Annotated in this window: 51 protein-coding genes, 1 other RNA gene and 2 pseudogenes (2 of these 54 running past the window's edge); 31 read left to right on the top strand and 23 right to left on the bottom strand. The window is 59.5% G+C overall.

The genetic code is table 11. The features are described from left to right. Positions 1-1,182, top strand: the 3' portion of a protein-coding gene (locus ACXPVS_RS04295) for an FTR1 family protein (RefSeq protein WP_458508819.1). Its footprint begins 717 nt before the window's first position; the window shows 1,182 of its 1,899 coding nt (coding positions 718-1,899); its start codon lies beyond the left edge, outside the window; its stop codon occupies positions 1,180-1,182. A 27-nt stretch (positions 1,183-1,209) separates the two neighbouring features. Further along, a complete protein-coding gene (locus ACXPVS_RS04290) occupies positions 1,210-1,665 on the top strand; it encodes a YaiI/YqxD family protein (RefSeq protein ID WP_458508818.1) in 456 nt (151 codons plus the stop codon). Positions 1,666-1,699: 34 nt separating this feature from the next. On the opposite strand, the gene elbB is transcribed toward ACXPVS_RS04290, so the two are convergent. Beyond that, a complete protein-coding gene (gene elbB / locus ACXPVS_RS04285) occupies positions 1,700-2,368 on the bottom strand; it encodes an isoprenoid biosynthesis glyoxalase ElbB (RefSeq protein WP_458508817.1) in 669 nt (222 codons plus the stop codon). Between the two features lie 115 nt (positions 2,369-2,483). On the opposite strand from elbB, the gene ACXPVS_RS04280 reads away from it, so the two are divergent. Continuing rightward, positions 2,484-3,719 (top strand): sterol desaturase family protein, encoded by a 1,236-nt coding sequence (locus ACXPVS_RS04280; RefSeq protein WP_458508816.1) that lies wholly within the window; start codon positions 2,484-2,486, stop codon positions 3,717-3,719. Here ACXPVS_RS04280 and ACXPVS_RS04275 read toward each other — a convergent pair. Further along, positions 3,700-4,323 (bottom strand): DedA family protein, encoded by a 624-nt coding sequence (locus ACXPVS_RS04275; protein ID WP_458508815.1) that lies wholly within the window; start codon positions 4,321-4,323, stop codon positions 3,700-3,702. The genes ACXPVS_RS04280 and ACXPVS_RS04275 overlap by 20 nt on opposite strands. Before the next feature lie 208 nt (positions 4,324-4,531). On the opposite strand from ACXPVS_RS04275, the gene hemB reads away from it, so the two are divergent. Continuing rightward, positions 4,532-5,545, top strand: coding sequence for a porphobilinogen synthase (hemB, locus tag ACXPVS_RS04270; RefSeq protein WP_458508814.1), 1,014 nt, complete (start codon positions 4,532-4,534; stop codon positions 5,543-5,545). A gap of 18 nt (positions 5,546-5,563) precedes the next feature. Next, on the top strand, positions 5,564-7,786 hold the full coding sequence (gene ppk1, locus ACXPVS_RS04265) for a polyphosphate kinase 1 (protein ID WP_458508813.1): 2,223 nt from the start codon (positions 5,564-5,566) through the stop codon (positions 7,784-7,786). 104 nt (positions 7,787-7,890) lie between these two features. On the opposite strand, the gene ppx is transcribed toward ppk1, so the two are convergent. Then, on the bottom strand, positions 7,891-9,393 hold the full coding sequence (gene ppx / locus ACXPVS_RS04260) for an exopolyphosphatase (RefSeq protein ID WP_458508943.1): 1,503 nt from the start codon (positions 9,391-9,393) through the stop codon (positions 7,891-7,893). Positions 9,394-9,654: 261 nt separating this feature from the next. On the opposite strand from ppx, the pseudogene ACXPVS_RS04255 reads away from it, so the two are divergent. From ACXPVS_RS04255 to ACXPVS_RS04230, 6 genes and pseudogenes are all read left to right on the top strand, one after another. Next, positions 9,655-9,747, top strand: a pseudogene (locus tag ACXPVS_RS04255) (GntR family transcriptional regulator); the annotation flags it as partial. A gap of 120 nt (positions 9,748-9,867) precedes the next feature. Further along, positions 9,868-10,197 (top strand): thioredoxin TrxA, encoded by a 330-nt coding sequence (gene trxA, locus ACXPVS_RS04250; RefSeq protein ID WP_008150340.1) that lies wholly within the window; start codon positions 9,868-9,870, stop codon positions 10,195-10,197. Positions 10,198-10,446: 249 nt separating this feature from the next. Continuing rightward, entirely contained in the window at positions 10,447-11,706 is a 1,260-nt protein-coding gene (gene rho, locus ACXPVS_RS04245; RefSeq protein WP_007942421.1) for a transcription termination factor Rho, read from the top strand. Positions 11,707-11,846: 140 nt separating this feature from the next. Next, positions 11,847-13,313, top strand: coding sequence for a 4-hydroxy-3-polyprenylbenzoate decarboxylase (ubiD, locus tag ACXPVS_RS04240; RefSeq protein ID WP_458508812.1), 1,467 nt, complete (start codon positions 11,847-11,849; stop codon positions 13,311-13,313). Then, positions 13,313-14,281, top strand: a complete 969-nt coding sequence (locus ACXPVS_RS04235) for a CDP-6-deoxy-delta-3,4-glucoseen reductase (RefSeq protein ID WP_458508811.1) — start codon at positions 13,313-13,315, stop codon at positions 14,279-14,281. Before ubiD ends, ACXPVS_RS04235 begins: the two co-directional genes overlap by 1 nt. Positions 14,282-14,483: 202 nt before the next feature. Continuing rightward, positions 14,484-15,152: a gamma-glutamylcyclotransferase gene (locus ACXPVS_RS04230; RefSeq protein ID WP_458508810.1), complete on the top strand. Its 669-nt coding sequence runs from the start codon at positions 14,484-14,486 to the stop codon at positions 15,150-15,152. On the opposite strand, the gene glpT is transcribed toward ACXPVS_RS04230, so the two are convergent. Beyond that, positions 15,128-16,477 carry a glycerol-3-phosphate transporter gene (gene glpT / locus ACXPVS_RS04225; protein WP_458508809.1) on the bottom strand — a complete coding sequence of 450 codons (1,350 nt, stop codon included), beginning with the start codon at positions 16,475-16,477 and terminating at the stop codon, positions 15,128-15,130. The two genes, ACXPVS_RS04230 and glpT, sit on opposite strands and share 25 nt — an antisense overlap. A gap of 328 nt (positions 16,478-16,805) precedes the next feature. Between glpT and ACXPVS_RS04220 the strand changes: the two genes are divergently transcribed. Beyond that, positions 16,806-17,420 (top strand): energy transducer TonB, encoded by a 615-nt coding sequence (locus ACXPVS_RS04220; RefSeq protein ID WP_458508808.1) that lies wholly within the window; start codon positions 16,806-16,808, stop codon positions 17,418-17,420. Between the two features lie 60 nt (positions 17,421-17,480). On the opposite strand, the gene ACXPVS_RS04215 is transcribed toward ACXPVS_RS04220, so the two are convergent. Next, positions 17,481-18,458: an NADPH:quinone oxidoreductase family protein gene (locus ACXPVS_RS04215; protein ID WP_008150352.1), complete on the bottom strand. Its 978-nt coding sequence runs from the start codon at positions 18,456-18,458 to the stop codon at positions 17,481-17,483. 150 nt (positions 18,459-18,608) lie between these two features. Here ACXPVS_RS04215 and ACXPVS_RS04210 point away from each other — a divergent pair, with 150 nt between their 5' ends. Next, positions 18,609-19,019 carry a flagellar basal body-associated protein FliL gene (locus tag ACXPVS_RS04210; protein WP_458508807.1) on the top strand — a complete coding sequence of 137 codons (411 nt, stop codon included), beginning with the start codon at positions 18,609-18,611 and terminating at the stop codon, positions 19,017-19,019. A gap of 29 nt (positions 19,020-19,048) precedes the next feature. Here the strand turns inward: ACXPVS_RS04210 and ACXPVS_RS04205 are convergent, their stop codons facing one another. From ACXPVS_RS04205 to ACXPVS_RS04190, 4 genes are all read right to left on the bottom strand, one after another. After that, positions 19,049-20,167, bottom strand: coding sequence for an ABC transporter permease (locus ACXPVS_RS04205; protein WP_458508806.1), 1,119 nt, complete (start codon positions 20,165-20,167; stop codon positions 19,049-19,051). Further along, the gene (gene rbbA, locus ACXPVS_RS04200; RefSeq protein WP_458508805.1) at positions 20,167-22,890 is read right to left on the bottom strand and encodes a ribosome-associated ATPase/putative transporter RbbA; all 2,724 of its coding nucleotides are present in this window, start codon (positions 22,888-22,890) and stop codon (positions 20,167-20,169) included. The genes ACXPVS_RS04205 and rbbA overlap by 1 nt, the downstream gene beginning before the upstream one ends. After that, positions 22,887-23,852: an HlyD family secretion protein gene (locus ACXPVS_RS04195; RefSeq protein ID WP_458508804.1), complete on the bottom strand. Its 966-nt coding sequence runs from the start codon at positions 23,850-23,852 to the stop codon at positions 22,887-22,889. The genes rbbA and ACXPVS_RS04195 overlap by 4 nt, the downstream gene beginning before the upstream one ends. 132 nt (positions 23,853-23,984) lie before the next feature. Further along, positions 23,985-24,434 (bottom strand): EVE domain-containing protein, encoded by a 450-nt coding sequence (locus ACXPVS_RS04190; protein ID WP_458508803.1) that lies wholly within the window; start codon positions 24,432-24,434, stop codon positions 23,985-23,987. A gap of 200 nt (positions 24,435-24,634) precedes the next feature. Between ACXPVS_RS04190 and ACXPVS_RS04185 the strand changes: the two genes are divergently transcribed. Continuing rightward, positions 24,635-24,787, top strand: a complete 153-nt coding sequence (locus ACXPVS_RS04185) for a hypothetical protein (protein ID WP_458508802.1) — start codon at positions 24,635-24,637, stop codon at positions 24,785-24,787. A gap of 34 nt (positions 24,788-24,821) precedes the next feature. Here ACXPVS_RS04185 and ACXPVS_RS04180 read toward each other — a convergent pair whose 3' ends face one another. The 4 genes from ACXPVS_RS04180 to ACXPVS_RS04165 form a co-directional block, all read right to left on the bottom strand. Next, positions 24,822-25,427 carry a 5-formyltetrahydrofolate cyclo-ligase gene (locus ACXPVS_RS04180; RefSeq protein WP_458508801.1) on the bottom strand — a complete coding sequence of 202 codons (606 nt, stop codon included), beginning with the start codon at positions 25,425-25,427 and terminating at the stop codon, positions 24,822-24,824. A gap of 86 nt (positions 25,428-25,513) precedes the next feature. Further along, positions 25,514-25,692: non-coding RNA, 6S RNA (gene ssrS, locus ACXPVS_RS04175), on the bottom strand. Between the two features lie 30 nt (positions 25,693-25,722). Beyond that, positions 25,723-26,040: a cell division protein ZapA gene (locus tag ACXPVS_RS04170; protein WP_458508800.1), complete on the bottom strand. Its 318-nt coding sequence runs from the start codon at positions 26,038-26,040 to the stop codon at positions 25,723-25,725. Next, on the bottom strand, positions 26,037-26,246 hold the full coding sequence (locus ACXPVS_RS04165; protein WP_458508799.1) for a TIGR02449 family protein: 210 nt from the start codon (positions 26,244-26,246) through the stop codon (positions 26,037-26,039). Before ACXPVS_RS04165 ends, ACXPVS_RS04170 begins: the two co-directional genes overlap by 4 nt. Before the next feature lie 141 nt (positions 26,247-26,387). On the opposite strand from ACXPVS_RS04165, the gene ACXPVS_RS04160 reads away from it, so the two are divergent. From ACXPVS_RS04160 to gcvP, 10 genes are all read left to right on the top strand, one after another. Beyond that, on the top strand, positions 26,388-26,948 hold the full coding sequence (locus tag ACXPVS_RS04160) for a YecA/YgfB family protein (RefSeq protein ID WP_458508798.1): 561 nt from the start codon (positions 26,388-26,390) through the stop codon (positions 26,946-26,948). Between the two features lie 27 nt (positions 26,949-26,975). Continuing rightward, positions 26,976-28,310: a Xaa-Pro aminopeptidase gene (pepP, locus tag ACXPVS_RS04155; RefSeq protein ID WP_458508797.1), complete on the top strand. Its 1,335-nt coding sequence runs from the start codon at positions 26,976-26,978 to the stop codon at positions 28,308-28,310. Next, entirely contained in the window at positions 28,307-29,494 is a 1,188-nt protein-coding gene (ubiH, locus tag ACXPVS_RS04150) for a 2-octaprenyl-6-methoxyphenyl hydroxylase (protein WP_458508796.1), read from the top strand. Before pepP ends, ubiH begins: the two co-directional genes overlap by 4 nt. Further along, positions 29,487-29,972, top strand: a complete 486-nt coding sequence (locus tag ACXPVS_RS04145) for a DUF4442 domain-containing protein (protein WP_458508795.1) — start codon at positions 29,487-29,489, stop codon at positions 29,970-29,972. The genes ubiH and ACXPVS_RS04145 overlap by 8 nt, the downstream gene beginning before the upstream one ends. A gap of 9 nt (positions 29,973-29,981) precedes the next feature. After that, positions 29,982-31,199, top strand: a complete 1,218-nt coding sequence (locus ACXPVS_RS04140) for a 2-octaprenyl-3-methyl-6-methoxy-1,4-benzoquinol hydroxylase (RefSeq protein ID WP_458508942.1) — start codon at positions 29,982-29,984, stop codon at positions 31,197-31,199. Positions 31,200-31,339: 140 nt separating this feature from the next. Next, the gene (locus ACXPVS_RS04135; RefSeq protein WP_458508794.1) at positions 31,340-32,344 is read left to right on the top strand and encodes an extracellular solute-binding protein; all 1,005 of its coding nucleotides are present in this window, start codon (positions 31,340-31,342) and stop codon (positions 32,342-32,344) included. Positions 32,345-32,485: 141 nt separating this feature from the next. Then, positions 32,486-34,102: an ABC transporter permease gene (locus ACXPVS_RS04130; protein WP_458508793.1), complete on the top strand. Its 1,617-nt coding sequence runs from the start codon at positions 32,486-32,488 to the stop codon at positions 34,100-34,102. 156 nt (positions 34,103-34,258) lie between these two features. After that, entirely contained in the window at positions 34,259-35,341 is a 1,083-nt protein-coding gene (gcvT, locus tag ACXPVS_RS04125; protein ID WP_458508792.1) for a glycine cleavage system aminomethyltransferase GcvT, read from the top strand. 50 nt (positions 35,342-35,391) lie between these two features. Continuing rightward, positions 35,392-35,775: a glycine cleavage system protein GcvH gene (gene gcvH, locus ACXPVS_RS04120; protein ID WP_458508791.1), complete on the top strand. Its 384-nt coding sequence runs from the start codon at positions 35,392-35,394 to the stop codon at positions 35,773-35,775. A gap of 144 nt (positions 35,776-35,919) precedes the next feature. After that, complete coding sequence (gene gcvP, locus ACXPVS_RS04115; RefSeq protein ID WP_458508790.1) at positions 35,920-38,793, top strand: aminomethyl-transferring glycine dehydrogenase; 2,874 nt, start codon at positions 35,920-35,922, stop codon at positions 38,791-38,793. A gap of 78 nt (positions 38,794-38,871) precedes the next feature. Here the strand turns inward: gcvP and ACXPVS_RS04110 are convergent, their stop codons facing one another. From ACXPVS_RS04110 to ACXPVS_RS04090, 5 genes are all read right to left on the bottom strand, one after another. Continuing rightward, a complete protein-coding gene (locus ACXPVS_RS04110; RefSeq protein ID WP_458508789.1) occupies positions 38,872-39,189 on the bottom strand; it encodes a DUF2388 domain-containing protein in 318 nt (105 codons plus the stop codon). A gap of 68 nt (positions 39,190-39,257) precedes the next feature. Further along, positions 39,258-39,707 carry an NfeD family protein gene (locus ACXPVS_RS04105; RefSeq protein WP_458508788.1) on the bottom strand — a complete coding sequence of 150 codons (450 nt, stop codon included), beginning with the start codon at positions 39,705-39,707 and terminating at the stop codon, positions 39,258-39,260. Between the two features lie 8 nt (positions 39,708-39,715). Continuing rightward, on the bottom strand, positions 39,716-40,636 hold the full coding sequence (locus tag ACXPVS_RS04100; protein WP_458508787.1) for an SPFH domain-containing protein: 921 nt from the start codon (positions 40,634-40,636) through the stop codon (positions 39,716-39,718). 109 nt (positions 40,637-40,745) lie between these two features. Beyond that, positions 40,746-42,530, bottom strand: coding sequence for a GspE/PulE family protein (locus ACXPVS_RS04095; RefSeq protein WP_458508786.1), 1,785 nt, complete (start codon positions 42,528-42,530; stop codon positions 40,746-40,748). A 90-nt stretch (positions 42,531-42,620) separates the two neighbouring features. Next, the gene (locus ACXPVS_RS04090; protein WP_458508785.1) at positions 42,621-42,959 is read right to left on the bottom strand and encodes a hypothetical protein; all 339 of its coding nucleotides are present in this window, start codon (positions 42,957-42,959) and stop codon (positions 42,621-42,623) included. Positions 42,960-43,085: 126 nt separating this feature from the next. On the opposite strand from ACXPVS_RS04090, the gene ACXPVS_RS04085 reads away from it, so the two are divergent. Beyond that, complete coding sequence (locus ACXPVS_RS04085) at positions 43,086-43,550, top strand: Lrp/AsnC family transcriptional regulator (RefSeq protein ID WP_046045137.1); 465 nt, start codon at positions 43,086-43,088, stop codon at positions 43,548-43,550. 52 nt (positions 43,551-43,602) lie between these two features. Here ACXPVS_RS04085 and ACXPVS_RS04080 read toward each other — a convergent pair whose 3' ends face one another. Beyond that, a complete protein-coding gene (locus tag ACXPVS_RS04080; protein ID WP_458508784.1) occupies positions 43,603-44,970 on the bottom strand; it encodes a CYTH domain-containing protein in 1,368 nt (455 codons plus the stop codon). A 158-nt stretch (positions 44,971-45,128) separates the two neighbouring features. On the opposite strand from ACXPVS_RS04080, the gene argE reads away from it, so the two are divergent. Together argE and argA are read left to right on the top strand one after the other, a co-directional pair. After that, complete coding sequence (gene argE / locus ACXPVS_RS04075) at positions 45,129-46,286, top strand: acetylornithine deacetylase (protein WP_458508783.1); 1,158 nt, start codon at positions 45,129-45,131, stop codon at positions 46,284-46,286. 135 nt (positions 46,287-46,421) lie between these two features. Then, positions 46,422-47,720 carry an amino-acid N-acetyltransferase gene (gene argA / locus ACXPVS_RS04070; RefSeq protein WP_458508782.1) on the top strand — a complete coding sequence of 433 codons (1,299 nt, stop codon included), beginning with the start codon at positions 46,422-46,424 and terminating at the stop codon, positions 47,718-47,720. A 33-nt stretch (positions 47,721-47,753) separates the two neighbouring features. Here argA and tauA read toward each other — a convergent pair. Continuing rightward, positions 47,754-47,868: pseudogene (gene tauA, locus ACXPVS_RS04065) on the bottom strand (taurine ABC transporter substrate-binding protein); the annotation flags it as partial. A 388-nt stretch (positions 47,869-48,256) separates the two neighbouring features. Between tauA and ACXPVS_RS04060 the strand changes: the two are divergent. Together ACXPVS_RS04060 and ACXPVS_RS04055 are read left to right on the top strand one after the other, a co-directional pair. Then, positions 48,257-49,585 (top strand): OprD family porin, encoded by a 1,329-nt coding sequence (locus tag ACXPVS_RS04060; RefSeq protein ID WP_458508781.1) that lies wholly within the window; start codon positions 48,257-48,259, stop codon positions 49,583-49,585. Positions 49,586-49,903: 318 nt separating this feature from the next. After that, positions 49,904-51,259 (top strand): OprD family porin, encoded by a 1,356-nt coding sequence (locus tag ACXPVS_RS04055; protein WP_458508780.1) that lies wholly within the window; start codon positions 49,904-49,906, stop codon positions 51,257-51,259. 72 nt (positions 51,260-51,331) lie between these two features. Here the strand turns inward: ACXPVS_RS04055 and ACXPVS_RS04050 are convergent, their stop codons facing one another. The 3 genes from ACXPVS_RS04050 to ACXPVS_RS04040 form a co-directional block, all read right to left on the bottom strand. Next, a complete protein-coding gene (locus ACXPVS_RS04050; RefSeq protein WP_458508779.1) occupies positions 51,332-52,096 on the bottom strand; it encodes a hypothetical protein in 765 nt (254 codons plus the stop codon). Between the two features lie 15 nt (positions 52,097-52,111). Beyond that, the gene (locus ACXPVS_RS04045; RefSeq protein ID WP_458508778.1) at positions 52,112-52,744 is read right to left on the bottom strand and encodes a TetR/AcrR family transcriptional regulator; all 633 of its coding nucleotides are present in this window, start codon (positions 52,742-52,744) and stop codon (positions 52,112-52,114) included. 114 nt (positions 52,745-52,858) lie between these two features. Further along, positions 52,859-54,235, bottom strand: a complete 1,377-nt coding sequence (locus tag ACXPVS_RS04040; RefSeq protein ID WP_458508777.1) for a glutamine synthetase family protein — start codon at positions 54,233-54,235, stop codon at positions 52,859-52,861. A 278-nt stretch (positions 54,236-54,513) separates the two neighbouring features. Here ACXPVS_RS04040 and ACXPVS_RS04035 point away from each other — a divergent pair, with 278 nt between their 5' ends. Together ACXPVS_RS04035 and ACXPVS_RS04030 are read left to right on the top strand one after the other, a co-directional pair. After that, on the top strand, positions 54,514-55,290 hold the full coding sequence (locus ACXPVS_RS04035) for a gamma-glutamyl-gamma-aminobutyrate hydrolase family protein (RefSeq protein WP_458508776.1): 777 nt from the start codon (positions 54,514-54,516) through the stop codon (positions 55,288-55,290). 37 nt (positions 55,291-55,327) lie between these two features. After that, positions 55,328-56,375, top strand: partial view of a glutamine synthetase family protein gene (locus ACXPVS_RS04030; protein WP_458508775.1) — the 5' portion only. Its footprint extends 311 nt past the window's final position; 1,048 of the gene's 1,359 nt are visible here — the first part of the coding sequence; it begins with the start codon at positions 55,328-55,330; the stop codon falls past the right edge of the window.

Raw genomic sequence — 56,375 nt, 5'->3', positions numbered from 1 at the left:
ACTCCCGCAGAAGTGCAGGTTGCCGAGGGGGCGCAAGCTGCGGCGACCTTCCGTGCGCAACGGGCGCAACCGCCGCAGGTCAAGCGTGGCCCGGCGCAGTTGCTCGACTACACGGCCGCAACACTGGACAAGAGCATCGCGGCCTATCGTGCGGGTGATCACGATCAGGCCTATGACCTATCGGTGGCGGCGTATCTGGAGGGCTTCGAACTGGTCGAAAGCTCTCTGGATAACGTCGACGCCAACGTGCGCAAAGACACTGAAAAGTCGCTGATGGCATACCGTCAGTCGTTGCAGGACGGTTTGCCGGCGGCCCAGGCCCAACAGCGACTGGACGTAGCCAAGGCTAAGTTGAAGGAATCCGCTGGCCTGTTGGGCAGCGATGGTTTGAGTGGGTCCCTGAGCTACATCTCCGGTTTATTGATTCTGTTGCGCGAAGGCCTGGAAGCGATCCTGGTGTTGGCGGCAATCCTCGCGTTCCTGCGCAATACCGGCCAGCAATCGGCGGTGCGCAGCGTCAACGTCGGCTGGGGTCTGGCGCTGCTGGCCGGTCTCGGGACTTGGGCGCTGGCGGCGTACGTGATCGATGTCAGCGGCTCGCAACGCGAATTGCTGGAAGGTGCGACGGCGTTGTTCGCCGCCGTCATGGTGCTTTGGCTCGGGGTGTGGATGCACGACCGACGTCACGCGGCAGCCTGGCAGGATTACATCAAGAGCAGTCTGGTGGGCGGCAGTGGGCGTTTCGGGTTTGCGACGCTGGCGTTCTTCTCGGTGTATCGCGAACTGTTTGAAGTGATTCTGTTTTACGAGACCCTGTGGCTGCAGGCAGGTCCAGCGGGCCATAACGCGGTGCTCGCTGGCGGTGCGACGGCGTTGGTGTTGTTGGTGGGTCTGGCGTGGGTGATTTTGCGTGGCTCGGCGAAACTGCCGCTATCGTTGTTCTTCAGTATCAACGCCGGTCTGTTGTGTGCGTTGTCGGTGGTGTTTGCCGGGCATGGCGTGAAGGCGCTGCAGGAAGCCGGGATTTTCGGCACCCGGCCAGTGCCGTTCTTTGACTTCGACTGGCTGGGGATCCACGCTGATGCGTATTCGCTGAGTGCGCAGACGGTGGCGATTATCGCGATCATCGTGCTGTATAGCCGTAGTCGGCTGGCTGAGAAGCGGCGGGTGCCGGTTTCCTGATCCGAGTGATCCTCAAGAGGTAAAAACATGCGTGTCTGGATCGATGCCGACGCCTGCCCCCGGGCGGCCAAGGATCTGGTGGTGAAGTTCGCCCTCAAGCGCCAGTTCGAAGTGGTGCTGGTGGCCGGACAGCCGCAGATCAAACCGGGTTTGGCCCTGGTGAAGCTGATCGTGGTGCCCAGCGGTCCGGATGCCGCAGACGACTATCTGGTGGAATACGCGGTCCCTGGCGAATTGGTGATCTGCAGCGATGTGCCGCTGGCCGACCGTCTGGTGAAAAAGGGCGTTGCGGCGCTGGATCCGCGGTGCAAAGAGTTCGATGTGCAGAACATGGGCGATCGATTGGCGGTTCGTAACTTGTTCACCGATTTGCGTGAACAGGGGCAGATGAGCGGCGGGCCAGCGCCATTTGGTGAGCGTGAGAAGCAGGCGTTTGCCAATGCGCTGGACCGGATCCTCACTCGGCTTTCCCGTTCACAATGAGCGTTCCCACGCAGAACGTGGGAACGCTTAGGGGTCAGGCGTCGTTTTCGTGGGTCAGCTCCAGAACGCGGTCGACCAGTTTGTTGATCCCGGACGCCGCTTCGCTGATCGATTGCGCCAGCATGTAAGCCGGGGTGCACACCAGTTTGCGGTCCTTGTCTTCGACGATGTCGCTCACCGCGCACTCTTTGTGGGTGGCGCCCATCTTGTTCATGGCGGCGGCAGTATCGGCGTCGTTGCCGATGGTGCAGGTCACGCCCGGTCCATAGATCTTCGCCGCGAGCGCCGGGGAGATGCAGATCAGCCCGACCGGTTTGCTGGCCTCGGCAAAGGCTTCAGCCAGCGCCAGGACTTGCGGTTGCACGGTGCATCCGGCGCCTTCGACAGCAAAATTCGACAGGTTTTTGGCCACCCCGAAACCGCCCGGAATGATCAGCGCATCAAAGTCTTCCACGTTCGCTTCGCGGATATCCTTGATGTTGCCTCGGGCGATCCGTGCTGACTCCACCAGTACGTTGCGCGACTCGGGCATTTCTTCGCCGGTCAGGTGATTGATCACATGTAGCTGTGCGATGTTCGGCGCGAAACACTGCACCTGAGCCCCTCGCTGGTCCAGACGCAGCAGGGTGATCACGCTTTCGTGGATCTCGGCGCCGTCGTACACGCCACAGCCGGATAGGATCACTGCAATTTTTTTGCTCATGGGCTTTTCTCCAGATTCATGGCGTTAAATGTCCACTAATTTGTCACTCGTTGCCATAGGGTTAATTTGCGGCTACACCTAGGATCTGTCCTCAAGATTCCGATCAGGGCGTGTCATGGACTTCATTCTGTATGCGGTGCCGTTTTTCTTTGTGCTGATTGCCGTCGAACTGCTGGCCGACCGTTGGCGCGGAGTGAGCAATTATCGTGTGGCGGACGCGATCAACAGCATGAGCACCGGTGTGCTGTCGACCACCACCGGCCTGTTGACCAAAGGCGTCGGGCTGGTGACGTATGCGTTTGCCCTCAAGCACCTGGCGCTGATCGAACTCTCGGCTGACAGCGTTTGGGTCTGGGTTTTCGCCTTTGTGCTCTACGACTTCTGCTACTACTGGCTGCATCGCATGGGCCATGAACGCAACATCCTCTGGGCGGCGCATTCGGTGCATCACCAGAGCGAGGATTACAACCTGTCCACGGCGCTGCGCCAGACCAGCACTGGCTTCCTGTTGAGCTGGATCTTCTACCTGCCGATGGCCGTGCTCGGCGTGCCGCTGCTGGTGTTCATCAGCGTCGCCTCGCTGAACTTGCTGTACCAATTCTGGGTGCATACCCAACACATTCCCAAGCTCGGCGGGTTCGAGTGGTTCTTTGTCACGCCGTCCAATCATCGGGCTCACCATGCACAGAACGCTCTCTACATGGATCGCAACTACGGTGGGGTGTTCATTATTTGGGACCGTCTATTTGGCTCGTTCCAGGAAGAGGACGACAACGAACCGGTGATTTTCGGCGTGACCACGCCGCTCGCGAGCTGGAATCCGTTGTGGGCGAACCTGCAGTTCTACGCGCAGCTGTGGGACGACGCGCGGCGTGCGCAAAGCAAATGGGACAAGCTGCGCATCTGGTTCATGCGCACCGGGTGGCGGCCGGTGGATGTGGCGGCCAGGTACCCGATGAATAAACCAGACCTGAGCCAGTTCCGTAAATTCGAGGTGTCGCTGGACGGGCGTCAGCAGCTTTACGTCGTCTTGCAGTTCTGCGTCTACATTGCGCTGGGCAGCTACTTGATGAACCTGGAGCAGCGTTTGCCAACCGCCGCGCTGGTGCTCGGCTGGAGTGCCGTGGCGCTGGGTTTGTTTACGTTGGGCGTGGCCCTGGAAAATCGTCCGTGGGCGCTGAAGCTGGAGCTGCTGCGCCTGGCGTCGAATGTGCCGCTGGTGTGGCTGGCGCCGATCGTTGGGCTGTGGCCGGTCAGCGCGGCCGGCTGGGTCGGCCTGCTGAGTTACAGCCTGCTCAGTGGTATTGGTCTCTACTGTTGCAGAAACCGCTTCACTCGACTGGCGTCTTAGTCTCGGCAGATTTGGCCAGTTCGGCCTGCTCGGCGGCGTATATTTTCTTCGCCAGACGGGCATTCTTGAAGCGTCGGCGCAACCACAGGCAAACGCCCAGTATCAGCAGGGCGCCAAGCACCCACAGCTCGTACTTCTTGACGCTGCCGAGCAGGCCTTCGAGCACCGCGCCGAAGTGATAAGCGGCAGCAGCCAGTGCCGCGGCCCAGATCGCTGCACCAATGCCGTTAAGTAGCAGATAACGTCCCGGCGGATAGCCCGACAGGCCGATCGCTACCGGCATCACGGTGCGCAGGCCATAGACAAAGCGGAAGCTCAGTACCCAGATGTCCGGGTGCCTGCGGATGTGTTCCAGCGCCCGGTCGCCCATCAATTGCCAGCGCGGTTTTCGCGCCAGCAACTTGCGGCCGTGTTTGCGCCCCAGGAAATACCACAGCTGATCACCGGCATAACTGCCAAGGAACGCCACGATCATGACCACTTTGAGGTCCATGTATCCGCGGAACGCGAGGAAGCCCGCGAGCACCAGAATGGTTTCGCCTTCGAAAAACGTGCCGAGAAAGAGGGCGAAGTAGCCGAAATCCTGAAGAAATTGTTGGAGCATTGTCTGGATGCTGGCGAAATGAACGCGCAGCCTAACCCTTCGGACACATTCATGAAAGTGTCCAAATGTGTCTCGACGTGAACATTTCCTACAAGGACAATGGAATGCGACTACCTGTCACAGGGGTGCACATAACTGTCATACGTTGGTCATAATGGCCGCTTATAACTGTCACGCTCGCCCGCCAGCGCGGGCTCAGGAGTCTGCCGTGAGCTTTACCCCCGCCAACCGTTTGTTTCCTGCAACCCGCCTGCGTCGCAACCGCCGTGATGATTTTTCGCGTCGACTGGTCCGTGAAAACGTTCTGACCGTCGATGACCTGATCCTGCCAGTGTTCGTGCTGGACGGTGAAAACCGTCGCGAAGCGGTGACGTCGATGCCGGGCGTCGAACGCCTGACCATCGATTTGTTGCTTGAAGAAGCGGCCAAGTGGGTCGAGCTGGGGATTCCGGCATTGGCGTTGTTCCCGGTGACGCCGCCGGAGCTCAAGTCTCTGGACGCCGCCGAAGCCTGGAACCCGAACGGGATCGCCCAGCGCGCCACCCGCGCGTTGCGTGCGCAATTCCCTGAACTGGGCGTGATCACTGACGTCGCCCTGGACCCGTTCACCACTCATGGCCAGGACGGTATCCTCGACGAAGAAGGCTACGTGCAGAACGACATCACCGTCGACGCACTGGTCAAGCAGGCGCTGTCCCATGCCGAAGCCGGCGCTCAGGTGGTGGCCCCGTCGGACATGATGGACGGCCGCATCCAGGCGATTCGAGAAGCGCTTGAACTGGCCGATCACGTCAACGTGCGGATCATGGCCTATTCGGCGAAGTACGCCAGCGCTTATTACGGTCCGTTCCGCGATGCGGTCGGTTCGGCGCTGAACCTGGGCAAGGCCAACAAGGCCTCCTATCAGATGGACCCGGCCAACAGCAACGAAGCCCTGCACGAAGTGGCCGCGGACTTGTCAGAAGGTGCGGACATGGTCATGGTCAAGCCAGGCATGCCGTATCTGGACATCCTCTACCGGGTCAAAGAAGAATTTAAAGTGCCGACCTTTGTTTATCAGGTCAGCGGTGAATACGCCATGCACATGGCGGCGATCCAGAATGGCTGGTTGAGCGAAGGGGTTATCCTCGAATCCCTGACCGCTTTTAAACGTGCAGGCGCTGATGGCATCCTGACTTACTTTGCCGTCCGTGCTGCTCAATTGTTACGAGAGCAAAAATAGCCCTCCCAGGAACATTCGATGAATACCGAAGGACTCACTGAAGTTGCCGTAAAAGATGCTCAACCTGTGGTGGAGCAAATCGCTGAAACCCCGCCGGAACTGGAGCCTGCTGCGCCCGCGGTGGTGGCCGAGGCCGCAGTAGCGGCGCCAGTGATTGCCATTCCCGGCCTGGATGACAGCAGCTTGTACATCCATCGCGAGCTCTCGCAACTGCAGTTCAACATCCGCGTGCTGGAGCAGGCGCTGGATGAGTCCTACCCGTTGCTGGAGCGGCTGAAGTTTCTGCTGATCTTCTCCAGCAACCTGGATGAGTTCTTTGAAATTCGTGTGGCCGGCCTGAAGAAACAGATCACCTTCGCCCGTGAACAGGCCGGCGCCGATGGCCTGCAACCGCACCAGGCTCTGGCCCGCATCAGCGAACTGGTGCACGGTCACGTCGACCGCCAGTACGCGATCCTCAACGACATTCTGTTGCCGGAACTGGAAAAGCATCAGGTCCGCTTCATCCGCCGGCGTCACTGGACTACCAAGATCAAAACCTGGGTGCGCCGCTACTTCCGCGACGAGATCGCACCGATCATTACCCCGATCGGCCTTGACCCGACGCACCCGTTCCCGTTGCTGGTCAACAAGAGCCTGAACTTCATCGTCGAGCTCGAAGGTATCGACGCCTTCGGCCGCGATTCCGGTTTGGCGATCATTCCGGCGCCACGTCTGCTGCCGCGCGTCATCAAGTTGCCGGAAGAAGTGGGCGGCTCTGGCGACAATTACGTGTTCCTGTCGTCGATGATCCATGCGCACGCCGATGACCTGTTCCAGGGCATGAAGGTCAAGGGCTGCTACCAGTTCCGACTGACCCGAAACGCCGACCTCGCCGTCGACACCGAAGATGTCGAAGACCTGGCCCGCGCCCTGCGCGGCGAGTTGTTCTCGCGTCGCTACGGTGACGCGGTGCGTCTGGAAGTCGCCGACACCTGCCCGAAACACTTGTCCGACTACTTGCTCAAGCAATTCAACCTGCATGAGACCGAGCTGTATCAGGTCAACGGTCCGGTCAACCTGACCCGCCTGTTCAGCATCACCGGTCTGGACAGTCAGCGAGCACTGCAATACACGCCGTTCACCCCGCAGATCCCGAAACTGCTGCAGAACAGCGAGAACATCTTCAGCGTGATCAGCAAGCAGGACATCCTGTTGCTGCACCCGTTCGAGTCCTTCACTCCGGTGGTCGACCTGCTGCGCCAGGCGGCCAAGGACCCGCATGTATTGGCGGTCCGTCAGACCCTGTACCGCTCCGGCGCCAACTCAGAAATCGTTGATGCGCTGGTCGATGCGGCGCGTAACGGCAAGGAAGTCACCGCGGTGATCGAGTTGCGTGCGCGGTTCGACGAAGAGTCCAACCTGCAACTGGCCAGCCGTTTGCAAGCGGCCGGTGCGGTGGTGATTTACGGCGTGGTCGGCTTCAAGACCCACGCCAAGATGATGCTGATCTTACGTCGCGAGGCCGGCGAGATTGTCCGTTACGCCCACTTGGGTACCGGCAACTACCACGCGGCCAACGCCCGTCTGTATACCGACTACAGCTTGCTGACTTCGGATGACGCCTTGTGTGAAGACGTTGGCAAGTTGTTCAGTCAACTGATCGGCATGGGTAAAACCCTGCGCATGAAAAAGTTGCTGCACGCGCCGTTCACGCTGAAGAAAGGCATGCTCGACATGATTGCCCGGGAGACCCAGTTCGCCCTCGATGGCAAACCGGCGCACATCATCGCCAAGTTCAACTCGCTGACCGATCCGAAGATCATCCGTGCGCTGTACAAGGCCAGTCAGTCCGGGGTGCGTATCGATCTGGTGGTGCGCGGCATGTGCTGCCTGCGTCCGGGCATCGCCGGGGTTTCGCACAACATCCATGTGCGCTCGATCATCGGGCGTTTCCTGGAGCACACCCGGGTCTTCTACTTCCTCAATGGCGGCGAAGAGCAGATGTTCCTGTCCAGCGCCGACTGGATGGAGCGCAACCTCGACAAGCGTGTCGAGACTTGCTTCCCGGTCGAGGGCAAGAAACTGATCATGCGGGTCAAGAAAGAGCTGGAGTTGTATCTCACCGATAACACCCACAGCTGGAGCTTGCAGGCGGACGGTCGTTACATCCGCAACACGCCGACCGGCAACCAGAACCCGCGCAGCGCGCAGGCGACGCTGCTGGAACGTTTGGGCAGTCCGATTCTGGCCGTGCGTTAACGCGCAAAACCTGTGGGCGTGAACAAGCTCGCTCCCACAGGGGCTGCATCGTCTGCCGAATCGCGGACACAAAAAAGGCCTTGCGAAGAAGGCCTTTTCCAATTTCAGCGGACGTTAAGCGTGAAACCGACGCGGGTCAGCCACTCGGCTTCGAGGCCGAAGTCGGCCTGGGTCAGCTGGTTTTCGTCCAGCCAGTTTTCCGGGAACAACACCTCCAGGCTGTCGCCATTGGCCTGTAGGACGACCTGGGGCATTTCCTGGGTACCGCGGATGTGATGGAACAGAATCGCAAAGCGCAGCAGCACGCACAGGCGAATCAGCTTGATGCCTTCATCGCCGAAGTCGGCAAACTTGTCCCGAGGAATATTGCGGCGGTGGCCACGTACCAATAGCGCGAGCATTTGCTGGTCTTCGCGAGAGAACCCGGCCAGGTCCGAGTGTTCGATCAGGTAGGCGCCGTGCTTGTGGTAGTGGTAGTGAGCGATGTCCAGGCCCACTTCATGGACCTTGGCCGCCCAGCCGAGCAATTCACGCCAGACCCCGTTATCCAGCTTCCAATCCTCAGCCACTTGATCGAAAGCATGCAACGCCTTGCGCTCAACCCGCACGGCTTGTTCCAGATCGACGTGATAACGCTCCATCAACGAGCTGAGGGTGCGCTCACGGACGTCTTCGTGATGATGGCGGCCCAGCAGATCATAGAGCACGCCTTCGCGCAGGGCGCCTTCACAGTGGTTCATGCGTTGTAGCTCGAGCGCGTCGAAGATCGCTTCGAGAATCGCCAGGCCCGCCGGGAAGATCGCCCGGCGGTCGGGCTTGATGCCTTCGAAATCGATCTTGTCGGCATCGCCCAGTTTGAACAACTTGCGTTTGAGCCAGGCCAGGCCTTCGGCGTTGACTTCGCCAGTGCCATGCCCGCCGGCCTTCAGCGCCAGGCCAATGGCGCGGATGGTGCCCGAGGAGCCGATGGCTTCATCCCAGGTCAGGCGGTGCAGGGCGTGTTCGATGCTCATGATCTCCAGCCGCGCTGCCGTGTACGCCTGGGCGTAGCGGGCCGGGGTGATCTTGCCGTCCTTGAAATAGCGCTGGGTGTAGCTGACGCAGCCCATTTGCAGGCTTTCGCGCAGCAACGGTTCGAAGCGCTGGCCGATAATGAATTCGGTACTGCCGCCGCCGATGTCGGCCACCAGGCGTTTGCCCGGGGTGTCAGCGAGGGTGTGGGAAACGCCGAGGTAAATCAGGCGTGCTTCCTCACGACCGGAGATGACTTCCACCGGGTGGCCAAGGATTTCTTCAGCGCGGCGGATAAATTCGCCACGGTTACGGGCTTCACGCAGGGCGTTGGTGCCGACGATCCGCACGGCGCCGGGTGGCATACCGTTGATCAGTTGGGCAAAACGCTTCAGGCAATCGAGCCCGCGTTGCATGGATTCTTCACTGAGCTGGCGCTGATCGTCGATGCCGGCGGCCAACTGAACCTTCTCCCCGAGACGCTCGAGAATACGGATTTCGCCGTTCTGGGCTTTGGCCACGACCATGTGAAAGCTGTTGGAGCCCAGGTCGATTGCGGCGATCAGGGACAGATTCTTGGCTTGGGATTGCGGCATGGTCATGGGGTCTCGGTCGATAACCTCGACATCGTGCCACGATCAAACGCTGCCGCCAACGCGCAGAGCTTAAAGCGTTGATCTAGAGCCGCCTGCCCCGCCTGATCGTTCCCACGCAGAGCGTGCGAACGATCAGATGGCGCCCATTGAGGGACAAGGGGTCGCCGAGCAGGAAGTAACCATGGGCCACGAGGCCGCAGACCATGAACGGTTCGAAGGTCGCGTTGGCGAGCATCCCGCCGGGCAACGGCGTGTTCGTGCGCGTCCGGCGCAGCGCAGAAGGCCATGTACGAACACGTGCGTAATGCGGCACAGCGCACAGGAATTGCCTTCGTCGCTCCCGCCACCTCGTGACTTGCGCTATACCCAAACTCATGCGGCACCATAGCGAGACTCAATCATCTGCACCTTCCTGAACGAGGGAAGGGCGGCTATGATGGGCCACGTTTTTTTGCTTACAACCTGGAGACTTCCATGAGCAGCGATCTTATTAAACACGTCACCGACGCTAGCTTCGACGTCGACGTCCTCAAGGCCGAAGGCGCTGTACTCGTCGACTACTGGGCTGAATGGTGCGGCCCTTGCAAAATGATCGCTCCTGTTCTGGACGAAATTGCTGAAACCTACAAAGGCAAGCTCACCGTTGCCAAACTGAACATCGACGAGAACCAGGAAACCCCGGCCAAGCACGGCGTGCGTGGTATCCCGACTCTGATGTTGTTCAAAAACGGCAACGTTGAAGCCACTAAGGTCGGTGCGCTGTCGAAGTCGCAACTGGCTGCGTTCCTCGACGCCAACATCTAAGCGTCGTTTAAAGTGTCCTCAAAAAGGCCCCGCACATCGCGGGGCCTTTTCGTTATTGAGGGCTAGACGCTCCGAAACGCAGGTGGTACATTCGGCCCCGCACTGGTTTCTCCACTGCCCCCTACTAGCCGTCGCCGACGCACTCCTTTTCGAATAAGTACGCGATCCTGTCGCCTTCTCTGCGGCGCGGCCTCATTAAGCCAAAAGCTTAATTTCCCCCCCCTCCATAAATGATTACGTCATTCCTATATGAATCTGACTGAACTCAAGCAAAAGCCGATTACCGAACTGCTCGAATTGGCCGAACAGATGGGCATAGAAAATATGGCCCGTTCGCGCAAGCAGGACGTGATTTTCTCCCTGCTCAAAAAGCACGCTAAAAGCGGCGAGGAAATCTCCGGTGATGGCGTGCTGGAGATTCTCCAGGACGGCTTCGGCTTCCTTCGCTCCGCTGACGCTTCCTATCTCGCCGGCCCAGACGATATCTACGTCTCGCCGAGCCAGATCCGTCGTTTCAACTTGCGCACCGGTGACACCATCGTTGGCAAGATCCGTCCTCCAAAGGAAGGCGAGCGTTATTTCGCGCTGCTCAAGGTCGATACGATCAACTACGATCGTCCCGAGAACGCGAAAAACAAGATTCTCTTCGAGAACCTGACTCCGCTGTTCCCGACCGTGCGCATGAAGATGGAAGCCGGTAACGGTTCCACTGAAGATTTGACCGGTCGTGTCATCGACCTGTGCGCCCCGATCGGCAAAGGCCAGCGCGGCCTGATCGTTGCACCGCCGAAAGCCGGTAAAACCATCATGCTGCAGAACATCGCAGCCAACATCGCGCGTAACAATCCTGAAGTTCATCTGATCGTATTGCTGATCGACGAACGCCCGGAAGAAGTAACCGAAATGCAGCGCACCGTGCGCGGCGAAGTGGTTGCCTCGACGTTCGACGAGCCGCCAACCCGCCACGTGCAGGTTGCTGAAATGGTGATCGAGAAGGCCAAGCGCCTGGTCGAACACAAAAAAGACGTCGTGATCCTGCTCGACTCCATCACCCGTCTGGCTCGCGCCTACAACACCGTGATCCCGAGCTCCGGCAAAGTGCTCACCGGTGGTGTCGATGCCCACGCCCTGGAGAAACCGAAACGTTTCTTCGGCGCCGCGCGGAACATCGAAGAAGGCGGCTCGCTGACCATCATCGCCACCGCGCTGGTTGAAACCGGCTCGAAGATGGACGAAGTGATCTACGAAGAATTCAAAGGCACAGGCAACATGGAGCTGCCGCTGGATCGTCGTATCGCCGAAAAACGCGTCTTCCCGGCCATCAACATCAACCGTTCCGGCACCCGCCGTGAAGAGTTGCTGACAGCCGACGACGAGTTGCAACGCATGTGGATCCTTCGCAAGCTGCTGCACCCGATGGACGAAATCGCTGCTATCGAGTTCCTGGTCGACAAGCTGAAAACGACCAAGACCAACGATGAGTTCTTCCTGTCGATGAAACGCAAGTAAGTCGATAGACCAGCAGAAGCCGGGGAAACCCGGCTTTTTGCTATCTGATTTTTGATGAACCGGCAGTTCGTGGTTCTGAATAGAGGGGTTCGGCGCTAAACTGCCACCCCCGAACGGCACGGCCAACACGAGGCTCACGCATGCAGTATCGCGACTTGCGCGACTTTATCAGCGGCCTGGAAAAGCGCGGCGAACTCAAGCGCATCCAGGTTCCGGTGTCCCCAGTGCTCGAAATGACCGAGATCTGCGACCGCACCTTGCGTGCCAAAGGTCCAGCCCTGCTTTTCGAAAAGCCCACGGGGTATGACATCCCGGTGCTCGGCAACCTGTTCGGCACCCCTGAGCGCGTGGCGCTGGGTATGGGCGCAGAAGCGGTCAGCGAATTGCGCGAGATCGGCAAGCTGCTGGCGTTCCTCAAGGAACCCGAGCCGCCGAAAGGCCTGAAGGATGCCTGGTCGAAGCTGCCGATCTTCCGCAAGATCATCGCCATGGCTCCGAAAGTCGTCAAAGACGCGGTGTGCCAGGAAGTGGTCATCGAAGGCGACGACGTCGACCTGGCGATGCTGCCGGTGCAGACCTGTTGGCCGGGCGACGTCGGTCCGCTGATCACCTGGGGGCTGACCGTCACCAAAGGTCCGAACAAGGACCGCCAGAACCTCGGCATCTACCGCCAGCAAGTGATTGGCCGCAACAAGGTCATCATGCGCTGGCTGAGCCACCGTGGCGGCGCGCTGGATTACCGCGAGTGGTGCGAGAAGCATCCTGGCCAGCCGTTCCCGGTGTCCGTGGCGCTGGGCGCTGACCCGGCGACCATTCTCGGCGCGGTGACGCCGGTGCCGGACAGCCTCTCCGAATACGCCTTCGCCGGTCTGCTGCGCGGTAACCGCACCGAACTGGTGAAGTGTCGTGGCAACGACTTGCAAGTGCCGGCGACCGCCGAGATCATCCTTGAAGGCGTGATCCATCCAGGCGAAATGGCTGATGAAGGCCCGTACGGCGACCACACCGGTTACTACAACGAAGTCGACAGCTTCCCGGTGTTCACCGTCGAGCGCATCACCCACCGGATCAAACCGATCTACCACAGCACCTACACCGGCCGTCCGCCGGATGAACCGGCGATTCTCGGCGTGGCGCTGAACGAAGTGTTCGTGCCGATCCTGCAGAAGCAGTTCCCCGAGATCACCGACTTCTACCTGCCGCCCGAAGGCTGCTCGTACCGCATGGCCATCGTGACCATGAAGAAGTCGTATCCCGGCCATGCCAAGCGGGTAATGCTCGGTGTCTGGTCGTTTTTGCGACAGTTCATGTACACCAAGTTCGTTATCGTCACTGACGACGACATCAACGCACGCGACTGGAACGACGTGATCTGGGCCATCACCACGCGCATGGACCCCAAGCGCGACACGGTGATGATCGACAACACGCCGATCGATTACCTGGACTTCGCCTCGCCGGTTTCCGGCCTGGGTTCGAAGATGGGGCTCGATGCCACGCATAAATGGCCAGGCGAAACCACTCGCGAGTGGGGCCGGGTGATCGTCAAGGACGAAGCCGTTACCCAGCGGATCGATGCCATCTGGAATCAGTTAGGAATAGATTGATGCGTGTAACCTTGCAGCCTTCCGGAGCAGTGCTACAGATTCTGCCCGGCGAGCGGATTCTCGATGGCGCGCGGCGTCTGGGCTATGAATGCCCGCAAAGCTGTCGAAACGGCAATTGCCACGTGTGTGGCGCGTTGCTGGTAGAAGGGCGGGTCGAACAGGACGGCAATGTGCGCGACCATGGCGAGTTCTACACTTGCATAGCAGAGCCGCTGGAAGACTGCATCGTGCTGTGGGATGGCGTGCTCGCGCGGGGAGAATTGCCGGTGCGCAGCTTGTCGTGTCAGGTCATTGAATGCAGGGATGTCGGCGGCGATACCTGGCGTGTGCGTTTGCGAGCGCCGGCCGGCAAGCCGCCGCGCTATCACGCGGGTCAGTACTTGATGATCGAGCGCGAGAGCGGTGAAAAATCCGCATTCTCCCTGGCCTCGGCACCGCATGGCGGGCGTGATCTGGAAATCCATGTGCTGGCGCGCGAAAGCAGTGCGCTGAGCCTGATCGACCAGTTGCAACGCAACCCGATGGTGCGGATCGAAATGCCGTTCGGCGACACCCATCTGGCGGAACTGCCGGATGGTCCGCTGGTACTGATTGCTGCGGGCACCGGCATGGGCCAGATCCATAGCCTGATCGAACATTGCCGTGCTACGGGCTTCAAACATCCGGTGCATCTGTACTGGGGCGTGCGTCGTCCTGAAGATTTTTATGCCATCGAACATTGGGATGAATGGCTGAAACTGGCCAATCTATTCCTGCATAAAGTCGTCAGCGATCAATGCGGCTGGCAGGGGCGTTGCGGGATGCTGCATGAGGCGGTGTGTGAAGACTTTCCGGATCTGAAATCCTTGCACGTCTACGCCAGCGGCTCTCCGGCCATGGTCTACGGCACGCTGGATGCTTTGGTCGACGCCGGGATGGACGCTCATCAAATGCGTGCGGATGTATTTGCATATGCTCCGCGATCTTGATCCTTTATCGTTATAACCCCCTATATAGCCGATCGGTATTTATAGAATTATATAAATGCCGGTAGGTTATATGTCATCCAGGCAAATATTTAAGAACCGTGCCGTGGCACTTAAATTGCCTTAAAACAGAGGTGCCTTATTGTTACAGCGGTGCGTTCTATTAAGTAATTCTTCACCCGCGGGGAGCTGAACGCTATTCGCCATGAGCGCTATTGAATCTGCTTTTTTGAATCTGGCTTACCCTCCGCGGCTCGATCTGGGGCCGCAGCTCACGCACGAACAATTGCTCAGCTCAATGCAGTCGACAATGGCGCGCCACAAGGGCGGGCCGGTGTGGCTGTTCGCTTACGGCTCGCTGATCTGGCGCCCCGAATGCGCAGCGGTGGAGCGAGTGCGCGGTCGTGTGTATGGCTACCATCGCGGTTTGTATTTGTGGTCCCACGAACATCGCGGCACGCCCGAAGTGCCTGGGCTGGTATTTGGCCTGGATCGCGGTGGTTCTTGCAGCGGCTTCGCCTATCGTTTGCCTGAAGAGCAACTTGAAGCGTCTCTTTACGCACTTTGGCAGCGCGAAATGCCATTCCCGTCCTATCGCCCACACTGGCTCAACTGCCGTCTTGAAGACGGAAGTCAGGTTCCGGCGTTGGGGTTTGTATTGGAGCGGCATCTGCCCAGCTATGCGGGCAACTTGCCGGATCATGTGCTGAGTCACGTGTTCGAAAACGCTTGCGGGCGTTACGGCACGACTCGCGATTATGTCGAGCAGACCGCTCACGCCCTGCGTAGCCACGCCATGCCAGACCGAAATCTGGAGGCGCGGCTCAAGCGCTGTAAATCAAAGGTCGATCAGGCGGTTGCTTCGCGACTCTGACTGGCCACTTGTTTGTGCCACAGTGTCGGCGCAAGGAAGGCCATCGCCAGTAAGCATGCGCCGATCAGCAGCACGAAACCGCCGTCCCAACCGAAGTTGTCCACGGTGTAGCCCATCGCTGCACTGGCCGCGACCGAGCCACCCAAATAACCGAACAACCCCGTGAAGCCCGCTGCCGTACCGGCGGCTTTCTTCGGTGCCAATTCCAGCGCTTGCAGGCCGATCAGCATAACCGGGCCGTAAATCAGGAAGCCGATCGAGACGAGCGCGATCATGTCGACTGTCGGGTTGCCCGCCGGGTTGAGCCAGTACACCAGGGTTGCCACGGTCACTAAAGCCATGAACACCATGCCGGTCAGGCCACGGTTGCCACGGAAGATCTTGTCCGACATCCAGCCACAGAGCAGCGTGCCCGGAATACCTGCCCATTCGTAGAAGAAATAGGCCCACGAGGTTTTATCCACGGTGAAGCCCTTGGCTTCTTTGAGGTAGGTCGGTGCCCAGTCCAGCACGCCGTAGCGCAACAGGTAGACGAAGACGTTGGCCAGGGCGATGTACCAGAGCATTTTGTTGCGTAGCACGTATTTGACGAAGATTTCCTTGGCGCTGAATTCTTCTTCGTGGCTGGCGTCGTAGCCTTCCGGGTAGTCGTTCTTGTACTTCTCGATGGGCGGCAGGCCCATCGATTGTGGGGTGTCGCGCATGGTGACGAAGGCAAATACCGCCACCGCCATGGCGACCGCCGCCGGCACGTAAAACGCTGCGTGCCAGTCATTGAACAGACCCATGCCGAGCAGGAACAGCGGGCCGATCAGGCCGCCACCGACGTTATGCGCCACGTTCCAAAAGGACACTACGCCACCGCGTTCCTTCTGCGACCACCAGTGCACCATCGTCCGCCCACTCGGCGGCCAGCCCATGCCCTGGGCCCAACCATTGATAAAGAGCAGGATGAACATGATGGTTACGCTGGATGTTGCCCAGGGCGCGAAGCCGAAAATGAACATCACACCGGCGGATACCAACAGACCGAAGGGCAGGAAGAAACGCGGATTGGAACGGTCGGACACGATGCCCATCAGGAACTTGGACAGGCCGTAGGCAATGGCGATGGCCGACAGCGCCAGGCCCAGTTCACCGCGCGTATAGCCCTCTTCGATCAGATAGGGCATGGCCAGGGAGAAGTTTTTGCGCAGCAGGTAATAACCGGCGTAGCCGATAAAAATGCCGGCGAAGATCTGCCAGCGAAGGCGTCGGTAGGTGTTGTCTATTTCTTCTTCAGGCAATGGAGCCTGATGTGCGGCAGGACGAAAGAAAGCAAACATTCAAGAGCTCCAGATTTCTTGTTTTGACTGCGGATGCGAATGTTACAGTTTCGTTACCGAAAATAGCATCGGTTCACATCGACGAAATAGCGGAAATGCTGAAGATTGCATGTTCTTTTATGAACATGTCGCTCAGGTATAAATGTAGGGCGTTGTGGGAAACGTTTCTTGCAGGTCGACATGCCGCATTTCGGTCCAGGGTAGGACGAGGTTTTGGGAAATGTCCTTCGATTGAATGGGAAGTCGCGGCGTTCTGTTCCCAGTCGTCGAGCCTTAACCTTTACGCAGCTGCCAGCTCTGGCATCTCAATTGCGAAGGGGGAGGGGTTATGCGGTGGTTTGTGTGTGTGCTTTTATTGGTTGTGGCGGTTGGTGTTCGGGCCGAGGAAGTGTTTCTGATCCCGGAAAACAATCCCAAGCCGATTTACCCTAGAGAGCTTTTCCGAACCGGCATAACAGGCGAAGTCCAGATCAGATTCACGGCGTATGCCGATGGTTCGGTCGACAAACTGAGCATTCTGCAAAGCGACCATCCCGATCTGGCTGAAGCGGCCAGGAAGGCGATTATTCAGTGGCGCTTCAAGCCGTGGACGGTCGAAGGTGACAAACCCGCCAAACAGGAAGTGACGGCCCCGATGGTTTTCAGACTGGATCTGGATACGCCCATTCACGCTAACCAGTGGCTCAAACGGTTGAGATGCCGTGACCTCAACGAGGCGATGGGTGACATTCCGGAATACGCGTGGGTTGATTCAGCGGTGTTTGGTTACACGCGTGCTTATTTGTCGAACGTGATTTATACGACACAGCTGCAGAATGAGCAGCGTCTGGCCTTGATTGCCAAACTGAATAAGCGGATACCGAAAATCGTCAGGGATTGCCGGGCGAGCCCTGTCCGCAAGTACATGAGTTTGTTGCCGGAAGATATTCGGAAATTGCTTTAGTCCCGGACAATAAAAAGCGGTCTGAACAACGTCATTCCAAGTCCAGACCGCTGCAGTGGCTCAGCGAACCTGCACCACCACTTTCCCAACCGCTTTGCGCTGGCCAAGATCATTGATCGCCTGCGCCGCATTGCTCAGTGGATACACCTGCGACACCAACGGCTTCAACTTGCCCTCGGCAAACCAGCCAAACAATTGCTGGAAGTTCGCCGCGTTGTCTTGAGGCTGGCGCTGGGCGAACGAGCCCCAGAACACGCCGACCACCGCTGCACCTTTGAGCAGCGCGAGGTTCACGGGGAGTTCGGGGATGCGACCGCTGGCAAAGCCCACCACCAGCAGGCGGCCGTTCCAGGCGATGGCGCGGATGGCCTGGTCGAACAGATCGCCACCGACCGGGTCGTAGATCACGTCGGCGCCCTGGCCATCGGTCAGGCGCTTGATTTCGTCCTTGAGACTGGTTTCGCTGTAGTTAATCAGCTCATCGGCGCCGGCAGCTTTGGCCACCGCGAGTTTTTCGGCGCTGCTGGCGGCGGCGATCACGCGGGCGCCCATGGCTTTGCCGATTTCCACGGCGGCCAGACCGACACCGCCGGAAGCACCGAGTACCAGCAAGGTTTCACCCGGTTGCAGGTTGCCCCGTTGCTTGAGCGCGTGCATCGAAGTGCCGTAAGTCATGCTGAACGCGGCGGCGGTGTTGAAGTCCATCGATGGCGGGATGGGCAGCACGTTGTAGCCCGGCACCGCGACCTGTTCGGCGAAACTGCCCCAGCCGGTCAGCGCCATGACCCGGTCGCCGACCTTGAGGTGGCTAACCTTTTCGCCTACTTCGCTGACCACACCAGCCGCTTCGCCACCCGGGGAAAACGGAAAGGGCGGCTTGAACTGATATTTGCCCTCGATGATCAGCGTGTCCGGGAAATTCACCCCGGCGGCATGCACGTCCAGCAGGATTTCATTCTTCTTCGCGACAGGACTGGCGACGTCTTCCAGCACCAGCGATTCGGCAGGGCCGAAGGCTTTGCACAGCACGGCTTTCATCAGGGCTATTCCTTTGGGAGTGATGGCCGATAAGTGTAGGTGTGTGAGTCTATGGGTCAACGAGCATGCCCGGCCCTGATAGTCAGCCATAAGCTTGTGCTTGAGCGGCGGGTCGTTATGCTAGGCCGCAAACCGGATAAGGAGTGAATTGTGAAAGCGTGGATCATGTTGTTGCTGGCCCTGTCTCTGCCTGTGGCAGCGATGGCTGAAGAAGCCGCCAAAGAGGGTGAGGCGCCGAAGGTCAGCTACCTGACCCTGAGCCCGCCGTTTGTTGGCAACTATGGCCTGGACGGCACGCCGAAGTTGAAAGTCTTCAAGGCTGACGTGGCGTTGCGCGTGACTGGCGAAGAAGCGACCAAACTGGTGAAGGCCAATGAACCGTTGATTCGCAATCAACTGGTCGCGTTGTTCACCCAGCAGACCACCGAGGCGATGAACAGCGTCGAGGGTAAGGAACAGCTGCGTCAGGAAGCCCTGAAACAAACCCAGCAAGTGATGAGTGACGAAACCGGTAAACCGGTGGTTGAGGATCTGTTGTTTAACAACCTGATCATTCAATAAGCGTCCCGGCTACAAAGAGGCTTTTGTGGTCAGGACGCCAGACTCTTGCGAAAACGCATCAGCGCAATTGCAAAGAACACCAGCCCAATGACGGTCAGCGCCAGCAAATCCGGCCAGACCACGTTCAGCCCTGCGTCGCGAAACAGGATCGCGGCGCTGAGGCTGACAAAGTGTGTCGACGGCGAACCCTGCATCACCCATTGCAGCCATTGCGGCATGCTGTCGAGCGGCGTGCTGCCGCCGGACAGTAGCAACATCGGGATGATCACCGGGATCGCCAGCAGGCCGAATTGCGGCGTCGAGCGGGCCAGGGTCGCCAGAAAGATCCCCAGCGCCGTACTGGCGAACAGATAAACCGCCGTCACCAGCAAAAACAGGGTCATGGAGCCGGACAACGGCACACCCAGCGCACCTTTGACGATCACTTCCAGCGAGATCCAGGTGCACACCACCACCACCAGCATGTTGCTCCAGATTTTCGCCAGCATGATTTCCAGCGCTGTCAGTGGCAGCACCAGCAAATGGTCGAGGGTGCCGTGTTCGCGCTCGCGCAGCAGCGCCGTACCGGTGAGGATGATGGCGAGGATCGTGATGTTGTTGACGATCTGAATCACTGCCAGGAACCAACCACCCTCAAGGTTGGTGTTGAACAGCGAGCGCGTGGTCAGCAGCGCCGGCGCCTTGCTGGTGGGGTCAGTCTGGCCGCTGTAAGTCAGCAGTTCACGCTGGAAAATCCGCCCGATGTAACCCGCGCCCATGAACGCCTGGCTCATCGCCGTGGCATCGACGTTGACCTGCACCGCCGGTTGGCGCCCCGCCAGTAGATCCGTCTGGAAATTCGTCGGAACGTTGATCACGAATGTGTACTGGCCGCTGTCCATGACCTGATCGAGTTGCCCGTAAGGCAGCAATACCGGGCGCTGGAATTCCGGTGGTTGCAGGGCCCGGGTCAGTTCCCGCGAGAGGTGGCTGTGATCTTCATCGACGATGGCCACGCTGGCGTTGTGCACGCCGATGACGGAGCCGGCGGCCGGCATGTAGATGGCCACGGTAAAGGCGTAGAACAGAAACAGCAGCAACACGCTGTCGTGGCGCAGGCTGGTCAGTTCCTTGAGGCCCAGTCGCAATATATGCGCAAGCGTGTGCATTAGGCCTCCTGCTTTTTCAGCATGACCAGGCTGAGCCCGGTGAACCCGATAAAGAACCCGAACAGCGCCAGGCATTGCGGCCATAACTGTCGCAGATCCAGCGCTTTGGTGAAGGTGCCGACGGCGATGTCGAGGAAATAACCGGCCGGGAACAGCATGCCCATCACGGCGGCTGCGCCTTCGAGGGATGAGCGCGGCACGATCAGCCCGGAGAACTGAATGGTCGGCAGGCTGGTGATGATCATGGTGCCGAGGATCGCGGCGATCTGGGTGCGGGTGAACGCTGAAATCAGCAGGCCCATGCTGGTGGTGGCCAGTACGTAGAGCAAACCGCCGAAGGCCAGGGTCACGCCACTGCCCTTGAACGGCACGCCAAACAGCCAGCGGTTCATCGCCACCAGCACCGCCAGGTTCACCAGGCTGATCGCCAGGTACGGCGCTTGTTTGCCCAGCAGGAACTCCAGTCGGGTCAGCGGTGTGGCGTAAAAATTGGTGATTGAGCCCAACTCCTTCTCCCGCACGATCCCCAGCGCGGTGAGCATGGCCGGGATGAACGCGAGGATCAGCGCCATCACCCCAGGGCCGATAGCGTTGACGCTGACCACGTCCTGGTTATAGCGGAAGCGGGTTTCCAGTTTGGCCGCGGGCAGCCGTTTCAACGCCGAGCTGCTTTGCTCGGCCAACTGCTCGATGTTCGCTTGGTGCACCGCTTCCACGTAGTTGCGACTGGTCTCGGCGCGAAACGGCATGCCGCCATCCAGCCAGGCGGCCACGGTCGGTTGGCGCCCGGCGTACAAGTCGCGGCCAAAGCCTGGCGGAATTTCCAGCGCCAGTTTGATTTCCGAACGCTGAAGCCTTCGGTGCAGTTCTTTGCTGTCGCGGATCGGTGCCTGTTCGGCGAAGTAGCGCGAGCTGCGAAAGGCTTCCAGGTAGGTACGGCTTTGCGGTGTCTGGTCTTGATCGAACACCGCGAAGGCGAGTTTTTCCACGTCCAGGGAAATCCCGTAGCCGAAGATCACCATCATGAAAATCGCCCCGAGCAGGGCGAAGGCCATCCGCACTTTGTCACGCAGCAGTTCTTTGCCTTCGCGACTGGCCACCGCTACGAGGCGTCCGACGCTGAAACCGCGCGCTTTCATGGGCGCGGCAGGCGCGGCGGGTGCATCGGCGGGCGCTTGCGGCGTGGGTGTTTCCGCCGGGCCCTGGGCCTGCTCCAGGCAGGTGACAAACGCCGCTTCCAGCGTCTCGCCCTTGAACTGCTCTTGCAGCGCCGCCGGGGTGTCGCAGGCCAGCACTTTGCCTGCGTGCATCAGCGAAATGCGGTCGCAGCGCTGGGCTTCGTTCATAAAGTGGGTGGAGAGGAAGATCGTCACACCTTGCTCGCGGGACAACTCGATCAGCAATCGCCAGAAGTCATCGCGCGCGGCGGGATCGACGCCGGAGGTCGGTTCATCGAGGATCAGCACTTCCGGGCGATGCAGCACCGCCACCGCCAGGGATAGCCGTTGACGCAAACCCAGTGGCAGGGCGCCGGACTGTTGATCGGCGACGTTGACCAGATTGAAACGCTGGATCAGTTCGTCGATGCGCGGGGCGCTGTCGGCCTTGGGCAAATCGAACAATCGCGCGTGCAGCTCCAGGTTCTGCCGCACGCTCAACTCGCCATACAGCGAGAAACTTTGCGACATGAACCCGACCCGTTTGCGGGTGGCCAGGTCCTTGGCGTTCACCGGGTTGCCGAGTAGCGTGGCAGTGCCTTCACTGGCCGGTATCAGCCCGGTCAGGACTTTCATGGTGGTGGTCTTGCCGCAGCCGTTGGAGCCGAGAAAGCCGAAAATCTCCCCGCGACCGATGGCGAAGCTGACCTTGTCCACGGCAGTGAAGTCGCCGAAGCGCAGCGTCAGGTCGTGGGCTTCAATCGCGATGTGGGTGTTGGCGCCGGTTCGCGGCGGGATCACCAAGGGCTGATTATCGTGGCCGCTGTCGCCCTGAAAATGGGTGAACGCTTCGTCGAGTTTGCCGCTGGGGGTCGCGGCGGCCAGTTCGCTGCTCAGGCCCGTGGCAATCAGCTTGCCGCCGTCGAGCATCAGGCAATGCTCGAACTGCTCGGCTTCTTCCATGTACGCGGTGGCGACCAGCAACGTCAGTTGCGGACGCTGGCGGCGCACATCGTCCACCAGCGCCCAGAAGCGCCGCCGGGACAAGGGATCAACGCCGGTAGTCGGTTCGTCGAGGATCAGCAAATCCGGTTCATGGATCAGCGCACAGCACAGCCCAAGCTTCTGCTTCATGCCCCCGGAGAGTTTGCCGGCCGGACGATCGGCAAAGCGCAGCAGATCGGTGGCCAGCAGCAGGCTGTGCATGCGCTGATTGAATTCGGCTTTTGACAGGCCGAACAGGGTGGCGAAAAAATGGATGTTCTCGCTGATCGACAACTCGGGGTACAGGTTGCCGCCCAAGCCTTGGGGCATGAAGGCGATGCGCGGGTAGAGGCTCTGGCGATGGCGGCGGTCCTGGATCGAGCCGCCCAGCACGTCCAACTGGCCCTGTTGCAGGGTTTTCACCCCAGCGATCAACCCCAGCAGGCTCGACTTGCCGGCGCCGTCCGGGCCGATCAACCCGCAACGGGTGCCGGCGGGCAGGCTGAAGCTGATGTCGGTCAGGGCCTGTTGTTTGCCGTAGCGATGATTGATGCCGGCGGCTTGCAGCGCCAGGTCGGTCATTGCAGGTTGGCCGGCCAGCTAATTGGCGCAGTGCGCACATAACCGGCGCCGGGCATGCCCGGTTTGGCCTGGGGCAGGGCGCTCGGGTCGGTCAGCCTCAGCTTGATGCGGAACACCAGTTTCTGCCGCTCATCGCGGGTTTCGACTTCTTTGGGGGTGAACTGTGATTTGCCGGCGACGAAAGTGATTTTGGCCAGCAGTGGGCGGTCGGGGAAGGCGTCGAGCAGGATTCGCGCTTCATCGCCAACGGCCACACGCCCGGTCACCGAGGCCGGGAGGTAGAGGTTCATGTATTGGTCATTGGGGTCGATCAGCAGCAAAACCCGTCCGCCCGCACCGAGCACTTCGCCGGGTTCGGCCATGCGCAACTGGATCACGCCATCGATGGGCGCCCGCAGGCTGCTATCGTCGATTTCACTGGTCAACATCGCGACCTGGGCCTGAGCCGCACCAATCGCCGCGCCGACTGCCGAGACCTGAGCACGTGAGGCCGCGACGGCGGCGCTGCCGGTGTCCAGGCGCGCTTGCTGTTGATCGATGATCTGGCCGCTGACGAAACCGTGCTTGAACAATTCCTGGGAGCGCTTGAGTTCTTGTTGGGCGAGTAATTGTTCGCTCTGGCGCAGTTGCACGTAGGCCTGGGCCGCGGAGTGGTTTTCCCGAGCGCGCAGCACCTCGGCTTCAGCCTGGTTGCGCTGGGCTTCGAGGGTGCGGGTGTCCATGCGGGCCAGCAGTTGGCCCTTGCTGACCTTGTCCCCTTCATCCGCCAGCACCTGGGCCAAGCGGCCTGGTGTTTTGCTGGCGATCTGCACTTCGGTGGCTTCGAGGCGACCATTGCCGACGTACAAGCCTTCGGGCAAACGGTCGTGTATCGACTTCCAGTAACCGAACCCGCCGGCGGCCAGTAGCAGAACGATTAAAGAGCTGGCAAACAAAATCGAAGAGCGGCTGTGCGTAGACATGTGGGCATCCTGCGGCTGTAGCGTCCTAGTCTGGCGGATCAAGTGCCGGGGCGGATTGATGCCAGTCAAATGAAGCGCAAGCGTAACCCTATTGAACGGGCAAAAACGGATGACCGGGTGGTTCTGCTGTATTTAGCGTAGATCGAGTGCCGCGGCCCATTGCTCGGCGGTCACGGGCATCACTGATAGTCGCGAGCCTTTTTGCACCAGTGGCATCTGGGCCAGTGCCGTTTGTTGTTTCAGGTAGTCGAGCTTCAGGACTTTAGGGAAGGTTTCGACGTGGACCACCTCAATGGCGCTCCAGGCGTTTTTCTCCGGCGTGGCCTTCGGATCGTAGTAATGGCTCTCAGGCTCAAGGGCCGTCGGGTCCGGGTACGCCGCTTGGACAATCTTGCCAATGCCGGCAATGCCTGGCTCGGGGCAGCTGGAGTGATAGAAGAAAAACTCATCGCCGACCGCCATCGCACGCAGGAAGTTACGCGCCTGGTAGTTGCGAACCCCGTCCCAGCGCGCCTGGCCACGCGTCTGCAGGTCCTTGATCGAGAACTCGTCGGGCTCGGATTTCATTAGCCAATAAGCCATGGTTTTGCTCCTTGCGAGATGAGAGGGCAAGTTGTCGGCCAATTTTATGACAAACCGACGGTCGGTTGGCGCCAGCGTTTGCGTGTCGGTTCAGGTTGTCGCAAAATGCCGGCCTTCTAAGCTTGACGCTGCTGCACGGCAAACACCTACAACGGAAACCGCTGCTGTCATCGTGTTGATGTGCCTTTGGGGGGCAATCGATGAAACGCAAACCGGATTTACTATGGATTTTGGTTATTTTGTTCGGCCTCGGCGTCGTGACCACCGGCTATACCCAAAGCCTGTGGAGCAACAAGACTGACGCTCCGATCGAAATCGCGCAGCAACAGCAGTCGTCGGCCTTCAAACGCTGAGTCTGTCTTCGGACGCCGCTGGTTCCAGTGGCGTCTAGCCGGCGAAATACCACGCCTTGTCTGTCACCGTTCCCTGTAACGGTACATCCCAGCTCGCTTGAGCCAGTCGTTCGACTTTCTGACATTCATGGGCCAGCCCTAACAGCGTCGGCTTGCGCCAGTTTTTACGTCGTGCCAGGTACGCCAGGCTTCGATCATAGAAACCACCGCCCATGCCCAGCCGTCCGCCGACATCGTCAAATCCGACCAATGGCAACAGCACCAGATCAAGCGCCCAGACGTTGCGTTGTTGGGCGAGGTTGTACCGGGGTTCGAGAATACGAAAGCGGTTGGGTTTCAGTTTTTCACCGGGGCGAATGCGCTGGAACACCATTTTGGTTCGTGGCCAGGCGCTGAGCACCGGCAGATACGTTGCCTTGCCCCGCCGTTGAGCAGCACGCAGCAAAACACGCGGGTCGATTTCACCGTCAGTGGGCAAATAGAGAGCGATATGTTTTGCGCGGCGAAACAGCGGCTGCTGGGCCAATTGCTTGTACAGCCCGCGAGCGGCCTGGCGTTGCTGACTGGGTGTCAGTGCGCGGCGGGCCTTGCGCAGCATGCGTCGAAGTTGCGGGCGGGGCAGCAGCGCAGGATCGGTCATGAATTCGGGCTTCGGCAGTGCGGGTACATAAAGCGTACCCGTAAAAAAGCCGATGCCGGTATTTAAACCGGCATCGGACTGGAATCAGGCTCCCCGGATGAACCGCTGCTGACTTAGCCCTTGAACCCGAAAGTTCAAGGTGGAAGATGCAGTAGGCTTTAAGGCTTTCCGTCTAGCGGACATGCACACCAGCCCAACGTGCAACCTCCAGGGTAGTGCGAATCGGCTCAGGGACATCGTCAACTGGCAAGCACCCCAGGGAGTGACGCGAGTATACCCCAAGCGGTTTCGTGTTTCAGCCCTTGGTGACGTCCGGATCGGTGGCGAGCACCAGATCGACGCGGTCCAGCAGGTCGCGAACCTGCTCACGGGTCGAGCCATTGGCCTGTACGTCCGGGCGATCTTCCTTGTGCAGAAGATCGTGGGTGATGTTCAGGGCGGCCATCACGGCGATGCGATCGGCGCCGATGACTTTGCCGCTGCTGCGGATTTCGCGCATCTTGCCGTCCAGGTAACGGGCGGCGCTCACCAGATTGCTGCGCTCTTCCTGCGGGCAGATGATCGAATATTCTTTATCGAGGATCTGCACGGTAACGCTATTGCTTGAACTCATGAGTCTTGCTCCAGGGCCTTGAGGCGCGAAATCATTGATTCGACCTTGCGCCGGGCGATTTCGTTCTTTTCAATGAGGTGAGCGCGTTCCTCGCGCCAGGTTTTTTCCTGAGCTGATAAGAGTCCGTTTTGACTCTTTAGTTGCTCGACGCGGGTTATTAGCAGTTCGAGTCTGGCCATCAGCGCTTGCAGGTCGGTGTCTTCCATTGTGTCCACTGAATTGTGTCTGATGAGTGGCAGGGGCTGCACCCTGGCGTGCGGACAGCCTTTAATAGTCTTGGCGAGTCTGTCGATGTAGGATACAAGGCCTTCATTCTAGACATAGCGCCGTCTGGCGCCTAGCTGCCCATGCCCATTCAGAATTCCCCGTACAAAGCCTTCGCCACCCTGCTGACTTCCAGCGGTCATAACGTCTCGCCTGCCGAACTGCATGGCCTGCTGCTCGGCCGCAGTTGCGCCGGTGCCGGTTTCGATGCCGAAGGTTGGCTGATTGATGCCGCCGAGCTGCTCGAAAGCGAGCCGCAGGATAATGTCCGCAACGCCTTGATCGGCTTGCAGGAGATGGTCAAGGGCGAGCTCACCGGCGACGATGTGACCGTCGTTCTGCTGCTGCCGATCGATGACGAGCCACTGGCCGACCGCGCCGCCGCACTGGGTCAATGGTGCCAGGGATTCCTCAGCGGTTTTGGCCTGAACTGCCGTGACAGCAGCATGCTGAGCACCGAGGCCACCGAAGTACTTCAGGACCTGGCGGCTATTTCACAGGTGCAAGACGCCCTGGAAGAGTCCGACGACGGCGAAAGCGATTACATGGAAGTGATGGAGTACCTGCGCGTCGCGCCGTTGCTGCTGTTCACCGAAAACAAAAAGCCGGATGCGCCGGCTGCCGCCAAACCGTCGTTGCATTAATCGCGTGCCAGGGAAAGCCATCTGCCCATGATTCATATCCCGAAATCGGAATACAGCCGTCGCCGCAAGGCCCTGATGGCGCAGATGGAACCCAACAGCATCGCCATCCTGCCCGCCGCTGCTGTTGCGATCCGCAACCGCGACGTCGAGCACGTCTACCGTCAGGACAGCGACTTCCAGTACCTCAGCGGTTTTTCCGAGCCTCAGGCGGTCATCGTTTTGATGCCTGGGCGTTTACATGGCGAATACCTATTGTTCTGTCGTGAACGCAACGCTGAGCGAGAGTTGTGGGACGGCTTGCGCGCCGGGCAGGAAGGCGCGATTCGCGACTTTGGCGCCGACGATGCCTTCCCCATCACCGACATCGACGACATCCTGCCAGGCCTGATCGAAGGCCGCGACCGGGTGTATTCGGCCATGGGCAGCAACCCGGAGTTCGACCGGCACCTGATGGACTGGATCAACGTGATCCGCTCTAAAGCGCACCTGGGCGCCCAGCCGCCGAACGAATTCGTTGCGCTGGATCACCTGCTTCACGACATGCGCCTGTATAAATCGGCGGCAGAAGTGAAGGTGATGCGCGAAGCCGCACGGATTTCCGCCCAGGCACACATCCGCGCGATGCAGGCCAGTCGTGTGGGCCTGCATGAGTTCAGCCTCGAAGCCGAACTCGACTACGAGTTCCGCAAGGGCGGGGCGAAAATGCCGGCCTACGGTTCTATCGTCGCCGCTGGGCGCAACAGCTGCATCCTGCATTACCAGCAGAATGACGCAGTGCTCAAGGACGGCGATCTGGTGTTGATCGATGCCGGTTGCGAGATCGATTGCTACGCCAGCGACATCACCCGCACATGGCCGGTCAACGGCAAGTATTCAGCGGAACAAAAGGCGATCTACGAGCTGGTGCTGGCGTCGCAAGAAGCCGCGTTTGCCGAAATTGCCCCGAATAAACACTGGAATCAGGCTCACGAAGCCACGGTCCGGGTGATTACCGCCGGTCTGGTGAAGCTGGGTCTGTTGCAGGGCGACGTCGACGAGTTGATCGCCAGCGAAGCCTATAAAGCGTTTTACATGCACCGCGCCGGCCACTGGCTGGGCATGGACGTGCATGATGTCGGTGAATACAAGGTCGGCGGCGAATGGCGCGTGCTGGAAGTCGGCATGGCGTTGACCGTGGAACCGGGCATCTACATTGCCCCGGGCAACCAGAACGTGGCGAAGAAATGGCGCGGCATTGGCGTGCGCATCGAGGACGACGTAGTGGTCACCAAAACCGGCTGTGAAATCCTGACCAAAGGCGTGCCGAAAACGGTCGCCGAGATCGAGGCCTTGATGGCCGCCGCGCGGACACAAGCGGCATGAGTCGAGTCAATCTGGCATTCATCGGTGGTGGACTGGTCGGCGCCAGCCTGGCGTTGGCACTGCAGGCCGGAGCCAAGGCTCGTGGCTGGAAGATCGTGCTGATCGAACCGTTCGCCCCGGGCGACACCTACCAACCGAGCTACGACGCCCGCTCTTCGGCGTTGTCCTACGGTGCCAAGCAGATTTATCAACGGTTGGGCGTGTGGCAGGAAATCTCCCGCCGCGCCGAGCCGATCAAGCAAATTCATGTCTCCGACCGTGGGCGCTTCTCCACCGCGCGATTGTCGGCGATGGAAGAGGGCGTTCCGGCGCTGGGTTATGTGGTGGAAAACGCCTGGCTCGGCCAATGCCTCTGGCAAGGTCTGGACAAGGACGTGATCAGTTGGCGTTGCCCGGCGGAAGTCACGCGCATGGAGCCGCAGATCGACGGCTATCGCCTGACCCTCAACGACGAAACCACCCTGGACTGCGACCTGGCCGTGCTGGCTGATGGCGGCCGTTCCGGCCTGCGCGAGCAATTGGGGGTCGGCATCAAAAAGCGCCCGTATAACCAGAGCGCGCTAATCGCCAACATCACCCCGAGTGAAGCGCACAACGGCATGGCCTTCGAGCGCTTCACCGATGACGGGCCGATGGCCTTGTTGCCGTTGCCGGAAAACCGCTGCGCACTGGTCTGGACTCGATTGGGCATGGACGCGCAACGGCTGGCGGCCCTCGATGAAAAGAGCTTCCTCGGCGAGTTGCAGGACGTGTTCGGTTATCGCCTCGGCACTTTGAAGCAGGTTGGCGCGCGGCACCTGTACCCGCTGACATTGATCGAGGCCGAAGAGCAGGTGCGTCCGCATCTGGCGATTCTCGGCAATGCTGCCCACAGCCTGCACCCGATTGCTGGGCAAGGTTTCAACCTGTCCTTGCGTGATGCTCAAGCGTTGGCCGATGCGTTGCTGGCCAGCGAAACATCTCCCGGAGACTTTGCGACCTTGCAAGCCTACCGCGAGCGTCAACGTCAGGATCAGAACCTGACCGTGGGTTTCTCCGATCAGGTCACCCGTTTGTTTGGCAGCACTCAACCCTTGGTTTCCTTGGGCCGCAACATCGGTCTGCTCGGGCTGGACCTGTTGCCGCCGGCCAAACGCTGGTTCGCGCGACAGGCCATGGGTTTGGGTACGCGTCCCGATGCTTAAGTGGCTGACCAGCACGTTCGGCAAGGCGCGGTTGATGAGTTGGGTGATGAGCGTCTACCCGCCTTACCTCGGCGCCGGGGTCCGCGTGAAATACATCAGTGATGATTTTCGTGATATCCGGGTGTCCATGGGCTTGGGCTGGTACAACCGAAATTACGTCGGCACCCAGTTTGGTGGCAGCCTGTACTCAATGGTTGATCCGTTCTACATGCTGATGCTGCTGGAAAACCTCGGACCGAAATACATCGTCTGGGACAAAGCCGCCGACATCGATTTCATCGCGCCGGGCAAAGGCCCGGTATTTGCCAGCTTCAGAATCGACGATACCTTGCTCGACGAGATTCGTCGGCAGACAGCGCATGGCGAAAAGTACCTGCCGCAATTGCAGGTCGATATTCATGACGGCGCCGGCACTTTGGTGGCGCGGGTCGGAAAAACCCTTTACGTGCGGCTCAAGCCGCAAGCGAGACAGGCTTAAAGCATGGAAATGCGCGCAGATCTGCTGATTGTCGGGGCCGGAATGGTCGGCAGCGCCCTGGCGCTGGCGTTGCAGGACAGCGGGCTGGAAGTCCTGCTGCTGGACGGCAGCCCCCTGAGCGTCAAGCCCTTCGATGGGCAGGCGCCGTTCGAACCTAGAGTGAGCGCCTTATCGGCTGCCAGCCAGCGGATTCTTGAACGTCTGGGCGTCTGGGACGGCATCGCCAATCGGCGCAGCAGCCCCTACACCGACATGCAGGTTTGGGATGGCAGCGGCACCGGACAAATCCATTTTTCGGCGGCCAGTGTGCATGCCGACGTGCTGGGGCATATCGTCGAGAACCGGGTGGTTCAGGACGCTTTGCTCGACCGCTTGCACGACTGTGATCTCGGAATGTTGGCCAACGCGCGTCTGGAGCAAATGCGTCGTTCCGGCGATGACTGGCTGCTGACCCTGGCCGATGGCCGCACCTTGCGTGCACCGTTGGTGATCGCAGCAGATGGCGCCAACTCCGCCGTTCGGCGTCTGACCGGCATGGCGACGCGCGAGTGGGACTACATGCACCACGCGATTGTCGCCAGCGTGCGCAGCGCCAAACCTCATCAACTGACCGCATGGCAGCGCTTCACCGACAACGGTCCGCTGGCGTTTTTGCCGCTGGAGCGTGACGGTCAGCAGGATTGGTGTTCGATCGTCTGGTCGACCACCCCAAGCGAAGCCGAACGCCTGATGGCGCTGGATGACGACGGTTTCTGTAAAGAACTGGAGCGGGCCTTCGAAGGCCGACTGGGCACAGTGCTCAGCGCCGACCCGCGTCTGTGCGTGCCGCTGCGGCAGCGCCACGCCAAACGCTACGTGGCCGAAGGGCTGGCGCTGATTGGTGATGCGGCGCACACCATTCACCCGCTGGCCGGGCAGGGCGTGAACCTTGGTTTTCTCGATGCCGCGGTGCTGGCCGAAGTGCTGTTGCAAGCGGCCACGCGTGGCGAGCGTCTGGCGGATGTGAAAGTGCTGAGCCGTTACGAACGTCGGCGCATGCCCCACAACCTGGCGTTGATGGCGGCGATGGAGGGTTTCGAGCGTCTGTTCCAGGCTGATCCGCTGCCGGTGCGCTGGTTGCGCAATGCCGGGTTGAAGATGGTCGACCAGATGCCCGAAGCCAAGGCGCTGTTCGTGCGTGAGGCGCTGGGATTGACCGGAGATCTGCCGGCACTCGCTAAGGCCTGACATCTTCATTGCGCCATTACAGTCGCCGAAAATTTCCAGTGGTGCAACATCTGGTAACGCCTTCGTGAACTGTTCGATTGAGAACGTAAATGGGAGTCCATATCATTTGCCCTCACTTTTTCAATTGAGGGATCACTCCCATGTTGGTACCGAAGCGTCTACTGACCGCACTCGCCCTGACCCTGATTGGCAGCACTGCTGCCCAGGCCGCCGACGAGGTGGTGGTTTACTCCTCGCGTATCGACGAACTGATCAAACCGGTCTTCGATGCCTACACCGCGAAAACCGGCGTGCAGGTGAAGTTCATCACCGACAAGGAAGCGCCGCTGATGCAGCGGATCAAGGCCGAGGGCGAGAACGCCACCGCTGACCTGTTGCTGACCGTCGATGCTGGCAACCTCTGGCAGGCCGAACAAATGGGCATCCTGCAGCCGTTCACTTCCAAGGTGATCGACGCCAACATCCCGCTGCAATACCGCTCTTCCGCCCATGCCTGGACCGGTCTGAGTCTGCGGGCGCGGACCATCGCTTACTCCACCGACCGGGTGAAACCGGGTGAACTGACCACCTACGAAGGTCTGGCCGACAAGAATTGGGAAGGCCGCCTGTGCCTGCGCACGGCGAAGAAGGTCTACAACCAGTCCCTCACCGCCACCCTGATCGAAGTCCACGGCGCCGACAAAACCGAGAAGATTATCAAGGGCTGGGTGAATAACCTGTCCACCGACGTGTTCTCGGATGACACCGCGGTGCTGGAGGCCATCAACGCGGGTCAATGCGACGTCGGTATTATCAACACGTACTACTACGGTCGTCTGCACAAGCAGAAGCCTGACCTGGCGGTGAAGCTGTTCTGGCCGAACCAGGGTGACCGTGGCGTGCACGTGAATCTGTCGGGTATCGGCCTGACCAAACATGCTCCGCACCCGCAAGCGGCCAAGGCCTTGGTGGAATGGATGACCACACCTGCAGCGCAGAAGATCTTTGCTGACGTGAATCAGGAATTCCCGGCCAACCCTGCGGTTCAGCCTTCTGCAGAAGTGGCGAGCTGGGGCAAGTTTGTGGCTGATACCTTGCCTGTGGAAATTGCCGGCAAGCGTCAGGCTGAAGCGATTCGCTTGATGGATCGGGCGGGTTGGAACTGAGTCTGTTGTTTTAAAGAATAAAAGATCGCAGTCTGCGGCAGTTCCTGCATTGGGATGATGTACACCCGGTAGGAACTGCTGCAGGCTGCGTTTTTTTTTGCGTTTAACGTACATTTCGTTGGTTTCCCAGAGAGCTATTCCTTGGCCCACCCCGCCCAACGCCGCTGGTATCCCCTGGTCTTCGCCATCGCTGCGCTGGTCCTGCTGCCACTCAGCGTTTTGCTGTTGTCCTGGCAAACCATCGATTATCAGATCTGGTCCCACCTCTGGGATACCCAGATGCCGCGCCTGCTGGGCAATACCCTGGCCCTGGTGCTCGGCGTCGGCATTGGCGTGACGCTCTTGGGCGTGAGCCTGGCCTGGCTCACCAGCCTCTGCCAATTTCCCGGTCGGCGTTGGCTGGACTGGGCCCTAATGCTGCCATTCGCGATTCCTGCCTACGTGCTGGCCTTTGTCTTTGTCGGCCTGTTGGATTTCGCCGGCCCCGTGCAAACCCTGTTGCGCGAATGGTTCGGCACCGGCCTGAGGCTGCCGCGAGTGCGCTCCACCGGCGGCGTGATTCTGGTCCTGGTGCTGGTCTTCTACCCCTACGTTTACCTGTTGGCGCGAACCGCGTTCCTGGCTCAGGGCAAAGGCCTGATGGAAGCGGCGCGAGTCTTGGGGCAATCCCCGTGGCAAGCGTTCTGGCGAGTTGCGTTGCCCATGGCGCGCCCGGCCATCGGTGCTGGCGTGGCGCTGGCGCTGATGGAAACCCTGGCGGATTTTGGTGCGGTGTCGGTGTTCAACTTCGACACGTTCACGACCGCCATCTACAAGACCTGGTACGGTTTTTTCAGCCTCTCCACCGCCGCGCAACTGGCCAGCCTGTTGCTGCTGGTGGTAATGGTCGTGCTGTACGGCGAGCGCCGTGCTCGCGGGGCCAGCCGGGCGAGCAACGAACGGCCACGGGTCAAGGCGCTGTATCACCTGCACGGTTTCAAGGCGCTGGCGGCCACGAGTTGGTGCTGTCTGGTGTTCGCCTGCGCTTTCGTCATTCCAGTGCTTCAACTGGTGGTGTGGTTCTGGCAGCGCGGGCGCTTCGACCTGGATGAGCGTTACGCAGGGTTGATCGTCCATACGTTGTATCTGGGCGGCATGGCGGCGCTGATCACCGTCAGTGTTGCTTTGGTGCTGGCGTTTGCCCGGCGTCTGGCGCCGACCCGAGCGATCCGCACGGGCATCAGCGTGGCCAACCTCGGCTACGCCTTGCCGGGTTCGGTGCTGGCGGTGTCGATCATGCTGGCGTTCAGTTACCTGGACCGCGAGCTGGTGATCCCGTTGTCGGGTTGGTTGGGGGGCGCCGGCAAGCCATTGCTGCTGGGCAGCCTGTCGGCATTGTTGCTGGCCTATCTGGTGCGATTCATTGCAGTGGCTTATGGGCCGCTGGAAAGCAGTTTGGCGCGAATACGGCCATCTTTGCCCGAAGCGGCACGTAGCCTTGGCGTCAGTGGGCCACGACTGTTTTTCAAAGTGTATCTGCCGTTATTGCTGCCAGGAACGTTGAGCGCTGCGTTGCTGGTGTTCGTCGATGTGCTCAAGGAAATGCCCGCGACCCTGCTGCTGCGCCCGTTTGGCTGGGATACGCTGGCGGTACGCATCTTCGAAATGACCAGCGAAGGCGAGTGGGCGAGGGCCTCGTTGCCGGCCTTGACGCTGGTTTTGGTCGGCCTGCTACCGGTCATCGGATTGATTCGACGTTCAGCGCATCGAAACGCCTAGGTGCCAGTCTTACACCTTGAGGCTACAATGCGCGGCATTCGGTGCGGTCCGTCCTACAGACCAGGTAGCTGAAATCGGCTGAAAGCCTTCTATTTCAAGGCTTTCACCCCGTGCAGCACTTGCCCGCACCTTCGCCACGCCCGGAAGGAGAAACCCATGGGACAGCGCACGCCTCTGTATGACCTTCATCTCGCCCTCGGCGCGAAGATGGTCGATTTTGGCGGTTGGGATATGCCTTTGCATTACGGCTCGCAGGTCGAGGAACACCATCAGGTGCGTCGCGATTGCGGGGTTTTCGATGTATCCCACATGACCGTAATAGATGTCAGCGGCCCTCAGGCCAAGGCCTGGCTCCAGCATTTGCTGGCCAATGACGTCGAACGTCTGCACAGTCCTGGCCGTGCCTTGTACAGCACCATGCTCAACGAGCGCGGCGGCATCGTCGACGACATGATCGTTTACCGTCTCGAGGATGGTTATCGGCTGGTGGTCAACGCCTCCACCCGCAATCAGGACCTCGCCTGGATGCAGGCCCATATCGATGCGTTCGATGTGCAGCTCAACGAGCGCTCCGAGTTGGCGATGCTGGCCATTCAAGGTCCTCAGGCCCGGCACAAAATCTCCGAACTGGTGACCCAGTCCCGCGGCAACCTGATTCAGATGCTCAAGCCCTTCGAAGGTCAGGCTGATGGTGACTGGTTCATCGCGCGCACGGGTTACACCGGCGAAGATGGCCTGGAAATCGTTTTGCCGGCCAATCAAGCGCCAGGATTTTTCAACGATCTGGTGGGCGCGGGCATCTCGCCTATCGGTCTTGGGGCGCGCGATACTCTGCGGGTCGAAGCCGGTATGAACCTCTACGGTCAGGACATTCATCAAGAAGTTTCACCACTGGCCTCCAACATGGCCTGGAGCATCGCGTGGGAACCGGCCACTCGCCAGTTCATCGGTCGCAGCGCTCTTGAAACCGAGCAGGCGGGTGGCGTACAGCACAAACTGGTCGGTCTGGTCCTTGAGGAGCGTGGGGTTTTGCGCGCTCATCAAGTAGTCCGCATCGCCAATGTTGGCGAAGGGGAGATCACCAGTGGTAGTTTCTCTCCTACGCTTAGCAAGTCGATAGCACTGGCGCGCGTGCCGATGGCGACAGCCGACCGCGCAGAAGTGGAAATCCGTGGCAAGTGGTACCCGGTCCGAGTGGTCAAACCGACCTTCGTACGCCATGGCAAAACCTTGATCTAATCTTTTCTGGCGGGCAACGACCGCTGACAATTCTCTTGAGGACACAGAACATGAGCGATATTCCTGCCGACCTGCGTTTTGCCGAAAGTCACGAGTGGGCCCGTCTCGAAGCCGATGGCAGCGTCACCGTGGGCATCAGCGATCACGCTCAGGAAGCCTTGGGCGATGTGGTGTTCGTTGAGCTGACCGAAGTCGGAACAGTCTTTGCTGCCGGTGATCAATCCGGTGTAGTGGAGTCGGTTAAAGCCGCTTCGGACATCTACTCCCCGGTTGCTGGCGAAGTGATTGCCATCAATGAAGAACTGAGCGCTAACCCTGAGTTGCTCAACTCCGACCCGTACGGTGCCTGGATCTTCAAGCTCAAGCCAAGCAACGCTGGCGATCTGGACAAGCTGTTCGATGCCGCTGGCTACAAGGCCGCCATCGGCGAGTAAGCCTTCATCGTTGTCCCCAAAGCCCCGACTTGTCGGGGCTTTTCAGTTCCGGGATCCTGATCTTCGAGGCTCTGTGGCATCGACTGCTATGCTGGTTTGACCGTGTTGCATCGACGTCGAGCGCCAGTCAAGAGAGAGCCCGTCATGTCCCAGTTGCCGTCCTTGAGCCAGTTACGCGACCCCAATGCCTTCCTTCGCCGCCACCTCGGGCCCGATGCGGCCGAGCAACGGGCGATGCTCGACAGCCTCGGCCTCGGCAGCCGTGTCGAGTTGATCGAGCAGACGGTGCCGCCGGGAATCCGCCTGAACAGGCCGCTCGACCTGCCTCCCGCCCTCGATGAAGAAGCCGCACTGGCCAAACTGCGCGGTTACGCCGAGCAAAACCAGGTCTGGACCAGCCTGATTGGCATGGGCTACCACGGCACCCTCACGCCGACCGTCATTGTGCGCAACGTGCTGGAAAATCCCGGTTGGTACACCGCGTACACGCCGTATCAACCGGAGATCGCCCAAGGGCGGCTCGAAGCGCTGCTGAATTTCCAGCAATTGACCATCGACCTCACCGGTCTGGAACTGGCCAATGCCTCGCTGCTGGACGAAGCCACGGCGGCAGCGGAAGCCATGGCACTGGCCAAACGTGTCGCCAAGTCCAGAAGCAATCTGTTCTTCGTCGACGAAAACTGTCATCCGCAGACCATTTCCGTGGTGCAGACCCGGGCAGAAGGGTTCGGTTTCGAACTCATCATCGACACTGTGGATAACTTGAAACAGCACCAAGTGTTTGGCGCACTCCTGCAATATCCCGATACCCACGGCGAAATCCGTGATCTTCGTCCATTGATCGATCATCTGCATGCGCAGCAAGCCTTGGCATGTGTCGCCACCGACTTGCTGAGTTTGCTGCTACTGACGCCGCCGGGGGAGTTGGGCGCTGACGTGGTGTTCGGATCATCCCAGCGTTTCGGTGTGCCCATGGGGTACGGTGGGCCTCACGCGGCGTTTTTTGCCAGTCGCGATGAATACAAGCGGGCAATTCCCGGGCGGATCATCGGCGTCTCCAGAGATGCTCGCGGCAATGTCGCCTTGCGCATGGCCCTGCAAACCCGCGAGCAGCATATCCGCCGGGAAAAGGCTAACTCGAACATTTGCACCGCTCAGGTGCTGCTGGCCAACATTGCCAGTTTCTATGCGGTCTACCACGGGCCAGAAGGGCTCAAACGCATTGCTCAACGCGTCCATCGGCTGACCTGCATCCTCGCCGCTGGCCTGGAACGCCACGGCATCACCCGCCTCAACACGCACTTTTTCGACACGCTGACGCTGGAGGTCGGTGGCACTCAGACGGCAATCATCGAAAGTGCCCAGGCTGCACGGATCAACCTGCGCATTCTCGGGCGCGGGCAGTTGGGGCTGAGCCTCGACGAAACCTCTGACGAATCCACCGTCGCGAAGTTGTTTGATGTGTTCCTCGGTGCCGATCATGGGCTTAACGTCGACGATCTGGACGCTGAAACCCTTGCTTGCGGCATTCCCGCAGGTCTGCTGCGTACCTCGCCTTATCTGCGCCACCCGGTGTTCAGCGCCCATCAAAGCGAAACCGAGATGCTGCGCTACCTCAAGCAACTAGAGAACAAGGACCTGGCGCTCAATCAATCGATGATCCCGCTGGGCTCTTGCACCATGAAACTCAATGCCACCAGCGAGATGATCCCGATCACGTGGCCGCAGTTCGCCAACCTGCACCCGTTTGTGCCGAAAGAGCAGGCGGTGGGTTATTCGCTGATGATCGAAGAGTTGGAGCGCTGGCTCTGCGCAATTACCGGTTTCGACGCAATCTGTATGCAACCCAACTCTGGCGCTCAAGGCGAGTACGCCGGGTTGCTGGCGATCCGCAAATATCACGAGAGCCGCCATCAGGGCGCGCGGGATATTTGCCTGATCCCGTCCTCGGCCCACGGTACCAACCCGGCTTCGGCACAAATGGCCGGTATGCGGGTGGTGATCGTCGAGTGCGACGAGGCAGGCAACGTTGACTTGGATGACCTCAAGGGCAAAGCCGCAGAAGCAGGAGATAAACTCGCCTGCCTGATGGCGACGTATCCTTCGACCCACGGCGTATACGAGGAAGGCATCAGCGAAATCTGCGAAGTTATCCACCGCCACAGCGGTCAGGTGTACATGGATGGCGCCAACCTCAACGCTCAGGTCGGACTGGCGCGCCCGGCGGACATTGGTGCCGACGTGTCCCACATGAACCTGCACAAGACTTTCTGCATTCCACATGGCGGCGGCGGGCCGGGCATGGGGCCGATTGGTGTGCGGGCGCATCTGGCGCCGTTCGTGGCCAACCATCCGGTGGTGCCAATCGACGGACCGCTGGCGCAGAACGGCGCGGTCAGCGCGGCGCCCTGGGGCAGTGCGAGCATCCTGCCGATCAGCTGGATGTACATTGCGATGATGGGGCCGCAATTGGCGGATGCCAGTGAGGTGGCGATCCTCGCCGCGAATTACCTGGCGCAGCACTTGTCCGGGGCGTTTCCGGTGCTTTACTCCGGGCGCAACGAGCGGGTGGCGCACGAATGCATTCTTGACCTGCGGCCACTCAAGGCGCTGACCGGGATCAGCGAGGAGGACGTCGCCAAGCGGCTGATGGACTATGGCTTCCATGCGCCGACCATGTCGTTTCCGGTACCAGGGACGTTGATGGTTGAACCGACCGAAAGTGAATCGAAGGCAGAGCTGGACCGATTTATTGGGGCGATGCTGAGTATCCGCGCGGAAATCACCGAGGTGCAGAACGGCAATTGGCCAGTCGAGGACAACCCGCTGAAACGTTCACCGCATACCCTGGCGGACATCACCGGGGTTTGGGAGCGGTCCTACAGCATCGAGCAGGCGGTTACGCCGGATGCTCACACCAAGGCGCATAAGTACTGGCCGGTGGTGAACCGGGTCGATAACGTTTACGGCGATCGGAACCTGTTTTGCGCTTGCGTCCCGGTGGATGATTACCGCTAATAGTCCCGCTCGCTCAGAGGTTGTACCGAGCATAAAAAATGCCGCTCATGTGAGCGGCATTTTTTTCAGCTGTAAACCTTAATTCGAAGCGACGGCATTCTTCGCCAGGATCGCGTTCGCCAATTCCATGTCGGTGGCCTGCAGGCCAGGGTTGTCGGCGCGGACTTTCTGCATCGCGGCCTCCAGGTACGGGCCGCGAATATCGCCGTCACTGGCGACAAAGCTGCCGGCATCGTCCTGGGCGGCAATGATCAGTTTGTGATCCTTGAAGGTCAGGTAGGTCGAGCCGGTGGTCGCGCCGGACGACAGGACGTTACGCCAAAAGCTATCGGCCATCGCCGAACCGACAGGAAGGGACAGCAAGGCGATGGTAGCGACAGCAAGTTTGAGACGCATATTGGGTGACTCCACTGGGTTAACTACGGCGTTTGATTGCCAATCCCCCAATCGAGTTCCATAGCGGCTCATTCAGCCGGTTCAACCAGCAAAATAGCCCCTTGTTGCCCTATCACTCGAACGCGGCTGCCCGCTGCGGCATCAGACCCTCGGGCGATCCACACACCGTCGGCGACCTTGATCCTGCCGCTGCCGTCGACAATCGCTTCATGTACCACAAAGATTTTGCCGATCAGCTCCTGACCGCGCAGATTGAGATTTGGCTGATCACTCATCCGCACCGCGCTGCGCTGGCGTTTCCACCAGTACAGAGCGGTGGCGATCGAGAGCAGGCCAAACAGCAGGAACTGCAATTCCCAAGGCATGTCCGGCGCTACAAAGGTCAACACGCCAACGGCGGCGGCAGCCATGCCGATCCATAACAGATAGCCACCGGCACCGAACACTTCGAGAATCAGCAGCACCGTGCCAAATGCCAGCCAGTCCCAGAACGAAAGATGCTGCAGGAATGCCCACATAACGTGCCTCAGGCTTTCTTGTTATCGAACGTGGCCTTGACGATTTCGCCGATGCCGCCGACTGCGCCGATCATCGAGCTGGCCTCTAGCGGCATCAGAATCACTTTACTGTTGTTGGCCGAGGCCAGTTTGCCCAGCGCATCGATGTACTTTTGTGCAACGAAGTAATTGACCGCCTGCACGTTGCCGCCAGCGATGGCTTCGGACACCACTTTGGTGGCCTGGGCTTCGGCTTCGGCTTGACGTTCACGGGCTTCGGCTTCGAGGAACGCTGCCTGACGACCCCCTTCGGCCTCCAGAATCTGCGCCTGCTTCTTGCCTTCGGCAGTCAGGATCGCCGCGGCACGCAGACCTTCGGCTTCAAGGATTTGCGCGCGCTTGATCCGCTCGGCTTTCATCTGCCCCGACATCGCAGCCATCAAGTCAGCCGGTGGGCTGATGTCCTTGATCTCGATCCGGGTGATCTTGATGCCCCACGGCGCTGTGGCTTCGTCGACGGTACGCAGCAGTTTTTCGTTGATCCCGTCACGCTGGCTGAGCATCGCGTCCAGCTCCATGGAGCCGAGCACGGTACGAATGTTGGTTTGCAGCAGGTTGCGGATCGCGTGCTCGAGGTTGTTGACCTCGTAAGCCGCCTGGGCGGTGTTGACCACCTGGAAGAAGCACACGGCGTCGATCTGCACCGTGGCGTTATCGGAGGTGATGACTTCCTGGGGCGGGATATCCAGCACGCTTTCCATTACGTTGATCTTGCGACCAATGCGGTCCATCACCGGAATGATGATGTTCAGGCCGGGCTTGAGCGTGTTGGTGTAGCGGCCAAAACGCTCGACCGTCCACTGGTAGCCCTGAGGTACGACCTTGAAGCCCATGAACAGAATGGCGATCACCAGGCCCACAAAAAGTAAAAGCACGCTTCCGATCTGCATAACGATTCCCTGTTAATCAATGAGATTTTCTATCGCGCGAGTGTAGCGGCGTGGGTGGGGAATAAGAACAAGTTAGTTACCCTTGGCATTATCAGGAGGCATAAAAAATTCATTTCTGCTCACTCTGCGGTGTCACCCGCAATACCTCCTCAATCGTCGTCAAACCTGCAGCGACTTTTTGCGCCCCTGACAAGCGCAAACTGCGCATGCCTTCCTTGAACGCCTGACGCCGCACAGCCAGCAAATCGGTGTCGGGGTTGATCAGCGCTTTGACGTCGTCCGTCAGTTGCATGATTTCGTAGACCCCGGCGCGGCCGTGGTATCCGGTATCGCGGCACTCCAGGCAACCGATGGCGCGATGTGCGTTGTTCGGCAGCGGTGCCTGCCATGGCCGGGTCAAGGTTTGCCAGTCTGCTTCACCCAGGGTCAGCGGTGCCTTGCAATGCGGGCACAAGGTACGGACCAGGCGCTGGGCCATGACGCCAAGCACCGTGGCTTTAATCAGGTAATGCGGCACGCCCAGTTCCAGCAAGCGGCTGATTGCGCTCGGCGCATCGTTGGTGTGCAGCGTCGACAGCACCAAGTGGCCAGTGAGTGCGGCCTGGATCGCCATTTCAGCGGTTTCCAGGTCGCGGATCTCACCGATCATGATGATGTCCGGATCCTGTCGCATCAGGGCGCGCACACCGGCGGCGAAGGTCAGGTCGATAGTGTGCTGGACCTGCATCTGGTTGAACGCCGGCTCGACCATTTCGATCGGGTCTTCGATGGTGCAGAGGTTGACCTGCGGCGTCGCCAGTTTCTTTAGCGTGGTGTACAGCGTGGTGGTCTTGCCGGAACCGGTCGGCCCGGTGACCAGGATGATGCCGTTGGGCTGGCTCGTCATGTCCTGCCAGCGGCGCAAGTCTTCGGCGCAAAAGCCCAGTTGATCAAAGTCCTTGAGCAGTACTTCCGGGTCAAAGATCCGCATGACCATTTTTTCGCCGAATGCGGTAGGCAATGTCGACAGCCGCAACTCGACTTCGCCACCGTCCGGGGTTTTGGTCTTGACCCGGCCGTCCTGGGGTTTGCGTTTTTCCGCGACGTTCATTCGCCCGAGGCTTTTCAGGCGGCTGACGATGGCCATGGTCACTTGCGGCGGGAATTGATAGACGTTGTGCAGCACGCCGTCGATGCGAAAGCGCACCGTACCTTGTTCGCGCCGGGGTTCGATGTGGATATCGCTGGCGCGTTGCTGGAACGCGTACTGGAACAGCCAATCGACGATGTTGACGATGTGCGCGTCGTTGGCGTCCGGCTCTTGATCGCTGGCGCCGAGGTTGAGCAACTGTTCGAAGTTGCCCATTGTGCTCATCTGGTGATCGGCATTGGTCGCGCCGCTGACCGATTTTGCCAGGCGGAAAAACTCCACGCTCAAGCGCTGGATGTCGACCGGGTTGGCTACCACACGCTTGATCGGCAGTTTCAGCACATGGGTCAGATCGGCTTCCCAGCCGGTGACGTAGGGCTGGGCGCTGGCCACGGTCACCGCGTCGCGGTCGATAGACACTGCAAGAATCTTGTGGCGTTGAGCGAATGCGTAGGACATCAGCGGCGTAATCGCTGCCACGTTGATTTTCAGCGGGTCGATACGCAGGTAAGGCTGACCGGCCTGCTGCGACAGCCACAGGGTCAGGCTTTCCAGGTCGAGGTGTTTGCCGGGGCGGCTGAGGTCGTCCAGGTGTTGGCTGGCAATGAATTCGAGTGGGTGCATCTGGCCATTGGCAGCGTGACGGCGTCGAGCATTGAGCGCGTGTTCGGCCGAGTCCTGATTGATAAAGCCTTGGGCGACCAGTTCGCGCAGCAAATCATTAAGATCCAGCCAGCGGTCCTGAATGGCAAGTTGAACGGACATGCGGGCTCCTCATGAACAACAGTTCGCAAAGGATAGTCGCGGACCCGCGGACCGTTGGGCCACTACCCGACGAAGCCGTGTCGAGTTTTTTCAGCCCGCCGCCTGAGCCGGTTCATCCCACACGCAATCAACCGCTTGCAGATCAACCGAACAGACGCTGATCAGGTTACGTAATTTTTCCGCGATCACTTGGGCACGGTGCCAGCTCAAGCCGTCTATCACGATGTCGAACGACAACAGATCGTCCATCCGCTGCACATTGACCTGTAGCGGCGTCAGAAACTGCAAAGCGAACAGGTTGAGCGCCCGGCACAGCAGGTCCGGTTCGGCCTCGGCCAACAGTTGGTAATGAACACGGCAGTGGGCGTTGCTGACGTTCCAGACATCGGCGCGGGTACGCGGGGTGTTGACGGCTTCTAGATGCGGCATGGTCGGTCTCCAAAATCACTGGAGGAATTTTTACATTCGTTGCCGGGCATTTCTTATCTATGATTGGGCTTATTGGCGATTATTTGAATTGCTTGATTCGGCAAGTTATCAATCAAAGGTTTTTTTATGCATAGCGAGCTGGATGGCTACGACCGCAAGATCCTCGCGTTGCTGCAAGAGGACGCTTCGCTGTCCAGCGCGCAGATCGCCGAGCAGGTGGGGCTGTCGCAGTCGCCGTGCTGGCGGCGGATACAGCGGATGAAGGAGGAGGGGATTATTCGCGGGCAGGTGACCTTGCTTGACCGCAAGAAAATCGGGCTTAACACGCAGATTTTCGCCGAAATCAAACTCAACGCTCACGGGCGTTCGAACTTCACCGAATTCACCGAGGCGATTCGCGGCTTTCCCGAAGTGCTGGAATGTTATGTACTGATGGGGTCGGTGGATTTCTTGCTGAGGATTGTTACAGCGGACATCGAGGCGTATGAGCGCTTCTTCTTCGAGAAGCTGTCGATGGTGCCGGGGATTCAGGAGGTGAACTCGATCGTGGCTTTATCGGAAATAAAGTCCACGACGAGTTTGCCGGTGTAGCGCTGGCAGAGTGCTTTTGTGGTGAGGGGGCAAGCCCCCTCGCCACAGGGTCTTACATGCGCAGCAACATCTTCCACGCACGATTCTGATACACCGCAATCGCCTGCTGCTTGCGCGCATCCAGCGATTCGTCGGTGATCGGCTCGTTAGCAAGCAGGGCAAGCTGTTTGAGCTCACCGTACAGGCGATCCATTTCCGGGATGTCCAGCACGCTGCGGGCGTGGTGCAGCCAAGCCTGGATGCGCTCGATGCGCGGCAGTTGCTCGGCGAGATCTTCTGGCTGTTGCTGGTAACGCTGCAGTTGCAGGGAAGTCGCTTCTTCACCCAGCAGACGTGGCAACCAACTGCCCAGTTGCGCAGCGCCCTGACGATTGCCGCGGACGTTGCGATCGGCAGCCCAGGTGCGGGCCAGTAACCAGCGCGAAGTGTTCAGCGAGAACAGGCCCCAACGCGGATCTTCCAGTTCTTCGAGGAACTGCTCCGGCGCGGCTTTGCGCACGTCTTCGTCGTCGACACCGGCTTGTACCAGCGGACGCCAGTCTTCGAGCAACGCATCCAGCGCAATGCGCAGATCGTGCGTCGACTGACGCGGTGCGGCTTGACCCAGGCTGCTCAGCAGCGCGCGCAATTCGGCCAGGTTTTCGACCCAGTCCTGCAACAGGCGCCAGTGGCCATTGAAGCGATACTGCTCGGCCAGACGCTGGCTGCTGCTCAGCAAGTGCCAGCTCAGCGCGGCGAAAGCGTCGTCCAGCGGCGTTTCGGTGGTGATTTGCGGCGCCGGCAGGCTCAATGAATAGCTGTTGGCGTCGTACAAGCGATAACCGCGCTCGGCCTTGCTGATGTCACACGGCATCAGGGCCAGGGTCGCGGCCAGTTCGGCGGCCAGTTCCAGCAGAGCGGTCGGCTCGCCTTCGCGCAGTTCCAGTTCCAGTTCGCAGATTTCTTCTTTCTGCTTGCCCACGATCACGTAACCCAGATCCAGTGCGGCTTCGATCACCACTTTGGTCTTGCCACGGCCCCAGGCGATTTCCGCGCGTTCACGGACGAAATCGGTGGTGAAGATCGGCTTCAGGGTTTTCTTGTCCAGCTCGGCCAGCTCTTCAGGCCAGCATTCGCCGTCGAGTTTCTTCACGTCGAGCTTGGCTTTGGGCAGGTTCCAGTCGTATTCGTTACGCTCGGACAAACCGGCAACGCTCTGGCCGCGGGTCTTGAGGGTCTGAATCACTTCTTCGCCATCGCGGCGCAGGCGCAGGGCAACCTTGGCGCGGGCCAGGTCGCGCTCAGGCGTGTCGAAGTACTGGTTCATCAACTCACGGCGTTCCCAGCCACTTTTGTTGCGTTTTTTCAGGAGCGGGTGCTCGCGCAGGGCAGCGAGAGTTTCTCGGCTGACGCGGAGTTTGATTTCGGTTTCTTTCTGCATGGCCGGAAAATCCAGGATCGGGAGCGCAGCCGGGGGAAATGTGTGGCTGCCAAGGTCGTGCAGTGTACAGGACTCATCAGCCCTACGTGCCGCGGCGGTTTATTCCTGTCGCCGGATGGTTCTATGATGGTGTTCAAATCGGGAGTTGGGAGTCAGCGATGCTTTTGCCATCCATGAAAGATCAGTTCGCTGCGCTGATCGCTGCGCCGTCTGTCAGCTGTACGCAGGCCAGCCTCGATCAAACCAACCGTCCGGTGATTGATTTGCTGGCGACGTGGCTCGGCGATCTGGGTTTTACCTGCGACATCCAGCAGGTCAGCCCCGGAAAATTCAACCTGCTGGCCAGTTTCGGTTCCGGCCCTGGCGGCCTGGTGCTGGCCGGTCACAGTGACACCGTGCCGTTCGATGGCGCGCTGTGGCAGACCGATCCGCTGAAGTTGACCGAAGTCGACGGCCGCTGGGTCGGTCTGGGCAGCTGTGACATGAAGGGCTTTTTCGCGCTGGCCATCGAAGCCGTCATACCTCTGCTCGATCAGCCGTTCAAGCAACCACTGTTGATCCTTGCTACCTGTGATGAAGAAAGCTCGATGTCCGGCGCTCGCGCCCTGGCCGAAGCCGGGCGTGCGCTCGGTCGTGCAGCGGTGATCGGTGAGCCGACCGGGCTGAAGCCAATCCGCATGCACAAAGGCATCATGATGGAACGCATCGACATTCTCGGCCAAAGCGGCCACTCCTCGGATCCGCGCTTTGGCCACAGCGCCCTCGAAGCCATGCACGATGCCATCGGTGAACTGCGCGGTTTGCGCCTGCTGTGGCAGCGTGAATTCCGTAATCCCCAATTCAGCGTGCCGACGCCGACCCTGAATTTCGGCTGCATCCATGGCGGTGATAACCCCAACCGCATTTGCGGCCAGTGTTCGCTGGAGTTTGATTTGCGCCCGTTGCCGGGCATGGACCCCAATGCCCTGCGCGCTGAAATTCTGCAGAAGCTCAAGCCCATTGCCGAGCGTCATCAGGTGAAGATCGATTACGCGCCGCTGTTCCCCGAAGTGCCGTCATTCGAGCAGGCCGAGGATGCGGAACTGGTCCGGGTCGCGGAAAAGCTCACCGGCCATCGTGCCGAAGCAGTGGCATTCGGCACCGAAGCGCCTTATCTTCAGCGTCTTGGCTGCGAAACACTGGTGCTCGGCCCTGGGGATATCGCCTGTGCGCATCAACCGGGGGAATACCTCGAAATGTCACGTTTGCAGCCTACCGTGCATCTATTACGTCAACTGATCGAACATTACTGCCTGACACCGGCCCAAGCCGTATAAATTGCCGGCATTCAAACCCGTATTCATGAGGAGAGCGCGCGTGTCGCCAAGCCTGTTCCGACGATAACCATCAGCCCGCTGTGCGTTTTCAGTTTCGCCCATTTTTTGGCTGCTATTTATTACAGGCCCAGGTTCATGCCCGAATACGTTAATTGGCTTCGTCACGCTTCGCCTTACATCAACGCCCACCGCGATTGCACCTTCGTCGTCATGCTGCCCGGCGACGGCGTGGATCACCCGAACTTCGGCAATATCGTCCACGACCTTGTGCTGTTGCACAGCCTGGGTGTGCGATTGGTGCTGGTTCACGGCTCCCGTCCGCAAATTGAAACCCGCCTGACCGCGCGCGGCCTGATCCCGCATTACCACCACGGGATGCGTATCACCGATACCGCAACGCTGGAGTGTGTGATCGATGCGGTTGGCCAACTGCGTATCGCCATCGAAGCGCGCCTGTCCATGGACATGGCTTCGTCGCCGATGCAGGGCTCGCGTCTGCGGGTGGCCAGCGGCAACCTGGTGACCGCGCGGCCGATTGGCGTGCTCGAAGGCGTCGATTATCACCACACCGGCGAAGTGCGTCGGGTTGACCGCAAGGGCATCAATCGCCTGCTGGATGAACGCTCCATCGTGCTGTTGTCGCCACTGGGTTACTCGCCGACCGGTGAGATTTTCAACCTCGCCTGCGAAGACGTTGCCACCCGCGCGGCCATCGATCTGGGGGCGGACAAGTTGCTGTTGTTCGGCGCCGACCTCGGTTTGATCGATGAAAACGGTCGTCTGGTTCGCGAGTTGCGTCCGCAGCAAGTGCCGGCGCATTTGCAGCGGTTGGGCAGCAACTATCAGGCCGAGCTGCTGGATGCGGCCGCTGAGGCCTGCCGCGGTGGCGTGGCGCGCAGTCATATCGTCAGCTACGCCGAAGACGGCGCGCTGCTGACCGAACTGTTCACCCGTGACGGTGGCGGTACGCTGGTGGCCCAGGAGCAATTCGAGATTGTGCGCGAAGCCGCGATCGAAGACGTCGGTGGTTTGCTGGATTTGATCAGCCCGCTGGAAGAGCAGGGCGTTCTGGTGCGCCGTTCCCGTGAGGTGCTGGAACGTGAGATCGAGCAGTTCAGTGTGGTCGAGCGCGAAGGCATGATCATCGCGTGTGCGGCGTTGTATCAGATTGCTGATTCGGATGCGGGGGAGTTGGCGTGTCTGGCGGTGAACCCGGAATATCGCCATGGCGGTCGTGGTGACGAGCTGCTGGAGCGCATCGAAACCCGCGCCCGGGCGCAGGGGTTGAAAACCTTGTTCGTACTGACGACCCGAACCGCTCACTGGTTTCGCGAGCGCGGGTTTGTGCCGAGCAGTGTTGAACGTCTGCCATCAGCACGGGCGTCGCTGTACAACTATCAGCGTAATTCGAAGATCTTCGAAAAAACCCTCTGAGCTGATCGTTCCCACGCGTGGGAACGATCATCAAACCTCTGGGTACTTCTCGGCGTAATCCTTGCGCGCGACCGGACTTCGACGGTCGGTGTCCCCCCCATTGGCCGACCTGTGCCGCGTCGGTCAAAGTTTTGCCAGTCTTGCGAATTATCACCACGCGTGCTCCCCGCCGCGTGGGCGACCCAAAAAACCATCTGGTGATACACAAACTGTAACAATTAAGCCGGAAAGTGCGCGCTTGCTCGTCATAGCGCGGCTTTTCGACGGGGGTTGATTACGACCTGCGCACCTCATTCGGGTGAGGCGGAGCTAAATACCTAAACGGTATGAAAAAGAGTTGGGTGATTCTTTTTGGGTTTATGGCGCGTTCATTACCCGGCAAGGAGCAAATGACGGGAGATTAGACCATGGTCGTAGACACACCTAGTTACGATTGACTTGTGAGTCACGGTCTGGCGCTAATCGCGGATCTTAGGATCCTGGGCATACGACCCAGGACCGGGAATACAAGAATTAGAAACGATAGGAGCGAAACAATGAACAAGTCCACCTTGGCTTTGGCTGTGGCCGTCGGGGTTTTGGCGCAGCAGGCAGGCGCCGCGGGTTTCATCGAAGACAGCAAGGCTTCCGTGAGTTCCCGCACGATGTATTTCAACAACGATAACCGAGAAGGCGGCGCGGATCAGAGAGAAACCGCTGAAGGCCTCAAGTTCGATTATCTGTCCGGTTTCACCCAAGGTACTGTCGGCTTCGGTATCGATGCCCAGGCCCTCGTCGGTATTCATCTGGACGGTGGCAAGGGACACCACCCAGCCAGCAACACGTTCTTCCCAAGCGACACCGATGGTTCCGCTGTGGACCAGTGGAGCCGTGCGGCGGCGAACGTCAAGGCGCGCTTCTCGAAGACCGAAGCCCACCTGGGTGGCGCTCTGCAGCCGAACATGCCGATCCTGGTAGCGAACGACAGCCGTCTGCTGCCACAGACCTTTGACGGTGGCACCATCACCTCGAAGGAAATCGACAACGTGACCCTCAATGCGGGTCAGTTGGAGCACTCGGCGGGTCGTGCCTCTTCAAACTCCACCGGCCTGGCCGTGGCTGGCGGTGCTCAGGACAGTAACCAGTTCCGTTACGCCGGTGCTGACTGGAAGGTCACCAAGGACCTCACCCTGCAGTACTACCACGCGAATCTGAAGGACTACTACAAGCAGGACTTCTTCGGCTTGATCCACGTCTTCCCGATCAATGCCAACCAGTCTTTCAAGACTGATATCCGCTATTTCGACAGCAGCTCCGACGGTAAGAACGGCGATACTGGCTATCAATTCGATAACAACAAAGGTTTCGCCAGAAACCGGGGCGAGGTCGATAACAAAACCTGGAGCGCCATGTTCACCTACACCCTGGGTGGCAACGCGTTCTTGGTCGGCCATCAGCGTGTCAATGATGACGGCGGTTTCGTCTACCTGAACCAGGGCAGCGTGGTTAATAGCAATGGCCATTCGGAAGGCAATGGTGGCACGAGCTTCTACCTGTTCACCGACTCCATGATCAATGGGTTCGTCCGTGCCGGTGAAAACACCACCTTCGGTCAGTACTCCTATGATTTCGCCGCGTTGGGTGTGCCGGGCCTGAAAACCTCGATCTCCTACCTGCACGGCGATAACATCAAGGCAACAAACGGCAGTGGCCCTGATTCGTCTGAATGGGAGCGCGACTTGCGAGTGGACTACACCATTCAGCAGGGCGCCCTCAAAGGCTTCGGCACGACTTTGCGCCATGGCACCTACCGTGGCAGCGATACCGGTATCGCCAGCCAGGACCAAACCCGTCTGATCTTCAACTACACCTACAGCTTCCTGTAATCACCATCAGAAAAAGGCCTCGTCTATTGGCGAGGTTTTTTTTGCGTTTTTTTTGATATCTCGGGTTTAGCAATATCGCCCCCCGTTTATCGAACGGGTTCAGGAATTGGCTTTTGGGCCGATACCTCCTATCTGTAGCGCGAGCCATATTCCAAAATAGAATTAAAAAAAGATAAGTAATTCCTTTTTATTCTCTTGCGGAATGTCCTGAAAAGGACCACATGGCCGGTTTAGACGGTCTGGTGCTCATCGCGCGTCTCAGGATCCAGGGCATACGACCCAGGACCTCAAGAATTAGAAACGATAGGAGCGAAACAAATGAACACGTCCACCTTGGCCCTGGCTGTGGCCGTAGGGGTTTTGGCGCAGCAGGCAGGCGCCGCCGGATTCATCGAAGACAGCAAGGCCACTTTGGGGTTGCGTAACTTCTACATCAATAACGATAACCGTGATTCCGGTGCTCATACCACCCAGAGCAAAGCTGAAGAATGGGGCCAAGGCTTCGACCTGCGCTTTATCTCTGGTTACACCCAAGGCACTGTTGGCTTCGGTATCGATGCTATCGGCCTGTTGGGCGTGCGTCTGGATACGGGCGGCGGCACTAACGGCGCCACTTCGACTTCTTATGGCGGCACTGTTTTCCCAAGCAAGTCCAACGGCGAAGCGGTTGATAACTTTTCCAGCCTGGGCCTGACGGCTAAAGCCAAGATGTCCCGGACCGAACTGAAATTGGGCACTCTGCAGCCAAAACTGCCGGTGATCGTGACCAACGATGGCCGTCTGCTGCCGCAAACCTTTCAAGGTGGTCAGATCACCTCGAACGAGATCAAGGATTTGACACTGGTCGGTGGCCAGATCGAGCACGTCAAGGGTCGTAACTCCAGCAACAACGAAGAGTTGTCGATCGCGGGTGCTAACGGTCGTACTGCTACGGGCCGTGACAGCAACAAATTCGTCTATGGCGGTGGCGACTACAAGATCACCAAAGACCTGACTGCCCAGTACTACTACGGCAACCTGGAAGATTTCTACACGCAACACTTCCTGGGTCTGGTTCACAACTGGTCGATCGGTCCGGGCGTACTGAAGTCTGACTTCCGTTACTTCAACAGCCGTGCCGATGGCGCCAACGGCCATGATTCCACCTATTTCACCACCGGTGACTACGGTACGGGCATCACCAAAGGCAAAGTCGACAACAATCTGTATAGCGGCCTGTTCCTGTACTCGGTTGCCGGTCACACTTTCGGTGGCGGTTACCAGGTCAGCAACGGTAACAGCGATGTCCCTTGGTTGAACCAGGGTGACGGCTCGTCGGTTTACCTCACTACCGACATGCAGATTGCCAAATTCGCCCGTGCCGGCGAGCGGACCTGGCAAGCGCGCTACTCCTATGACTTCGCCAGTCTTGGCTTGCCAGGCGCAACTGCCGGCATCGTTTACCTGCGTGGCGATAACATCGACACCACCGGTAAAGTGGGTGCTGCTAGCGTCAACGCTACCGGCCGCTCCGAGTGGGAACGCGACCTGACCCTGGCGTACGTAGTCCAGGAAGGCCCGCTGAAAAACCTGGGGCTCACGTGGAAAAACGCCATGTGGCGCAACGACGTCCCAGGCCAACGCGACCAGGACGAAAACCGTCTGATCGTCAGCTACTCGATCCCGCTGTTGTAATAGCACTCGCGTATCTGACGTAAAAAAAGCCCGGCCGGCATCACGCCTCTACGGACGCTCTGCGTTCGGCTCTCAGGGCTCCGGTGCGCAGCGCCAACCGGTTACGGGCGCGTAGGTGCCGAGTGAAGACAACAGGCGTGGGTCGCTGAATAGCTCGCTGGCGTTTGGATCGATGTCTGCCGGCAACAGTGGCTGGCCGGTCAACATGGGCAGTGTGGAATAGGCGATGTGCCACGGGGTTTGCCCGGCAAGGTGGCGACCAAAAGAAAGTTCGCAGGCAAGCTGTTGCGGTGCGGTTGCGGCATCGAGGTGGTCACGCAAATCGCCGCCGGGGTTCAGCGCGACCGCGCGGCTGGCGGCAAACAGAAAGTAGTCGCCGGCCAGCACCAGGCAGGCAACACGCGTCGGGTCATCAACCGCCTGCAACCACTGACCGCGACAGGTGCCGCGAGAGTCTGGCAGTCGCTCCCAGATCTCGTAGTAGCTGTCGTCCGGGGCGGTTTCGATCAGGCGTTCGCTGGTTTCGAAATGCATCCGCCCTATGTCTTCTTCGGTGCTGACCGGCTGGTAGTCGAGTTTGCGATGCCACTGGCAAATGTCGCCGTCGACCCGGGTCACGCCGGCGAAGCCTTTTTGTTCGCTCAGGGTCAGCAGGTCAGCGTGATTCTGTTGCTCCAGCGGCAAGGCCGGAAGTGGGGTACGCGGGATGCGCAGGTCGGCAAACAAGCGCGGGGTCTGCAGCCAGTACACCACCGTTTCGCTGTCGACGCGCCCCGACTGGAATTTGATCAGGCGTCGTTGCCACACGCCAAAGTAGTTGTCTGGAACGTTCGCCATGAGCACCTCGTTGCGTTATGCGTCGCGCTTGGGCAGGTAGGTCGGCAAATACAGGCCCAGATAGGCATCGAATACCCGCATGCCTTCTTCGGCCATCCGTGGGGTGATCTGTCCGTGTTGTTGCACCGAGCGTGCATAGACGCGGTCGCCGAGCTCCATGGCCAGGGCAAACACATCGACGTCGGTCGGTAGCGTCGGCAGCTCGAAGTGGTGGTCGAAGAGTTTGTGCATCAGGTCGCCGAGTTCGATGTCGTGCTGACGGTCGGCCTGGGTAACTTCGGTCAGCCCGTGCTGGGCAAGAATGAGCTGGCGGGCGGCGGCGTCTTCGCTATAGATCGCGAGCATGCGTTGTTCCACCAGTCGCGACAGATCGCGCCAGCCGTTGAGGGCGTCATGGTCGATGGGCGCTTGCAGGCAGGCACGGAACGCAGCATGGACGTCAGCCGTCAGGGCTTCGAGCAATGCCGGGACGCTGGCAAAAAAGTGGTACACGGAGGAGGGCGGGATTTCCGCGCGTTCGGCGACGCTGTAGATCGACAGGCTGGCCACGCCCTCGGCAGCCAGCAGTGTCCGGGCGGCATCGAGTATCGAATCGATCCGGGCCTGGCTGCGTGCGCGGGGTTTGCGTGGGGTGGCGAGTCGGGTCATCGAAGTCTCCTGCGGGGCAGCGGGCATTGTACGAGCAGGGTTGTGTGTTGTCTTCCCGGCACAAAAAAACGCCGCAAGCGGTGAGGCCTGCGGCGTTGTTTTTACGGCAACCGCTTACACGGTATGCAGGTACCAGTTGTACTCGAGGTCGGAGATGGAGTGTTCGAACTCCTCCAGCTCGCTCTCTTTACACGCGACGAAGATATCGATGTATTTCGGATCGATGTACTTGGCCATGACTTCGCTGTCGTCCAGCTCGCGCAATGCATCGCGCAGGTTGTTCGGCAGGCTTTGCTCGTTCTGCTCGTAGGAGTTGCCTTCCACGGGTGCGCCCGGCTCGATCTTGTTGGTCAGGCCGTGGTGCACGCCTGCCAGGACCGAAGCCATCAGCAGGTACGGGTTGGCATCGGCACCGGCAACGCGGTGTTCCAGGCGGACCGCGTCGGCGGAACCGGTCGGCACACGTACCGCAACAGTACGGTTGTCCAGACCCCAGCACGGAGCATTCGGCACGTAGAACTGTGCGCCGAAACGACGGTAGGAGTTGACGTTCGGGCAGAGAAAAGCCATCTGCGCCGGTAGGGTCTCGAGCACACCGCCGATCGCGTGACGCAGTGCGGCGTTCTGCTCGGGATCCTCACTGGCAAAAATGTTTTTGCCGTCTTTATCAAGAATCGAGATATGTACGTGCAGACCGTTGCCCGCTTGGCCCGGGTAAGGCTTGGCCATGAAGGTGGTATCCATTTCATGGTCGTAAGCGATGTTTTTGATCAGACGCTTGAGCAGGACCGCGTAGTCGCAGGCCTTGATCGGGTCGGCAACGTGGTGCAGGTTCACTTCGAACTGCGCCGGGGCACTTTCCTTGACGATCGCGTCGGCAGGGATGCCTTGCTCTTTAGCACCTTCCAGAATGTCCTGGAGACAGTCGACGTATTCGTCGAGGTCGTCGATCAGGTAAACCTGTGTCGAATGCGGGCGTTTGCCGGAGATCGGCGAGCGAGGCGGTTGAGGGCGACCGTTCACGTTCTCCTGGTCAATCAGGTAGAACTCCAGTTCGAACGCGGCGCAGATGGTCAGACCCATCTCGTCGAACTTGGTCACAACTTGACGCAGAACTTCACGGGGATCCGCGAAGAAAGGTTCACCTTCGAGTTCGTGCATGGTCATCAACAGTTGCGCGGTAGGGCGCTTCTGCCAAGGCTCATTGCACAGGGTGTCAGGGATTGGATAGCAGATTCGGTCAGCATCACCGATGTCCAGACCCAGGCCGGTGCTTTCCACCGTCGAGCCATTGATATCCAGAGCAAATAGAGAGGCCGGCAGGTTGATGCCTTTCTCGTAAACCTTGTGGAGGCTGGTGCGTTCAATGCGCTTGCCGCGCACCACACCATTCATATCCGCAATCAGAAGGTCAACGTACAGAACCTCAGGATGTTCCTTAAGGAACGCGTTCGCTTCGTTAAGCTGAACGGCACGCGGGGGTACCGACATGATGCAACACCTTTGTTGTTAAAAATATCAATCATTGATCGCTTCGGATTCCAGTCAACCCGAACGGCATGCCGAAGTCAAGCGAGGCCTTTTTTGCCCTAAAAAAGCACACGTTGGGCTTTTTTGAGGCACTTTGGAGCGTTTTTATGCCTTTGAGCGCTTTAGCGTCTGCGGGTTTGAGCGGGCCGTGTTGTATTTTTTACGGGGGTGTTGTGTAAAAAAATGAACAAGGCTAAGCTCGATTCAAACCCATAACACCAATAATACCGGGGTGCTTCATGTCTCGCCTGCCGTTAATCGGCGTCACCGCCTGCTCTAAGCAGATCGGTCTGCATGCTTATCACATCAGTGGCGACAAGTACGTCCGCGCCGTGGCCTCAGCGGCCAAGGGCCTGCCGGTGATTCTTCCGTCCCTGGCCGATTTGCTGGCCCCGTCCGATATTCTGGACGGTCTGGATGGCATCCTCTTTACAGGCTCTCCTTCCAATATAGAACCGTTTCACTATAGCGGCCCAACCAGCGCGCCGGGCACTGCTCATGATTCTGCACGCGATGCCACCACTCTCCCGTTGATCCGCGCCGCAGTCGAGGCCGGTATTCCCGTGCTCGGTATTTGCCGCGGCTTCCAGGAAATGAATGTGGCGTTCGGTGGCAGCCTGCATCAAAAAGTCCACGAAGCCGGTCCATTCATGGATCACCGTGAAGACGATAGCCTACCGCTTGAAGGACAGTATGCGCCAAGTCACCCGGTGCACATTCAACCGGGTGGTGTGCTCGCCGGTCTGGGCCTGGCGAGCGAGATATACGTCAATTCGATTCATGGTCAGGGCGTCGAACGTCTGGCGCCGGGCCTTTGCGTCGAGGCCTTGGCGCCTGACGGGTTGATCGAGGCAGTCTCGGCCCCCCAGGGCAAGGGTTTTGCTTTGGGAGTGCAATGGCATCCCGAATGGCAGGTAAGCTCAAACCCGGATTACCTTGCGATCTTCCAGGCATTTGGCGATGCCTGTCGTAAGCGCGCATTACAACGCGACGCCGATGCGTCAAACAACGCCTGACTTACAAGAGTCAGAAAACCAAGCCTAAGAGGCATTTATGAGTAACAACCTCGACCAGCTCACCGATTGGTTGAAAGACCGCAAGATCACAGAAGTCGAATGCATGGTTGGCGACTTGACGGGGATCACCCGGGGCAAGATCTCGCCGACCAACAAGTTCATTGCCGAAAAAGGCATGCGCCTGCCCGAGAGCGTTCTGTTGCAGACCGTGACCGGTGACTATGTCGAAGACGACATCTATTACGAACTGCTCGACCCGGCCGACATCGACATGATCTGCCGCCCCGACCAGAACGCGGTATTCCTTGTGCCCTGGGCCATCGAGCCCACCGCTCAGGTGATTCACGACACCTACGACAAGCAAGGCAACCCGATCGAGCTGTCGCCGCGCAACGTGCTCAAAAAGGTGCTGAAACTCTATTCCGACAAGGGCTGGCAGCCGATCGTGGCGCCAGAAATGGAGTTCTACCTGACCAAGCGCTGCGAAGACCCGGACTTCCCGCTGCAACCGCCGATTGGCCGTTCCGGTCGCCCGGAAACCGGTCGTCAGTCCTTCTCGATTGAAGCGGCAAACGAATTCGATCCATTGTTCGAAGACGTCTACGACTGGTGCGAGTTGCAGGAGCTGGACCTCGACACGCTGATCCACGAGGACGGCACGGCGCAGATGGAAATCAACTTCCGTCACGGTGATGCCCTGTCCCTGGCCGACCAGATCCTGGTGTTCAAACGCACCATGCGCGAAGCCGCGCTCAAGCACGACGTGGCAGCCACTTTCATGGCCAAACCCATGACCGGCGAGCCGGGCAGTGCGATGCACTTGCACCAGAGCATCATCGACATCGAGACCGGCAAGAACGTCTTCTCTAATGAAGACGGGACCATGAGCCAGCTGTTCCTGCACCACATCGGTGGTTTGCAGAAACTGATCCCGGAGCTGTTGCCGCTGTTCGCGCCGAACGTGAACTCGTTCCGCCGCTTCCTGCCGGACACCTCGGCGCCGGTGAACGTGGAGTGGGGCGAAGAGAACCGCACCGTGGGCCTGCGGGTTCCGGATGCCGGGCCGCAAAACCGTCGGGTGGAAA

The organism is Pseudomonas sp. Ma2-10, assembly GCF_054330215.1.
This window is presented reverse-complemented; position numbering and strand designations above follow the sequence as displayed.

What these genes read in the sequence shown, in the direction of transcription:
- ACXPVS_RS04290 (WP_458508818.1), top strand. Translation starts at nt 1,210, where the DNA reads ATGCGTGTCTGGATCGATGCCGACGCCTGCCCCCGGGCGGCCAAGGAT.
- elbB (WP_458508817.1), bottom strand. Translation starts at nt 2,368, where the DNA reads ATGAGCAAAAAAATTGCAGTGATCCTATCCGGCTGTGGCGTGTACGAC.
- ACXPVS_RS04280 (WP_458508816.1), top strand. Translation starts at nt 2,484, where the DNA reads ATGGACTTCATTCTGTATGCGGTGCCGTTTTTCTTTGTGCTGATTGCC.
- ACXPVS_RS04275 (WP_458508815.1), bottom strand. Translation starts at nt 4,323, where the DNA reads ATGCTCCAACAATTTCTTCAGGATTTCGGCTACTTCGCCCTCTTTCTC.
- ppk1 (WP_458508813.1), top strand. Translation starts at nt 5,564, where the DNA reads ATGAATACCGAAGGACTCACTGAAGTTGCCGTAAAAGATGCTCAACCT.
- ppx (WP_458508943.1), bottom strand. Translation starts at nt 9,393, where the DNA reads ATGCCGCAATCCCAAGCCAAGAATCTGTCCCTGATCGCCGCAATCGAC.
- trxA (WP_008150340.1), top strand. Translation starts at nt 9,868, where the DNA reads ATGAGCAGCGATCTTATTAAACACGTCACCGACGCTAGCTTCGACGTC.
- rho (WP_007942421.1), top strand. Translation starts at nt 10,447, where the DNA reads ATGAATCTGACTGAACTCAAGCAAAAGCCGATTACCGAACTGCTCGAA.
- ubiD (WP_458508812.1), top strand. Translation starts at nt 11,847, where the DNA reads ATGCAGTATCGCGACTTGCGCGACTTTATCAGCGGCCTGGAAAAGCGC.
- ACXPVS_RS04235 (WP_458508811.1), top strand. Translation starts at nt 13,313, where the DNA reads ATGCGTGTAACCTTGCAGCCTTCCGGAGCAGTGCTACAGATTCTGCCC.
- ACXPVS_RS04230 (WP_458508810.1), top strand. Translation starts at nt 14,484, where the DNA reads ATGAGCGCTATTGAATCTGCTTTTTTGAATCTGGCTTACCCTCCGCGG.
- glpT (WP_458508809.1), bottom strand. Translation starts at nt 16,477, where the DNA reads ATGTTTGCTTTCTTTCGTCCTGCCGCACATCAGGCTCCATTGCCTGAA.
- ACXPVS_RS04220 (WP_458508808.1), top strand. Translation starts at nt 16,806, where the DNA reads ATGCGGTGGTTTGTGTGTGTGCTTTTATTGGTTGTGGCGGTTGGTGTT.
- ACXPVS_RS04215 (WP_008150352.1), bottom strand. Translation starts at nt 18,458, where the DNA reads ATGAAAGCCGTGCTGTGCAAAGCCTTCGGCCCTGCCGAATCGCTGGTG.
- ACXPVS_RS04205 (WP_458508806.1), bottom strand. Translation starts at nt 20,167, where the DNA reads ATGCACACGCTTGCGCATATATTGCGACTGGGCCTCAAGGAACTGACC.
- rbbA (WP_458508805.1), bottom strand. Translation starts at nt 22,890, where the DNA reads ATGACCGACCTGGCGCTGCAAGCCGCCGGCATCAATCATCGCTACGGC.
- ACXPVS_RS04195 (WP_458508804.1), bottom strand. Translation starts at nt 23,852, where the DNA reads ATGTCTACGCACAGCCGCTCTTCGATTTTGTTTGCCAGCTCTTTAATC.
- ACXPVS_RS04190 (WP_458508803.1), bottom strand. Translation starts at nt 24,434, where the DNA reads ATGGCTTATTGGCTAATGAAATCCGAGCCCGACGAGTTCTCGATCAAG.
- ACXPVS_RS04185 (WP_458508802.1), top strand. Translation starts at nt 24,635, where the DNA reads ATGAAACGCAAACCGGATTTACTATGGATTTTGGTTATTTTGTTCGGC.
- ACXPVS_RS04180 (WP_458508801.1), bottom strand. Translation starts at nt 25,427, where the DNA reads ATGACCGATCCTGCGCTGCTGCCCCGCCCGCAACTTCGACGCATGCTG.
- ACXPVS_RS04170 (WP_458508800.1), bottom strand. Translation starts at nt 26,040, where the DNA reads ATGAGTTCAAGCAATAGCGTTACCGTGCAGATCCTCGATAAAGAATAT.
- ACXPVS_RS04165 (WP_458508799.1), bottom strand. Translation starts at nt 26,246, where the DNA reads ATGGAAGACACCGACCTGCAAGCGCTGATGGCCAGACTCGAACTGCTA.
- ACXPVS_RS04160 (WP_458508798.1), top strand. Translation starts at nt 26,388, where the DNA reads ATGCCCATTCAGAATTCCCCGTACAAAGCCTTCGCCACCCTGCTGACT.
- pepP (WP_458508797.1), top strand. Translation starts at nt 26,976, where the DNA reads ATGATTCATATCCCGAAATCGGAATACAGCCGTCGCCGCAAGGCCCTG.
- ubiH (WP_458508796.1), top strand. Translation starts at nt 28,307, where the DNA reads ATGAGTCGAGTCAATCTGGCATTCATCGGTGGTGGACTGGTCGGCGCC.
- ACXPVS_RS04145 (WP_458508795.1), top strand. Translation starts at nt 29,487, where the DNA reads ATGCTTAAGTGGCTGACCAGCACGTTCGGCAAGGCGCGGTTGATGAGT.
- ACXPVS_RS04140 (WP_458508942.1), top strand. Translation starts at nt 29,982, where the DNA reads ATGCGCGCAGATCTGCTGATTGTCGGGGCCGGAATGGTCGGCAGCGCC.
- ACXPVS_RS04135 (WP_458508794.1), top strand. Translation starts at nt 31,340, where the DNA reads ATGTTGGTACCGAAGCGTCTACTGACCGCACTCGCCCTGACCCTGATT.
- gcvT (WP_458508792.1), top strand. Translation starts at nt 34,259, where the DNA reads ATGGGACAGCGCACGCCTCTGTATGACCTTCATCTCGCCCTCGGCGCG.
- gcvH (WP_458508791.1), top strand. Translation starts at nt 35,392, where the DNA reads ATGAGCGATATTCCTGCCGACCTGCGTTTTGCCGAAAGTCACGAGTGG.
- gcvP (WP_458508790.1), top strand. Translation starts at nt 35,920, where the DNA reads ATGTCCCAGTTGCCGTCCTTGAGCCAGTTACGCGACCCCAATGCCTTC.
- ACXPVS_RS04110 (WP_458508789.1), bottom strand. Translation starts at nt 39,189, where the DNA reads ATGCGTCTCAAACTTGCTGTCGCTACCATCGCCTTGCTGTCCCTTCCT.
- ACXPVS_RS04105 (WP_458508788.1), bottom strand. Translation starts at nt 39,707, where the DNA reads ATGTGGGCATTCCTGCAGCATCTTTCGTTCTGGGACTGGCTGGCATTT.
- ACXPVS_RS04100 (WP_458508787.1), bottom strand. Translation starts at nt 40,636, where the DNA reads ATGCAGATCGGAAGCGTGCTTTTACTTTTTGTGGGCCTGGTGATCGCC.
- ACXPVS_RS04095 (WP_458508786.1), bottom strand. Translation starts at nt 42,530, where the DNA reads ATGTCCGTTCAACTTGCCATTCAGGACCGCTGGCTGGATCTTAATGAT.
- ACXPVS_RS04090 (WP_458508785.1), bottom strand. Translation starts at nt 42,959, where the DNA reads ATGCCGCATCTAGAAGCCGTCAACACCCCGCGTACCCGCGCCGATGTC.
- ACXPVS_RS04085 (WP_046045137.1), top strand. Translation starts at nt 43,086, where the DNA reads ATGCATAGCGAGCTGGATGGCTACGACCGCAAGATCCTCGCGTTGCTG.
- ACXPVS_RS04080 (WP_458508784.1), bottom strand. Translation starts at nt 44,970, where the DNA reads ATGCAGAAAGAAACCGAAATCAAACTCCGCGTCAGCCGAGAAACTCTC.
- argE (WP_458508783.1), top strand. Translation starts at nt 45,129, where the DNA reads ATGCTTTTGCCATCCATGAAAGATCAGTTCGCTGCGCTGATCGCTGCG.
- argA (WP_458508782.1), top strand. Translation starts at nt 46,422, where the DNA reads ATGCCCGAATACGTTAATTGGCTTCGTCACGCTTCGCCTTACATCAAC.
- ACXPVS_RS04060 (WP_458508781.1), top strand. Translation starts at nt 48,257, where the DNA reads ATGAACAAGTCCACCTTGGCTTTGGCTGTGGCCGTCGGGGTTTTGGCG.
- ACXPVS_RS04055 (WP_458508780.1), top strand. Translation starts at nt 49,904, where the DNA reads ATGAACACGTCCACCTTGGCCCTGGCTGTGGCCGTAGGGGTTTTGGCG.
- ACXPVS_RS04050 (WP_458508779.1), bottom strand. Translation starts at nt 52,096, where the DNA reads ATGGCGAACGTTCCAGACAACTACTTTGGCGTGTGGCAACGACGCCTG.
- ACXPVS_RS04045 (WP_458508778.1), bottom strand. Translation starts at nt 52,744, where the DNA reads ATGACCCGACTCGCCACCCCACGCAAACCCCGCGCACGCAGCCAGGCC.
- ACXPVS_RS04040 (WP_458508777.1), bottom strand. Translation starts at nt 54,235, where the DNA reads ATGTCGGTACCCCCGCGTGCCGTTCAGCTTAACGAAGCGAACGCGTTC.
- ACXPVS_RS04035 (WP_458508776.1), top strand. Translation starts at nt 54,514, where the DNA reads ATGTCTCGCCTGCCGTTAATCGGCGTCACCGCCTGCTCTAAGCAGATC.